This is a genomic window from Haloterrigena salifodinae (assembly GCF_003977755.1).
GTDB classification, from domain to species: Archaea; Halobacteriota; Halobacteria; order Halobacteriales; family Natrialbaceae; genus Haloterrigena; species Haloterrigena salifodinae.
Genome location: NZ_RQWN01000003.1, coordinates 54,071 through 109,675, shown reverse-complemented (window position 1 = coordinate 109,675; position 55,605 = coordinate 54,071). Strand labels below are relative to the sequence as shown.

The window sequence follows — 55,605 nt, the reverse complement described above, 5'->3', positions numbered from 1 at the left end:
ACCGTTGACGGCGCTGTTCGTCGGGGCCGTTATCGCCCTCCTCGGGCTGAATCTGCTCTACGAGTCCGCGCAGGGCATCCTCTACGGCGTCGAGGTCGAGTTCAGCCCGCTCCTGCTCGGGGCGCTCGCGTTCTCGATCATCGATATGTACCTCGTCTACCGCTACACGACGGTGATCAACGAGGCGCTGAACTCGACCGCGCTCAAGGCCCTGGCGGTCGACTGCCTCAACGACATCTACACCTCCTTCGCCGCCGTCGTGGGCGTCGTCGGCGTCCTGCTGGGCCAGCCGCTGCTCGATCCGATCGCCGGCGGCTTCGTCAGCCTGCTGGTCGTCTATCAGGGCGTCGAGATCGGCCGCGAGAACGTCGACTACCTCATCGGCGCCGCGGCGAGCCCCGAGAAACGGACGGAAATCGTCGAGACCCTCCGCAGCCACCCCGACGTTCAGGGCGTCCACGATCTGACCGTCTTCTACGATGGCACCGTCCTCGAGGTCGAAGTCCACGTCGAGGTCGACGGTAACATGCCCTTCCGGAAGGCCCACGACGTTGAGTCGGATCTGGTCGACCGAGTGCGTGACCTCGAGGACGTCGGGGACGCCCACGTCCACCTCGACCCGTCGGGGATCGGCGAGTGGAAGGAGCGACTCGACGAGCGGTGATCGGCGACGATATTTCAGGACCGTCCCGCGGCGGAGTCGATCGCGCCCGGTCGATCCCGTCTCGTTCGTTCGGTTTCGTCTCGGTCGGTTCCTGATCGGCGGAGATCGTCTCCGTCGTCGACTCCCGTTCTCGGCTCCCGCCGGCGACGAAAGCCGTTTCGGCGACGATCCGGGGGCTCAGCGGTTCGCCCGTCGCCGGCCCGCGATAGCGTCACGGTAAAGACGCTCCCATCGGGTCCGGTCTCCGCGAGATCGACGCGCCCGCCGTACCGCGTCGCCAGAATCCGGACGAGGTACAGCCCCAGCCCGTGGTTGTCGGTCCGTCGGTCGAACAGCGTCTCTCGGACGGGCGTCGGAATGCCGGGCCCGTCGTCCGCGATCCGGACGGTAACGGTTTCGTCCGTCGTCACGACCGTCACCTCGACGCGAGGCGACTCGCTGTCGTTGTGTTCGACGGCGTTCTCGAGGAGGTTCGCGAAGATCCACCCGACCCCCTCGTTCCCCTCGACGCGCACGCCGTCCGGAATCGACGCCTCGACCTCGACGTCGTCGAACCGCCGCTCTACGTCCGCTATCTCGTCGGACAGGACGCCGTCGAGCGCGACGACGGCGCGGCCCGCCGACGGCTGCGTCGCGTTCAACATCGCGCGGATGTCGTCGATCACGTCGGTCAATTTCTCGCTTTCGCGGTCGATCGTCTCGAGCGACTTTCGCGTCGAGTCGTCGGCCTCCTCGAGGAGCAACGTCGCGTGGCCGCCGATGATCTGGGTGCTGTTCAACACCTCGTGGCGCAGGAGGTCGCTGAGATACGTGAGCAGTTCGCGGTCCTCCTCGAGTTGTTCGGCGCGGGCGACCGCTGCCGTCGCCTCGACCTCCCGCTGGATCGCTCGCGCTTCGACGTAGCCGACGAGAAAGCCGGCCCCGCCCCCCGAATTCAGCGAGAACTGCGCCCAGGCGAGGTTACCGGCAAGGCCGTTCCAGGGGAACAACGCCATGACGAAGCCGTTGACCGCCAGAAAGACGATCGCGCCACCGAAAGACCACCGAACGACTCGTCCGTACCGGTCGCGGCTGATACCGCTCCGGGCGAGTTGGAACCCGGCCCAGACGAGCGCGAGCGCGGGGAGGAAAACGGTGGCGAACCCGACGACGACGGCCGTCGGGGACAGAAGCGAACGGAACCAGAGGCACCACGCGACGAAACTGCCGGCGGACAGGAGCCCGAGCCCGCTGACCGCCCGGGGAAGCACCCGTGCCGACCCCTCCACCCGTCGGCGCCTCGCCGCGCCGCTCATGTTCCCCCCTCCGACGAACCACCTGCGGACCGTAACGGCATCTGCGATAGCCAACGCAGGCCGGTGTAAAGTCTGTAACGACTTTGATTAGTCTGGCCGAACCACTGACCGGCGTCTCGCGGCGACGATGACCCTCAGCTACCGTACGCGACCGATCGGCGTCGGTCGCGGGCCGGGGACAGCCTTTATCTCCGGCGCTGACGGGATACCAGTATGGCCACGGAGATCGGTGCGGTACGCGAGGTGACGGCTGGCGACTGTACGGACTGTTACTACATCGACACGGGAATGTACGATACCCCGGAGTACGGCGCCGTCTACATCGTCGACGACGACCGGCCCGCCGTCGTCGAGACCGGGCTCGGAACCAACCACGAGCTGATCCTCGAAGCCCTCGCGGAGCTCGGCATCGACCGCGAGGAGCTCGCGGCCGTCGCGGTCACGCACATCCACCTTGACCACGCCGGCGGCGCGGGCTACCTCGCCGAGGCGTGTCCGAACGCGGACGTCTACGTTCCGTCGCCGGGCGCGGGGCTGCTCGTCGATCCGACGCGGCTAGTCGAGGGGACGAAAGCCGCCGTCGGCGACCAGTGGGAGTTCTACGTCGAACCGAAGCCGATCGACGAGGACCGAATCGTCGAGGTCGAGGACGGCGACGTCGTCGACCTCGGGACCCACGAACTGCGGGTCCACGAGGCGCCGGGCCACGCCTTCCACCAGGTCGTCTTCGAGGACCCCGCGAACGACGCCGTCTTCACAGGCGACGCCGCGGGTATCTGGGTTCCCGAGACCGAGGAGATTCGGGAGACCTCGCCGCCGTCGGACTTCCACCTGGAGCAGTGTCTCGAGGACGTCGAGACCCTGAAATCGATCGACCCAGACGTCCTCCTCTACACGCACTTCGGCCCCCGAGCGGTCGGCGACGACGCCGCGGACGCACTCGAGACGTACGCGACCGTCCTCGAGGAGTGGGTCGCGACCGTTGCGGCGAAGCGCGCGGAACTCGAGGACGACGCGGCCGTGATCGACTACTTCGCCGACTCCGAAGAGATGGCCGACGTCTGGGGGGAGCGCAAGGCCGGCGCCGAGGCCGCGATGAACGCGCGCGGCGTCCTCGGCTACCTCGACGAGCGCGACTGAGCAGACTCGCGTCCATCGACGATCGAGGAGCGACCAACCCGTCGCGAGTTTTCGTCGTGGGCGATCGATCGGCCCGTACAGCCGCTCTCGACGCGATTCGGGAACCGAACTGCGCTGCGGGGTACCTGACCGCAGTTTTAGCACGTTTTATCGCTCGGGAGGTACTGTCACGCGTATATGGACTGGCGGGACGCGGAACGAGAGTACGAGGACGAGACGATCCGGGAGACGACGCTCGGACGGATGTTCGAACGCTCGGCCGAGCGAAACGCGAACCGGCCGGCCCAGCGGTACAAGGGCGGCGTCTACGATCGATCGCTGACCGACTCGGTGATCCGGCCTGCAACTCCCGGCGAGTTCCGTCCGCTCTCCTACGCGGAGATGCGCGATATCGTGCGCACGCTCTCGGCGGGCTTTCACGACCTCGGTATTGACGCCGGCGACCGCGTGGGCCTGTTCTCGAACACCCGGATGGAGTGGGCGCAGTGTGACTTCGCCCTCCTCAGCGCGGGCGCCGCCGTCACGACCGTCTACACGAACTCCTCGCCGAAACAGGTCGAGTACCTGCTCGGCGACCCCGACGCCGACGCCGTCGTCGTCGAGAACGAAGCGCTCCTCGAGCGGGTCCTCGAAGTCGAGGACGAACTCGAGATCGAGTTCGTCGTCTCGATCGACGAGATCGACGGCTACGACGACCGCGACGACATCTACACCCTAGACGAGGTCTACGACCGCGGCGCGGAGACGTTCGACCTCGAGGCCTACGAGGAGCGCCTCGACGCGGTCGAACTGGACGATCTGGCGAGCCTGATCTACACCAGCGGGACGACCGGCCAGCCGAAGGGCGTCCGGCTCACCCACTGGAACTTCCGGTCGAACGTCAACGCGATCCGCAAGCGGTTCGCCCGAAGGCCGGACCGGGACGACGTGCCGACGTTAGACGAGGAGTCGCTGGCGATGTCGTACCTGCCGCTGGCCCACGTCTTCGAGCGGACGGCGGGTCACTTTGTGCTGTTCGCCAGCGGCTCCTGTATCGCCTACGCTGAGAACCCGGACACGCTCCAGGAGGACTTCAGTATCGTCGGGCCGACGACGGCCACGAGCGTCCCCCGCGTCTACGAGAAGATCTACGACGGCATCCGCGAGCAGGCCAGCGAGTCCGGCGCGAAACAGACGATCTTCGAGTGGGCGACAGACGTCGGCGTCGCGTACCAGCAGGCCGACTCGCCCGGGCCGCTCCTCCGGGCCAAGCAAGCCATCGCCGACAAACTCGTCTTCTCGACGGTTCGCGAGGCGCTGGGCGGGAACATCGATCTGCTGATCAGCGGCGGCGGCAGCCTCTCGCCGGAGCTCTGTCGGCTCTATCACGCCATGGGACTGCCCATCTTCGAGGGGTACGGGCTGACCGAGACCTCGCCGGTCGTCGCAACGAACCCGCCAGACGCCGCGAAGATCGGCACCATCGGACCGGCGGTGTCTAACGTCGACCTACGGATCGACGAAACCGTCGCCGATCAGGAAGCGTTCGACGACGATCCCGGCGAGGTCGGCGAACTCCTCGTCGCGGGGCCGAGCGTCACCGAGGGCTACTGGAACAAGCCCGGCGCGACCCAGGGCGCGTTCACGGAAGGCGACGACGGCACCCGGTGGTTCCGCACCGGTGACATCGTCCACCGCCGGCCCGACGGCTACCTCGAGTTTCGGGACCGGCTCAAGCAGATCATCGTCCTCTCGACGGGGAAGAACGTCGCGCCCGGGCCGATCGAGGACGCCTTCGCGGCCAGCGAGGTCGTCGAGCAGGCGATGGTCGTCGGCGACGGCGAGAAGTTCATCGGCGCGCTGCTGGTCCCCAACACGACCCATATTCACGAGTGGGCCGACAAGGAGGGGATCGACCTGCCCGACGACCTCGAGGCGATGTGCGACGACGAGCGCGTCCGCGAGCACATTCAAAAGGAGGTCGACCGCGTCAACCAGCAGTTCGAGAAACACGAGACGATCAAGCGGTTCGAACTCGTCCCACAGGAGTTCACCGAGGAGAACGAGATGCTGACCCCGACGATGAAGAAAAAGCGCCGGGTCATCCTCGACTGGTTCGAGGATCGCGTCGAGCGGATCTACGCCGAGAGCTGACCGCTATCGGACAGGCGCGGTTCGAATTGCTTCGTGATGTCGTAGCACAGATCCCCGGGTATCGAGACGATTCTCATAGGAGTTAACAGGCTGGACTGATTCTGTCGATACGAATGGTCGTGATCGCAGCATCGTCGTGTCGACCGTCCGCAGATTACCAGTTTCGACTATGACGGCCGCAGGAGCCAGCGGCGATCTACTCGTACTGGTCGCCGCAATCGTTGGCCTCGGCGTTTTCTCACAGCTCCTTTCGGCACGGTTTCAGGTTCCGAGCATCATCTTCCTGCTCACGGCGGGTGTCCTTCTGGGGCCGGAGGGAATCGGGAAGTGGCTCCCGATAGCCGTGGAGACGATCGTCGGCCCCGATGACGTCCCGCAGGGGATCGCAACGATGGAACCGTTTGTCACTCAAGACACGTTCGGTCCCGCACTCTCCACGATCGTTGGTCTCTCGGTCGCGATAATCGTCTTCGAGGGCGCGTTCCACCTCAAGATTGACAAGATCAGGGAAGCGCCGTCGGCCGTCCTACGGCTGACAACGATCGGAGCAGCGATCGCACTACTGGGAACTGCCACTTCGGTTCGGTTCTTCCTCGGTGCAAACTGGGATCTCGCACTCTTGATCGGCGCACTCCTCGTCGCAACGGGACCGACGGTCATCACGCCGATTCTGAAGGTCGTCCCCGTCCGCGACCGAGTCGAAGCCGCTCTCGAGACGGAGGGTATTGTCAACGACGTGACGGCGGCGATTCTCGCGATCGTGCTGTTCGAGGCAATGGTCGTCAAAGAGGAGTCACCGAATTATCTCCAGCTGTTCGCCGAACGGCTCGGGACGGGTCTGCTCGTCGGTCTCATAGTCGCCGCGATTATTTGGGCGGTGATCCAGTACGTCGACATCTCGCCCGACGACGCACCGCGGAACGCGCGGTTGATCACCCTGGCGGGAGCGATCATCGCCTTCGGCGTAGCCGATTCTATCTTCCACGAGGCGGGCGTTGCGGCCGTCGCGACAGCCGGACTGATCCTCGGGAACGCTAACCTCCCCTACGAGAAGGAGATCGAGGCGTTCAAGGGCGATATTACCCTGCTCGTTCTCTCGTTCGTCTTCATTACGCTCGCAGCGCTGCTCAACTTCGACCAACTGTTCGCACTCGGCCTCGGCGGCGTGGCCGTCGTCGCGGTCGTGATGTTCATCTTGCGGCCGCTACTCGTCTTTCTCTCGACTCGGGGCGACCGGTTCACGTTTCAGGAGACGCTGTTCATGAGCTTCGTCGGCCCGCGTGGAATCATCCCGGCGTCGGTCGCGACCCTGTTCGCGATCCGACTGCAGAACGAGGGAAGTCAGGCCAGTGCAGACCTGCTTGTCGGGACCGTTTTTCTCGTCATCTTCGTGACGGTCGTCCTCGAGGGAGGGTTCGCTAGACAGATCGCGGAAAAACTGGACGTGATACCAATGCGTGTACTCATCGTCGGCGGCGGCCGCGTCGGTCGCTCGCTGGCAGAACGACTGGAAGCGCGCGGCGAAAACGTAGTCATCATCGAGGACAACCAGACAGTCCTCAAGCAGCTCCGCAATGACGGGTTTACCGCGCGTGAGGGCGACGGAACCAACATTGACGTGTTACGCGAGGCTGGCGCGGAGAACGCCAAGACCATCGTTGCAGCGACTGGCGACGACGACGCGAACCTCCTCGTGGCCCAACTCGCGAAGTCGAGTTTCGACGTACAGAAGGTAATCGTCCGGGCGAACGAGCCCTCGAACGCGCCGGCGTTCGAGGATCTCGGCGTCGAGACCATCTCGGCGGCCGAGTCGACCGCGTGGGCGATTGACAACCAGATCGAACGGCCGGCACTCTCGAACTGGATGTCCGAACTCGGCCGGTCCGGCGACGTGCAGGAAATCGAGGTGACTCACGATGATCTGGTGGGCAAGCGGATCGCCGACATCGGCGGCGAGTTACCGAATGGCGTCCTCATCGCGCTGGTGAGCCGGAACGGGACCGACGAGGTGCCGACGCCCGACGTCGAACTTCAGAAGGGCGATCACATTACGCTCATCGGTCGGAGCGAGGGGGTTCGCGAGGCGATCGAACAGTGTGGAACGCCCGTGTAGGCCACCGGATGGACACTGATCCGTATCGTAGTCACAGCACGACCGTGACCACGCCAAAGAGTATCAACACGCCGGTGATGTCGCAGACGTTCGTAACCACGGGGATCGTCGTGTCGTCGGGGTCGTAGCCGAGTCGATAGGACAGGTAAACCGAGACCGTACTGACGAGGACGACCCAGATCGCCAGCAGCATCCCGCTGACGATCGTGATCACCAACAGCGTCCCCAGCCCGAGGCTCCCGCCGAGCACTCGTCCGATCCCCCACGCGGCGAACCCCAGTAGGACGAAGACGGTCGCCGCCAGTCCGATTATCGCCCCGACGTTGGCGCGGATGTCGGGGTTAGTCGGCGAGAACGCGAGCGTCCCGAGGTGGAGCTGGGTCGACAGTCGGGCACACATGATCGATCCCAGGTTGCCCGCCGTGCCGATCATCACCGGCACGAGAACGAGCAACGACGGGTACGACAGTAACTGCTCCTCGAACGACTCGAGGACGGTCCCCGAGACCATCTGCAGGATCGACAGCGCGAGCAATAGCGGAACGAGCGTCGAGACGATTCCGCTGACGGTCCACTCGTGAGGAAGGTTCTCCTGCGGGAGTTCCTCCGTCGGCTCGTCGCCGCCGGCGCTCACAACACCACCCCCGCGACCCAGATGCCGATCAGCAGGAAGGCGACGCCGAAGACGTCGCCGACGGTCGTCACGACCGGGCCGATGACGTTGTCCGGATCGAGACCGCGGCGGTACCCCTTGAAGATCACCGTCAGCAACACCCCCAGCATCGCGAACGCGGAGAGCAGGGCGGCGACGATCAAGACGATGAGCAACTCGAGGAGGTGCGCCTCCCGACCCAGCACGAGCGACACGCCCCAGCTCAGCACCGCGATGAACACGGAGACGATCATCCCGTTGCAAAAGGAGGCGACGATGGCGTTTCGCAGGCGATCGTTCCACTCGAAGTGGGGATCGATCAGCCCCTGATGGAGACCGCTCGAAAGGCGCGCGCCCAGCGAGCCGTAGACGCCGCCCCGCGTCGCGAGGAAGGCCGGCAGCAACAGCAGGATTCCGGGGACGCTCTCGATCCCCTCGCGCATGGTCTCGGTGCCCAGCAGCGTCCCGGAGAACAGTCCCGCGACGAGGCTGACGAGGATGACCGGTAGCGCCTGCCTATAGACGTCGATGGCCGAGTCCTGGCCCAGCATCTGTCTGAAGGTCTGTGGCCGCTGCATTAAGCGTTGGTCTCTCCGACGGTCACGCCTTGTTCCATTCGTGGGTTGCCATCGGATCGCGAACGACTCGAGAGACAGAGCGGTGCCGCGTCAGTGAGTGGTGACGAACCAGTTCCACTCGTCACGTCGCTCGCCAGCGCGCTATAGCAGTCGTCGATACTCTGGTTTCGGTATTCAGAACAACGGCTGAAGTTGGACCGATCGATTCAGTACCATCTGCGTCTTGACCACCAATCGTTCTCTCAGCTAATTTTGATATTCATAAGAATGCGTAGAACGGAGCTAGAAGCTACGTTTCGATTCGGAACCGCACCTCGATCTCGTCTGGCCCTGTGATCGCGATGCCCTTCTCTGTCTCAGTTGCCGGATACTGACCGTCTGCAATTCGGGCCTGGATTGCGTCGAGGGCCTCTGTGTCGGGAAGAAGTACTTCGAATCAGGAGAACCCGCTGCCGCCGACTGGTCTGGACCGACGATTCCACGTGTTCGCACCGATGTGATGGTGGTAGCCCCCAGCAGACACGAATACTGCGCCTGGCTCGTCCACTTGTACCTCGAACCCGACGGTGTCCACGTAGAACTCACGGAACGCCTCCAGCGAGGACACCTCGAGGTGAACGTGCCCAATGTCCGTTCCGGCAGGGAATCCTGAGTCACCAGCGGCAGCACCTTCCACCGCTTCAAGATCGAGGGGATACGTTCCCATACGAACGTTCCCGTCACCGCTGCGAGGCCAGTCCTCACGAGGACGATCTCGGTAGATCTCGATGCCGTTGTCCTCCGGGTCAGTCAGGTACAGCGCCTCGCTGACACCGTGGTCGGACGCGCCGCCGAGCTGCCAGTGCTCCCGAATGCGAGCTAACGCGTCACCCAGCGCCTCACGCGAGGGGACCCGAAACGCGTTGTGAAAGAGCCCAGCACCTGACCTGTGTCGTTGGTGTCCATCTCCCTCCCCTCCAAGATGAGGAGAGAGGTGTCCTCGACGACGAGACGTACCTGCCGGACGACGAGCCGGAACTGCTGCGACCAGACTAAGGGGAATGGCTGTCGGTTAGTCGACGGTAATACGATTTCATTATTCAAATCGGGTTCCGAAACTGAATCGGTCGGTTCGGGAAGTACAGCCGCGTACGAACCAGCGCAATTCCTCTCGGAGAGGCCGGGAAACCCGTCCGAGAGTGCGTCAATCAAAGGAATACGGATCAACAGATCTCTGACTCTCGAATGGGCCCCGGATACGTCTCTTGGAGACGTACGTATACCCCCGAAATAGTTGAGTAGGTGTGTATTTATCTGATATCGTCTGGCTAGCCATACCAAATACGCTGATTGTCGACGCGATGCCGTAGTGCGATACGAGAACCACTATAGGGAACTGTACGTTGGACACAGAAACGATTCCTCGATATTTAGCGATGTCTCGAGGGGTATTGATCCGGGAGCGTCCCACACTATGACCAACGACAATTCAAATCGCTTTGACCTCGGTCGGCGACCCGTTCTTAGTGGACTCGCCGGTGTACTGGCGACGGGAGCTGTCGGAACCGCAGCGGCGTCCGGAGACGACCATCACGCTGGAGCCGACGATACGACACAGGACGAGCCAGCAGACCAACCACCCGAAGCAGTCCCCGACGAATTCGAGAACGACATCGAGATCCTCAACTACGCTCTCACCCTTGAGTACTTGGAAGCGGTGTTCTACACCCGCGGTCTCCGTAATATCGACGAATCGGCCCTCGAACAACAGTTCGAGGGAAGGGGTCCGATTCAGGATCAAGTCGTCAATCGACTCCGCGTCGTTCGAGACCACGAGATAACGCACGCGGAAGTCCTCGGCCAGACCGTGGAGTCGTTGGGTGGCGAACCGGCCCAGAGTCCGGAATTCGACTTCGGGACGGCCGTTCAGGACCCGGCAGAGTTCATCGCTACCGCTGCCATGCTCGAGGACATCGGCGTCTCGGCGTACGCCGGTGCTGCGCCGTACATCGATACGTTCGAACTCGTTCCGCCGGCGCTCAGCATCCACAGCGTCGAAGCCAGACACGCCTCGTTCCTCCGGGAGCTCAACGGTGAGATCGGATTCCCCGAGGCGTTCGACGATCCGCGCTCTCGCTCGGAGGTCTTGGAGCTGGCAAGCGGTTTTATCGTCGAATAGGACACGAACCGTTACCGTTGACGACCGTAGCAATTCTTTGTCGGTTCGAAACTGCTCGTTCTCTCAGCCGTGCCGATCACTACTGCTAGCTCCGCCGGAACGGCTGTGAGCGGGCTGAGAACGATCTCGCATTCACTCCGACTCGCCGGGAAGGATGTCGCCCGCGAGCCGCCCAGCGCCATCGCGGTGAAGACGACCGACACCTGACAGAGATTAACCCAGGGCTCGTCCCACGCAATTCGCCCCCAGAGCGTCATCAGGACGGCCGCGGTCGCGAAGGCGATTCCACACACCCAGACGGGGCGGCGCGGAATCACGCCGAAGTACGGGTTGTGGATCTGGATCTCTCGGAAGTCGGCGACGTAGAGGATGCCGACGACCAACGCGACCGCTAGTGCCATGTTCACGGCGAAAAGCGGCGGGTGCGCAGCGAGGAACCGGCCAATCTCGAAGACGCCGTCCTCGACGAGCATCGGCATACCGACGACGACGCTGCCGACGAACGCCTCGGCCTTGTCCTTGCGGGTGAACCGCGTGATCACCCTGCCGACCATCGCGTTGTTCGAGAGTCGGTGGACGAGCCGTCGCGTCCGACGCACTTCCGTCCGCTCGTCGGCCGTGTCGACCGTCTCCTCTAACGCCTCGAGTTGCTCGTACAGATCGTCCAACGTCGGGTCGTCCGACTGACCCTCCGATGCAGACATACGCGGTCTCTCACGTTACCGGTGCTAAAGTACGTCGGACGCGTCCTTTCGGCACCGTCCCTCGAGAGGGAACGGCGGGAACGGCACGCGTCCCGGGTACCACGACTGCTCGAGGCCGCTCGGCCCGGGATCGGCCAGCCGTCGCGTATCGGTTTCTGTCCCCGATATATTCATTATCTATGTACGGCTGTAACAGGAACCGATACCATTTTGCACCCGCGGAATGTAATACCACTCATATGAAACACGTCCAGGGACCGCTGTGCACGATCGACGTCGGGGAGCGGACGATGCAGACCGAGGAGATCGACGACCTCCTCGAGTCGTTCTTGGGCGGCCGCGCACTCGGGACGAAACTCGCACACGATCGAATCCCGTTCGACGTCGACCCACTTGGGGCCGACAACCGTGTGTTCTTCGCGACGGGCCCGATGCAGCATTCGACCATGAGCTTCACCGGCCGGATGTCGGCGACGAGCGTCTCGCCGCTGACCGACGGGTTGCTCTCCTCGAACGCCGGCGGCTTCCTCTCGCGGAACTTCACCGGAACGGGCTACAGCGCCGTCGAGGTTACTGGCGCGAGCGACGACCTCGTCATCGTCCACGTCACCGACGAGGGCGTGGAGTTCGAGGACGTTCCCGACCTCGAGCAGGCGACGGTACCCGAGACCTGCGAGCACATCGAGGCCGAACACGACCTCGAGTCCGAGCACACGGTCGTCGTCGGTCCCGCGGGCGAGAACGAGGTCCGTTTCGCCTCGATGATGACTTCGGAGGAGCGCGCCTTCGGCCGCGGCGGACTGGGCGCCGTCCTCGGCGCGAAAAACATCAAGGCGATCACCTTCGACGGCGACTCGACTAACGAGGTCGAGATTCCGGCCGTCCAGATGGAGATCCACGGCGAGGCCGCCCAAGCCGACCACCCGATGAAGGAATCGGGGACGACCTCCGTCACAGAGTACGCTAACATGGTCGAGGCGCTGCCCAGCTACTACTTCTCGGAGCTCTCCTTCGAGGGGATCGACGGCGTCAACGGCGACCGCGTCGCCGAGAAGAAGTACAAGAAGGGAACCTGTTCGGCCTGCGCGTTCGCCTGCAAGCTGCCGACTAGAGACGAGGAATCCGGCGTCGAAACCGAGGGCCCGGAGTTCGAGACCCTGATGGCGTTCGGCCCCAATTCGGGCGTCGACGACATCGTCGACGTGATGAAATCGAACCAGCTATGCGACGAACTCGGCCTCGACGCAATCTCGGCCGGCGACGCTGTTGCGGCCTACCTCGCGAGCGAGGACGAGTTCGGCAACGTCGATCTGATCCACGAACTCGTCGAGAAGATCGCCTACCGCGAGGGCGTCGGCGACCAGCTCGCGGAGGGGATCGACCGCTTCCACGAGGACCTCGGCGTCGAGAACTGGACCGTCAAGGGAATGGAGTTCCCCGCCCACGACGGCCGCACCCTGAACGGCCAGGGACTCTCCTTCGCCACCTCCAACCGCGGCGCCGACCACATGTACGCCGAGTTCTACCCCTACGAGTACCCGCTCGTCGACGCCGACGACGCCTTCGACAAGTCGGGTCTGGAGGGCAAGCCGCCGGCGATCGTCGAACACGAGAACATCAACGCCATCAAGGACAGCGCCGTCGTCTGTAAGTTCTCGCGGGACTTCATTACCGAGGAGCGCTTCGAGATCCTCTTGGACGCCGACTACGAGGACCTGCTGGCACTCGGCGGCACCGTCGTCTCCCTCGAGCGCCACTTCAACAATCAGCGCGGCTTCGACCGGAGCGACGATACCCTCCCCTACGAGATTCCGGACTTCGAGCAGGGACTCGAGGAGTACTACGACGAACGCGGCTGGGAGGACGATGGGACGGTCCCCGCCGACCGTTTCGAGGGTGCCGACTTCGATGCGGCGCCGGCCGACGACTGAGGGACTAGCGGGCTCCGCAACGGCGACTATTACGATTCGTCGTTTTCTGTTCGAAGTCGCGGTACTGTTTTGCGACCGCGTTGCTGTCAGCGACTGCGTCTTCGCCTCGAACTCGATCGCTCGAGCAAGTGCAGTCTCACGACGCAAAACAGCGCAGCGGGAGGTGGATCCCACGGACACGAACAGAGAGTGGCAATCGAGGGTCTCCGCGGGACAGTCGTTCCTTCGCCCACGACGGAATGACTGTTCGTCTGATCAGTCCCACTATTTTAACTGCTCGAGTGCGGTGACCCGCTACCGGCCGTCGCGCGGACCGTCGCCCCCTTGCTCCGCGCGGTCTCGAGGCGGGTCCTCGCCGGCCGTCTCGTCCCAGTTGTCCTCGTCGACCGATAGTCGGTCGTCGCCGCGCGAGGGCAGCGGTGCGTCGTCGGCCCGCGAGGGGTGGATGTTGAAGTTGTTTCCGCGGTAGGGGTCGTCATCCGGTTCGTAAGAGAGTTCGCTGCGCTCGAAGAGATAGATGAAGAAGCCGAAGAGCGGGATGCAGAACGTGATGGCCGCCCACTTTTTCGGCGGCTCGAGGCCGACCCGTCCCGCGTCGTAGTAGGCCACCGCCGTGAGCCCGAGGTGCCAGGCGAGGGGGATCCCCACGATGATTGCCAGTAAGGGCGCGCTCATACGTGTCTCGTCGTTCTCGAACTATCTAAATACCCGGTCGTACGGCGGGTTCGAGTCGGTTGTCTTCGGTACTCGATGATTCGTCGATGACGGTCTCGAGCGTTGTGAAGCCGTCAAAGCCGGTTTCTCTGCCACCGTGGCAACGGGGATCGCCACGCCCTCCCCAGCCGATTCGTTCGCTCACGTTGGTCGCTCACTCATCCCTCGCACGCAGTCGCCGGCGCGCCTTCGCAGTGCTCAGGCGCACCGTCAGCGCTCGCCACGGCACCAGATTGCTCTCGCTACTCGTCGATTGATCCGTTCGCAAAGAATTGCAGAATCTGAATTTACCGATTCGACTGACAGCGAACGCCTTAGTTGACGTCGAACTCGATCGCCGCACCCTGCCCGAAGCCGACACAGAGCGTCGCCAGCCCGAGACCGCCGCCGCGCTTCTGGAGTTCGTTGATCAGCGTGACCGGCAGGCGCGCACCCGAGGCCCCCAGCGGGTGGCCGAGCGCGATGGCGCCGCCGTTGACGTTAAAGATCTCGGGATCGATGCCGAGTTCGTCGCGGGAGTACAGCGACTGGCTGGCGAAGGCCTCGTTGAGCTCCACGAGGTCGTACTCGTCGATGTCGCGGCCGTTGCGCTCGAGCAGGCCCTTCGTCGCCGGGACCGGACCGATCCCCATGACGGTCGGGTCGACGCCGGCGACGTTGTTCCGGCCGACCTCGGCCAGGATCTCGAGGTCGTGCTCCTCGGCGAAGGCCTCGCTGGTGATCAGCAGCGCGGAGGCGCCGTCGGAGATCTGGGAGGCGTTGCCGGGCGTGACGGTGCCGTCGTCCTTGAAGACGGTCGGCAGTTCGGCGAGTTTCTCGGTCGTCGTGCCGGGGCGAATGCCCTCGTCCTCGCTGACGGTGCCGTCCTCGGTCTCGATCGGGACGATCTCGTCGTCGAAGCGGCCCGACTCGGTCGCTTCGGCGGCGTTTTGCTGGCTGCGGGCGGCGTACTCGTCCTGTTCCTCCCGGGAGATGCCGTACTCCTCGGCGACCTTCTCGGCGGTCATCCCCATCTGGAGGTCGCCGAGATCGTACAGTTCGGCGAGTTTGGGGTGGATGTGTTCGAAGCCGCCGCCCATCGGGACGCGGCTCATGCTCTCGACGCCGCCGGCGATGATGGCGTCGCGGTTGCCGGCCGCGATGGCGTCGGAGGCGGAGATGACTGACTGCATTGAGGAGGCACACCAGCGATTGATCGTCGTCGCCGGCACGTTCTCCCCGAGTTCCGACAGCAGGGCGATGACGCGGGCGAGGTTGTTGTCCTGCTCGCTGCGCTGCTGTGCACAGCCCCACATCAGATCGTCGACCTCGTCGCCAGAGAGTCCGGTCTCGGCCAGAATCTCGTCGATCAGCGGCACCGAGAGGTCCTCGCTGCGGACGTCCGCGAACACGCCGTCCTCTTTCCCCTGTGGGGTCCGTACTGCCTCGACCACGACTGGCGTCTGTGACATATACTACCGAACGTCCCTGACAGACTTAAATCCGGTCGAACTCCCGTACACGTTCGAACCGTTTACGCGCCGCTCGAGGCTCATATCCCGGTTTCCACCGAAACAGTCGTGAGCCGATCGGTCTCGATTCGCGTTTCGTCGGGGCGCCGCCGAACTGACTCTCACGTCCGCGCGAGTCGACGGGAGTCAGTGCGGCCGGACCGCGATCGTCCGCCGACGCGAGGGTCCCCTTCCGAACGCTTATCTCGGGTTACTGGTAATACGCGGCCATGGACGAGGACGGACTGGACGCCTCCCGGTTCGCGACCGACGACGAATCGCCCTCCCGAGCGGACGCCGATCCCGACGCGAGCGCCGACGCAGACGGCGACAGCCCGATGCCGAACGTTCCGGATCCCGACCCCGAGGAGAATGATGTGCCGGAGGACGTACAGAAGTACGCCCGCTTTACGAAGATGGACGGCGCGCAGTACGACCGTGTCAACGAGTTCCTCCGAGACCGTACCTACGTCACCGCCCGCGAGTGGGCCATCGCCCGGCTCTGTTCCGACTTCCGGACCGAGACCGGCGTCGAGATGACGAAGATCGGCGAGAACCTTCCCGAACTGGTCCCCTTCATGACCGACACCTATACCCCGCAGGCGGTCAACCAAGCCCGGGCCTCCTTCGAGGAGAAGGTTCGCAAGGCGGGGGCGACCTTCCTCTACGGCGCGATGTGCGACTTCTTCACCGCAGAGGAACTCGACGACGTCATGTACGAGTCGACCGAGGTCGCCAAGTTCCTGCTGGAGGTCGAAGGCGTCGACCTCTCCGTCGAGGAGGAACTCGAGGCCGAGGAGCGCATCTCGAGCGTGATGCGCGAGGTGCGCGAGGCGAGCGAGGAGTTGCGAGAGCGAGAGGACGAGGAGTGACCCCGCCGTTCACGCACCGCCTTCCGCAGTAACGGACCGCCTGTTCGCTGTTATTCGCAAGCAAACGACTTATTCACACCAGTAGGACGTGGTTCTCGTGACGTGTCTCAACGACCACAACACCCGAAATTCGACTCGTTTCCGGACCGAGCGTCGGTCAGATTCCGACTCGTATCGCGCCATAGCGCCCGAGGGTACTCGTTGACTGATCGATCGCGAGTATCCTCACTACGACGACAGTTCTTCGTACGCCAATTGTTAGTATTACTATATGACGTCCACCTTATTCTGGGTAGAGTACCTGATACAATTAGACACTACGCTACAACACCAAATCGGATGGCTACAAATACTACTGATGCAGCGAACCGAGGAGAAGACGACGACGGAGACGGAGCGGCCGAGAAGTCGACGGGCGCCAGCGTGACCAGACGTCGGACGCTCCAGATGGGCGGGCTCGTCGGCGCGGGCAGCCTACTCGGTGTCGCTGGGCTCGGAACCGATACGGCAACGGCGGATTGCAGCCACCCGGACAGCATCGTTCACCTCGATTACGATGACTACGATAGCTGGGACGACGTCTACCGGATGTCGAACGGTGATCCCGACAATCTCACGCTCGTCTCGAGCCCGACGGCGTCCGGGGAGAGCGCCCTGCAGTTGCGCATTCGAGAAGACGCTCACTGGGGCCTGAGCACGCACTACGACTTCGACGACGGACTGTTCGAACTCAACGGACGCGTCAACTTCGCCCTGAACAGCAACTGGGCGATGTCCGGGCGCGACGCGCCGACGAACTGTCGCCTCTGGAACTGCGCGATCGCGAAGGGCGAAGGCAGCGCCGGCGGCGGTCGGCCCGACGGCACCAACGGCTGGAGCAATCGCATGTACGTGTCCACCAAAGACACCAATCCGGAAGGACCGTTCCACCTCCTCTCGAATACCTACCACATGGGCGACGGTGACGAGGGTATCGGTGACCACGATTATCTCGTCGACGGCGAGGAATACGCGCTCGGGTCGCCGGAAATCGAACCCGGCGTGTGGTACGAATTTGAGTACTACGTGCGCGTGAACACGATTACCAACGGCAAGGCGAACCACGACGGGGTCGTTCGCTACTGGCTCGACGACGACCTCGTTTTCGAGCGCAAGGACATTCCCTTCACGGAGGACCTCGACGACAACATCATCGACACGACCGGCCCCGTCGGGCACTACGGCGGACGGTACACCGCTCCGAAAAACCTCTATGCCTACTACGACGACCACTCGATGGCGCTGAACGGCGAACTCGAGTTCGAGTACGGCGGGTGCTGAAACGGCGGCGAGGGTCCCGTCGGTCCTGACGACCGCGACGACTCCTCTACCAGTTTCGCACGTCGGCTTCCTCGAGAAACAGCGACGGGTCGTTGTGGGTGAAACTGACCCAGTTTGCGGGTTCGTCGTCGGTCGTCGCCCCGGCCGCTTCGGTCGGCGTCACGTGAACGAACACCTCTTCCGACGCGAGCGCCGTTTCGAACACCGATCGGGTCGCCTCGTCCTCGAGATCGTACCGCAACGGGACGAAAACGGCGGTTTCGGTATTCTCGTCGCGCTCGACGACGAGCGCGATCCGCCCCTCGTCGCCCGACTCGGGCGGGCGGTAGTAGACGTCGGCCGCGGTGACGGTCACGTCCCCCCCGTCGATCAGGGACTCGACGAGGTCGTACTCCTCGTCGGAGACGCCGACGTCGAAGCCGGTCCGTTCCTCGCAGTCGATCGGGGCGACGGCCTCGGGTTCCAACACGACGGCGTCCCAGCCGTTGTCCCGAAATTCCTCGGCGATGGCCGCCGCGTCCTCGAGGAGTTCCGTCCACCGCGAGGCGTCGTCGGTTGTCGTCATCGATCTCCCTCCGTCCGCGCTCGAGTCTCCATACTCGGGGCGGTGGACGGCGAGGGAAAAAACGTTGTCTCCTGGTCACTCGCTCGCCGCGACCGACTCGATCGCGACGGTCGCCGCGTCGCCGATCAGCGCGTCCTCGAGCGCCGCGCGGACGACGGCGGAGTCCGACGGGCCGCTCGCCGACGCGACGGTGCCGACCGTGTCGGGATCGAACGGGACCTCGAGCGCGCCGTAGACCGACTCGAGAATGGCCGCGAGCTGGTCTCGATTCGCGACGAGGACGATGCCGGCGACGACGGCAGCGTCCTGCCGGACGCGCTGGGCGATGCCGACGACCTTTCGCGGCTCGTCGTTCACACCAGGGAGCGACAGCGAGTGCGTTCCGGGACAGAAGGAGTCGTCGGGCTCGCCGCGAACGGGATCGAGACTGCCCTCGAGCGATCTGAGCGCGTCCTCAACGGCCGCCGTCGCGCGTTCGTACCGATCGTCGGTCCCGCACCGGAAGTCCGCGACCGGTTCCGCGCGGGCGAAGGCGAGCGCCGTCTCGCCGTCGTAGGCGACCGCCCGACCGCCGACGTCGCGCTCGACCGGCGGGAACTCGCGCGCTCGAGCCCGCTCGCAGGCGCAGTCGTACCCCTCGAGCCGCCGGTCCCGGCGGCCAAAGGCGACCTGTCGGTGGGGCGCCCAGACGCGCACCGCGGGCTCGCCGTCGGCGGCCAGCGAGAGGAGCCGTCGGCTGATCTCGCGGTCGGTCTCGATCGTCGCCGCGCGGCCGCGAAGCACTCGCATCGTGTGTCGCGTCGGGATTGGACCCGACGAACCTAAACGGTCTCGCCGCGCAGACCGAGTCGACACGTGATGGCTGTGACGCTCCCCGAGGAACTGCTGGTGCAGTACCAGCGCTTCTCGCTGTACAACTCGCCGTATCCCGCCCACGACGAGGGGTGTGCGATCGATCTCTACCCCGGAACGCTCCGCGACGGGCGGACGAGCGCCGCCCCGAGTCCGGTTTCGGGCGTCGTCCGCGAGACCCGCGCCGTCACTGCGCCGCCGAAGCCCTACGCGCCGGAGCACGATTACCTGATCCTGGTCGACTGCGACGGGCCGGGGAACCTCGAGGGACTGACCGCCCGGATCCTGCATGTCGAACCCGCCGTCGAAGCCGGCGACCGCGTCGAGCGCGGCGACTCGCTGGGCGAACTCGTCCGCGCGGGCTTTTTCGCGCCGTGGGTCGACAACCACCTCCACGTCGGCCTGCGCCGTCCTGACCAGAACCCCCACCGGGCGTCGGGGTCGCTCCCGCTCGCGCTCGGGATCGACCTCCATCCGCTCGAGTGGGACGGCACCGGAACCGTCGCGTCGACCGGCGAGACCTACGCCGTCCTCGACGCGCCGACGCATCCCGATCCGGGCGAGTCGTTCGTCGGCGTTCGGGCCGACAACGGGCGCGTGCTCGACGGCGGGCTGCCACACTACGACGGCGGCGGGCTACACTGGCGAGCGGGGGCGGGTTCCGAGACGTCCGGAGATGAGGAGCTCGAGGATGGGACGACTCCGGTCTGCCTGAACGGCGACCGCCTCGGCGTCGCCCGAGGACGGACGATCACCTGGGACGACGTGGTCGTCACGGTCAACGGCGAGCCGATCACCGGCCTCTCGCTGTTCTGCGCTCGAGACGCCGCCTTCGGGGCGAAGCTGATCTGTCCCGATCGGCCACTCGAGGTCGGCCAGCGGGTTCGGGTGCGGGTTCGCCCTTCGCTCGAGCGCTAGAGAGTGACGGGAGCGTCCTCGAATCGGTGCAGAATCGAGTAGTTGTGTTCTGACTGAGACGGAAGTTTGGAAGAACGCGCTGCTATCGTGGCAACACGGAATCGCCACACCCTCCCCAGCCGATTCGCTCGTTCGCTACGCTCACTCGCTCATCCACTGAAAGACGCGAAGCGTCTTCCAAGCCATTCGCTCACTCCGTTCGCGAAGACCTCGCACGGTTTTAGCGACCGTTCTCGCTGTCGCTCGACCGGTCTCCAGCGCGCGCCGCCGCACGAGGGTTCGCCAGTCAGCGGTGGAACATCGGTCGGCCTCTCTAGTCACCCTGCAGCTGTTCACCGTCGACGACGCGCCCGACGAACAGCGGCGTCTCGGTCGGCCGATCGCGGACGTAGAAGAGGAACGGGCGATCGACGGTCATCTCGACGCGGTCTGGTACGGCGGTGACCTCTACGGCGACGACCGTCGCGGCCGCCGCTTCGGTCCCCTCCTCGTCGACCTCGACGAAGCTCTGGTGGATGATGTCGTCGATGAACAGATCCGATTCGGCGTCCTCGACCATGCCGCTGAAGTCAGCGCTGCCGCCGTCGAAGGCCCGCTCCATCCCCAGTTCCCGCATGGTCTCGACGAGGCTGAACTTCGACTCGATACCGAACTTCGGGAGCGCGAGGTCGATCTCCGGCTGGGACGTCTCCTCGAGCATGATCGCCAGCTCGTCGACGCCGAACGACTCTTCGAAGGATTCGAACTCGCCCTCGGCGGGGAGGACGACGATCATGCTCGTGTCGCCGTTGGCGTAAGGGAGTTCCACGAGCTGGTGGCCGTCGATTTCGGCGTAGCGCAGTTCCTGCGACTGGTGCATCATCCCGACCTCGGTCTCGCTGCCGTCGAGGCCGGTGAACGTCGCCGGCTCCGTGTCGGCGGGATCGAAGTCGTGCTCCCAGGCGGCCAGGAAGTAGACGGCGTTCGTGAGGACGAGCCGGGTCGACTGATCGATCGACCCGGCCGGCAGCAGATCCTCGATCCGATCGTTCGTTCGCTCTTCGACCCAGGCGTTGATCTCCTCCCGGGCCGCCTCGGGACTCCCCGAGAAGTCGGCGAGATGGTCGCCGGCCTCGTAGTAGGCCTCGAGTAACGCGACGTACTCGTCGTCGAACGCGTAGCCTTCGTCGCGCCAGACGGCGTTGGCGCTCGAGAGCTGGAATCCGAGATCGTCGCCCTCGCTTCCGTCTCCCTCGCCGTCCTCATTCCGTTGCTCGAACTCGCCCTCGAGGGCGCCGAAGGCGGCGTGGAGCGCCTCGCCCTCGAGGTCGTAGCGCAGGGCGTCGGCCATCTCCGCGGCGGTCTCGCTGCGGGCTCCCGCGTAGGTCATCGCCAGCGCGACCGAGACGCTGTACGGCGAGAAAAACAGGTTCTCGTCGGGCGTCGCCTCGCGAAGCTGTGCGAGGACATCGAACGAGACGGCGACGTTCCCGCGGATCTGTTCGGCGATGCGGTCGGACTCGAGGTCGGGATCGGTGGTGAGATCCAGGCGGGGAAAGTCGGGGGCGTCGCGGTCCGCGAAGAGAGGGCCGGCCTCATCGCCGTTTTCGTCGCCGTTCGCGGGATTCTCCCTGTCGGCCGAATCGCCGAGACAGCCCGCGGCGCCGGCGAGGAGGGTGCCGGTCAGGGTCAGCACGCGTCGCCTGTCAGCGGTCATACTCGAGTAGCCGTTCGCCGGGGATAAACACCTTCGGTAGACTCAAAGACGTTTTTGAGCGTTTAGAGCGACCGTCACCGTCGCTCGCGATGGGCGTCTTTCGCCCGCTGATACGCGTCGTCTTCACGGACGCGCTCCCAGTACCGCTCGAAGACGAGCGCGGCGGCGCGTTTCTCGCGGTCGGCCCAGCGCTGTGGCTCGCGTTCGTCACCGTTACCGTCGTACTTCCGTCCACCCGGATACTTCGCGTAGCGCATCGCTCGCGTGTAACCCATCTGGAGGTACTTTCGGGCCATATCCATCCCCGGGAAGTCGTCGTTCTTGCGGTACCGTTCGTACTGCTCGTAAATCGACGGCGCGGACTCGCGGGCGGCATCCGCGTCCCGATACGACCACAGCGGGAGAAGTTCGCTCTTATACGGTTCGACCTTGAACACGCCTTGCTCGCCGCGACCGATCTCGTACTGCTCTGGCCGGTCACGGAAGTCGACGTCGTATTCGGGGCTCTCGTCGGTCACTTGTCTCACCGGCAGTTACGCTCGTTCTCGAGTAGCGACCTGCGCACCGTAGACGCCACGCTTGCGAGTCGAGTGAACTGTCGACAACGGGGACGGCGAGAAACACAGCGGTAAAGGCCGTCGGAGGGACAGGAGTGTACATGACCGACGACATGCGGACGGTGATGGAGCGGTTCGACGACCTCGAGGAGATGATCCAGTACTTCATCGACGAACACCAGGAGTTCCTCTCGTGGATCGGGACGCGCGTCGACGACGTCGGCGACGGGACGATGACGCTCTCGCTGCCCTACGACGAGAAACTGAGCAACACGCGGCCGGATACCGGACCGGACGAGCGAGCCGACATCCACGGCGGCATCGCCGCGACGCTGATCGACACGGCCGGAGGACTCGTGCTCCGAACGAAACTGGACGAGCCGTTCGGGGCCCGGATCGCGACGATCAACCTGAACGTCAACTACCTCCGGCCCGCGACGGGCGATCTGTCGGCGACGGCGGACGTGATCAGGGTCGGCGGCAGCGTCGGCGTCAGCGAAATCACCGTCGAGAGCACCGGCCCCGACGGCGAAACCAAAGAGGTCGCGACTGGACAGGGCGCGTTCCGCATCTTCCGACCGGAGCGGGAGTGAGGGGTGTCCGCGCCCGAAACGAGGTCTTCCGACCGAGCGAACCGGCCGACTCGCACTCGAGATCCGACCCGGGTTCGGCGTCGCGACGGGGCTCTCAAGCGGTCGAGACCATCCAGTACCGGACGCCGAGGTAGACCATGACGATCCCGAACGTCACCGCGAACAGTATCGCCCCGTCCATGGCCGCGTAAATCAGCGCGACCGCGTTCAGCAGGATCCCGAACACGTACATCGTTCGGAGCCGGCGGGCGTTCATGCGCCCTCACCCGCTCGCGTCGCGACCGGTCGCTCGAGTCGATCGGCCCGAGCGAGTCGAACATCACTCATACTACGCCGTTGGGACGGGACGTTGAAAACGCTCCCCTTCGACTCCCGCTTCGAGTCGGCGAGTTCCGTCAGACTTGCCGTCGAGGGTCCGGTCACGCGCTCGCGAACTCGAGGTCGTCCATCTCGCGGACCTCGCCGAACAGCCAGCCGGCGTGGTCGATGGCGTACTCCTTGTGTTCGTCCTCGATGGCGCCGATGCAGTCTTCGACCATGATCGGCCGGAAGTCCCGTACGCCGGCGCTGCCGGCGGTGTGGAGCACGCAGACGTTCGCGAGCGTGCCGCAGATGACGAGGTCGTCGATCCCGCGGGCGTTCAGCCAGCCCTCGAGTTCGGTGTTGTGGAAGGCGTCGTAGGTGTGTTTCTCGACGACGTGGTCTGCCTCCTCGACGGGCAGTTCGTCGACGATCTCGGCATCCCAGGAGCCCTCGAGGACGTGTTCGCCCCACTGGTCGAACTCGTCGTAGTAGTGGGCGTCCTCGAACTGCTCGGGCGGGTGGACGTCCCGCGTGAAGATCACCTGCGCGCCGACCTCCCGGCCCCGCTCGACGAGGTCGGCGATCGGCTCGATCACCGCCTCGCTGCCGGGCGCGTACAGCGAGCCGTCGGGGTGACAGAACCCGTTTTGCATGTCGACGACCACGACCGCCGTGCTGTCTGGCTCGAGGTGCATATGTAAACCTACGGATGCCTTCGTAAAAAGTTCGCGGCGGGGACGGCCTTCGAGTGCCGGAACCGTTCCGATCAGCGGGCTTTTTGCGCTCGCCGCCGTACGGCAAACCATCCGCTCGTAATGAGGACCCCTCCGACGCGAGTCGCCGCCGCACTGGTCGTGGTCGCGGCGCTCGCACTAGTCGCAGTCGCGGCCGGCGCCACCCCGCCGCTGTTCGCGAACGAGTCGCCCGACGGCGCCGACCGAGCCGACGATCCGACCACCGCGGGGACCGTCGGCTACGTCGAGGGCTACTGGTACGACGACGACCTCCCGGTCGACGAGCAGGACGACGCCGTCGTCGAGGACGACGAGCTCGAAGCGGTCGTCTACCGGTCGATGGCCCGCGTCGAGAAGATTCGCGGGCTGACCTTCGAGAACGACGTGCCGGTGGAGGAAATCTCCCGCGAGGAGTTCCAGTCCCGGGACAGCGCCTTCGTCGGCTCGAACGAGAGCCAGCAGCGCGCCCAAAACGTCACCTACGAGGCGCTGTTTATGGTCGACGCTGAGACCAACGCGACGACGGAACTCCAGTCGATCTACGGCGGTAGCGTCGAGGGCTACTACGAGCCCTCGACCGACCGCATCGTCATCGTCTCGAACACGCCCGACCGACTCGAGCTCGACGAGATCGTACTCGGCCACGAGCTGACCCACGCCCTCCAGGACCAGCAGTTCAACCTGTCGAACTACGAGAGCGCGACGATCGATCAGGAAGCGGCGGAGAACGGGCTCATCGAGGGCGACGCGATCAGCGTCGAGACCGAATACGAGCAGCGCTGTGGGACGGACTGGGAGTGTCTCCCCGACGACGACTCCGGCGGCGAAACCCCGAGTAACTGGGGGATCTACCTGTCGCTGTATCAACCCTACACCGACGGCCCGGCCTACGTCGACCACTTGCGCGAGTCCGGCGACGGCTGGTCGGCGGTCAACGATCGCTACGCCGATCCGCCGGCGAGTTCGTCGACGGTGATCCACCGCGAGGATCGCGACCCGGTCGACATCTCGGTCGCCGATCGCTCGAACGAGTCGTGGCAGCCCCTCGAGATCGGCGGCGAGGTCGCGAGAGAGACGGTCGGCGAGGGGACGATGGTCGCGATGTTCGCCGACGGCGCCTTCGAGCCGACTCGGTCGTCGGTGCTCTCCCGCGAGGCCATGCTCGGCGACGACCCGACGACGTTCGACTACAACCAGTCGTACACGGACGGCTGGGCCGGGGACGAACTGGTCGCCTACGACGGCGGGAACGCCAGCGAGGAAACCGGCTACGTCTGGGAGACCGAGTGGCGGTCAGCCGACGACGCCGCGGAGTTCGCCGGCGCCTACGTCGAACTGCTCGAGATCAACGGCGCCGACGCCGTCGAGGATCGGCGGAACACCTACGCGATCGACGACGAGGGCTACCCCGGCGCGTACTTCCTCGAGCGCGACGGCGAGACGGTGCGGATCGTCCACGCACCGTCCGTCGCCGCGCTCGACGGGCTCTCGGCAGGCTCCGCGCCGGCGGGCGAGGATACGATCGGGTCGACCGACGCCGACGGCTCCGGCGAGGCGGAAGACGGAGATGGGGAGGACGGCGGAAACGGAGAGGACGACGATTCGCTGCCCGGCTTCGCCGTCCCCGGAACGGGCACCGCCGTCGCGATCGCGCTGCTGGCGGCGCGAGCGCGGGCACGGCGGCTCGAAGCTGAGCGCGGCGGGTCGGATTCGTCGCCACGGTCGGCGCCGGTTACCGCTGCGTCCCCGCGTTCGACGCCGTCCGGACCCGACGCCGGACCCGAGGAACCCGACGGCGGCCGTTCCGACCGCGGTCGCGCCTGAACGACGAATCTTTGTCCCTGCCCTCGAAACCGGCCCTCGATGCAACGGAGCCGCCTCGCGGTGCTCGCGCTCGTCGGCCTGCTGCTCCTCTCGGGGTGTACGGTCCCCGGTTCGCCCGACAGGTTCGACACGAGCCGAGAGCTGGGGCACGTCGGCGGCTACGCCCACGACGACACCTTCGCGTTCGACGGCGAGGAGACGCTCACCGAGTCGCAACTCGAGGCCGTCAAGTACCGCTCGATGGCCCGGATCGAGGTCGTCCGCGGGCTGAAGTTCGAACGCGACGTGGACCTCGAGGTGATCTCGCGATCCGAGTACCGAGGCCAGCGGGGCGGGTCGGAGTCTGCGTCGGCGTTTACGAACGAACTGTGGCGCGGGGCGTTCGTCGTCGACGGCGAGACGGACGTCAACGAGGCGATGGACGACCTCTACGGCAGCAGCGTTCAGGGCTACTACGTGAACGGTCGGATCGTCATCATCGCCGCCGACGCCGACGAGATCCTCATCGACCGCGAGACGCTGGTCCACGAACTGGTCCACGCCCTCCAGGATCAGCGCTTCGGCCTCGAGCGCGACGGCGAGACGATCGACGAGCGGCGGGCCGAACTCGGCCTGATCGAGGGGGAGGCCAACTACGTGCCACACCGCTACGCCGAGCGCTGCGGCGACGAGTGGCAGTGTCTCCCCGTCACGCCGGCGGCTCCGGCCGAAGTGGAAGCCGATCGGCCGTTCAATGTCGGCCTCTTCCTCTCGATCTACGCGCCGTACGCGGAGGGGCCGTCGTTCGTCGAGTCCCTCTCCGAGCGTGGCGGCTGGGCCGCGGTCGACGACGCCCATGACGAGTATCCCGCCAGCACCAGCCAGGTGATCCACCCCGACCGCTATCCGGACGATCGGCCGGTCGACGTCGACGTCCCGGATCGCTCGAGCGACGAGTGGGAACCGATCACCGCCGGCGGCGAGGTTCGAACCGAGACGGTGGGCGAGGCGACCCTCTTCGGGACCCTGTGGGCCAACGGCGTCATCGAGCGCTCGATCACGGCGGGGGCGACCGAGCTCTCGCCGTACAACTACTCCCATCCCGCGACCGACGGCTGGGCTGGCGACACCTTCACCGCGTACCGCGACGCCGACGGGGAGCGGACCGGTCACGTCTGGCGCCTCGCCTGGGAGAGCCGGGCCGACGCCGACGAGTTCGCCGACGCGTACCGCACCCTCCTCGAGACCCGCGGCGCGGAGTCGGTCGACGCCGGGACGGATACGTACCGGATTCCCGACGGCGACGCCTTCGAGGGGGCGTACCGCGTGACTGTCGACGACGACGCCGTCACGATCGTCGGCGCGCCGACGGTCGACGACCTCGAGGGCGTCCATGCGCCGAGAGTGAACGCGTCGACTGGGTCGACCCTGTCGGACGTACCGACCGCGGCGACCGCACCAGCCGTGCCGAGCGAATCGATCGCAACGGCCGCGCCACCCGCACCGTTGCGTGCGGGAACCGCGACAGCACCGTCACCGTCACCGGCGCCGGCGGCGACGGCATCCGCAGACGAGTAGCTTTTTTACTTCCCTCGGGAACTCACCGATATGTCAAATCCGTTCGGTACCGTCCCAGCCGAGGCCGTTCTCGAGGGGCGCGCCACCGACGCCTACTTCGAGCGCACCCGCGCCACGCTCGAGCACGCGGGGAAGAACCCTCACGTCGTGGCCGAGGTGACCGCCGACCAGTTTCCCACCGGCTCCTTCGACGTCTTCACCGGCGTGGCAGACGTCGCCACGCTGTTCGAGGGTCGGAACGTCGACGTCGACGCCCTACCCGACGGCCAGCTGTTCGACGGCGGGCCCGTCCTGCGCATCGAGGGCCCCTACCTCGAGTTCGCCGAACTCGAGACCTCCCTCCTGGGATTCCTCTCGCAGCCGAGCGGCTTCGCGACGGCCGCCCTCGAGGCGCGGCTGGCGGCACCCGACTCGCTGGTGCTCTCCTTCGGCGCCCGCCACGTCCACCCGTCGATCACGTCGACGGTCGAACGCGCGGCCCTGCTCGCGGGGTTGGACGGCTTCTCCCACGTCGCCGCGGGCGATATCCTGGAGCGCGAACCGGGCGGGACGATGCCCCACGCGCTGATGTTCTGCTTCGGTGAGGGCAACCAGGACGAGGCCTGGACGGCCTTCGACGAGGCCGTCGGCGAGGACGTCCCGCGGATCGCGCTGGTCGACACCTTCTGGGACGAGAAGAGCGAGAGCCTGCTGGCCGCCGAGACGCTGGGCGAGGACCTGGACGGCGTTCGCATCGATACCACGAGCTCGCGACGGGGCGACTTCCGGCACATCATCCGCGAAGTTCGCTGGGAACTCGACGCGCGCGGCCGCGAGGACGTCGACATCTTCTGTAGCGGCGGGCTCACTCCCGAGACCATCCGCCCCCTCCGCGATGTCGCCGACGGCTTCGGCGTCGGTAGCCACATCACCGGCGCCGACTCGGTCGACTTCAGCCTCGACATCGTCGAGATCGAGGGCGAGCCGATCTCCAAGCGGGGCAAGCTCTCCGGCGTGAAGGAGGTCTACCGCACGCCCGACGGCGGCCACCACGTCGCGCTGGCCGACCGCGAGGGGCCCGACGAGGGCGACGCGCTGCTCGAGCCGCTCGTCCGAGACGGCGAAATCGTCCGCGAGTTCGACCTCGAGTCGGCCAGCGAACGGTGTCTGGCCGACGCCGACGCGGTCGGCTTCGACTCGAGCGAGTAGGGCCGGCGGTTACGCCGCCGCCTCCGTCGCCTCGAGGTCGGCGAGAATCTCGAGCCGGCGCTCGGTCGAGGGATGCGTCGCGAAGAGCAGCCGCTCGAGGCGGCCGCCGAGATCGCCGTTCGCTTTGGAACCGGCGGTTCCAGCCGCCGTCGCGTCGTCTCCCGGTCGATCCAGTGGGAGGATCGACAGCGACGAGATGCTCGAGGCCTCCCGGAGGTCTTCGGCGGGCGTCTCGGCGATCCCGTTCTCGAGGGTCCGTAACGCGCTGGCCAGCGCTGCCGGCGAACCGGTCGCCGTCGCGGCAGTCCGGTCCGCGGCCAGTTCCCGACCCCGCGAGAGGACGGCGACGGCTGGCGTCGCGAGCGCGAGCGTGACGACCGAGAGTCCGCCGAACAGGACCCAGAGGAGTCGCTGCGGCGCGGCCGCGATCCCCATGAGCGTGTAGCCGACGAACTTCCCGGGCGAGCGCCGCAGGAACGCGGTCGGCGATTCGGTTTCGTCGGGGCGGGCGAAGGCCAGTCGGGCTGCCTTCGATTTGAGCGCCCGCGAGAGGACGACGGGCGTCGCGGCGGCGGTCATCACCATCGCGTCGCGGTTCGCGACGTGGGCCAGTTCGTGGGCGACGACCGCCTCGAGTTCGTCGTCCTCGAGCGCGTCGATGGCCCCGCGCGAGAGGATGAGGTGGACGCGCTCGGGACGGAAGCCGACGACGAGCGCCTCGGGTGCCGACCGGTCGGAGACGGCGATCGTTGGCGCCGGAACGTCGAGTTGCGCCGCGGCTCTGGTCACGGCTCCGTCCAGTGCCGGGTACGCATCCAACGGGATGGGTCTCGCGTCGGCGTGGGCCGTGACGGTGCTGACCTGCCCGAGTTGGACGGCGACGAAGATCGCAAGCAGTCCGAGCGCGACCGCGCCTACGATGATCGACGGGAGCGCGAAAAGTGATACGATGGCTGCGACGATCCGCCAGATAACGGCGAGAAAGCCGAGCGTCAGGGCTGCAAGGACGAGCGTCGTCGCGATCATTCGGAGGCCGAGCGACAACCGGGGAGGGCCTTCACTCACTGTTTCTCGTTTCGAAATGAACACTGCTCGCATATAATGTTTTCAGATGTGAGTGTCATAACAAGCGACACGAGCACCCGATCGCAGCGAGTCGACGCTCGATCCCGCGACCGGTTGGAAACGATACGGGGAGGCGGACGGTCGATGCGCCTCCCGCGGAGGGCCGAAGCGACGCGACTGCGGGGGACCGATCCGCTCTCAGTTCAGGTCGGCGCCGTCGAATCGCCAGTAGCCGATCGCCAGCGGGACGACGATCCAGGCCAGCAGGATGACGGCGGCGAACCAGTCGCTTAGGTAGAACGGAAGGTCGCCGCTCACGCGGTTCGAGAGAAGGAGGGTATCCGGGTTCTCGAACGCCGCGTCCGGGATGTCTTCGACGATGTTCTCCATCCCGATGATCCCCCAGATGAACTGGTCGGCGAGTTCGCTCGAGACCTGCCGGTAGGCGTCGAGGGGGTTCAGCCGGAGCAGGAGGAAGTACCACTCGGGGGCCTCGAGCCCAGGCATGCTCCCCTCGAGGAGGTAGTGAACACCGGCGACGAGCGGATGCCAGATCAGGGAGAACACGACGTAGCTCCCTATCGCACCGCCCATCGCCTGCATCCGCGATGTGGACACCGCCGAGACGCCGACGGCGATGGCGGCAAACGCCAGTCCGAGCAGGATCGTCAGCGCCGAGTAGCCGAGGTAGGTCCCCAACGGGACGGAATCGAACATCGCTACCGCCATGCCGACGGTTAACGCGACCGTCAGGAGCGTCGCGACGAAGACGACGCCGAGCCGGCTGACGAACTTGCCGACGAAGACGTCCCACCGGCTGTGCGAGAGGCCAAACAGCACCCGCAGACTGCCCGACTGCCGCTCGCCGACGATCGCCATGTAGCCGACGATCAGCGAGACGATCGGGATGAACAATAGCCCGCCGATGTTGGTGACGGTGACGATCAACTGGGTCGGCTCAACCTCCGAGAGGTCCTGGGTCGACGCGCTGACCGCGACCAGCGCCATGAGGAAGAGGAAGACGCCCATCACCGCCCAGACCAGCCTGGAGCGGACGGCGTCCTCGAAGTCCTTGCGAGCGATCAGCGTCGAGCTCATCGACCCACCTCCGTTTCCGCGTCGGCGCGAGCACGATCCGGCCCGCTCGAATCGACGCGCGCGCCGCCGTCGGTTGCCCGGTGACGGGCCCGTCCCGATTCGTCGGACGACTCTCCCGCCCGGACCGAGTCCGCGTCGGTTCCGGTAAACGCGGTGAAGAGGTCCTCGAGCGTCGGCTCCTCGACGTCGAAGTCGACGACCGTCGCCCCGGAGTCGACGAGGCGATGAAGCGCCAGCGCCTTCGCTGCCGGATCGGCGTAGGTGACTCGGAGCCGTCCGTCCTGGCGGACCGTCACGTCGGTGACGCCGTCGATCTCGCCGAGGTCGACGACGGGCTCCTCCGCGACGTCGACGACGAGACTCGAACCGACGCCGGAGCGCTCGCGCAGGCCGGCGATGGTGTCGACGGTGACGAGGTCGCCGTCGTCTAAGATGCCGACCCGGTCGCAGACGGCCGACACCTGGCCGAGGATGTGACTCGAGAAGAAGACGGTTGTCCCGTCGGCGGCCTCCTCGCGGATGATCTCCTGGAACGTTCGGATGCCGTGGGGATCGAGGCCGCTCGAGGGTTCGTCCAGGATCAGCAGGTCGGGATCGCCGACCAGTGCCATCGCCATCGCCAGCCGCTGGGCCATCCCCTTCGAGTAGTCACCGACCGGGCGCTCGGCGTCCGCGCGGTCGAGGCCGACACGGTCGAGCAGCGCCTCGGGCGACTCGCTGCCGCCCTTGGACGCGAGGGCGAACTCGAGGTGGCGATACCCCGAGGAGCGTTCCCAGAGGTCGAACCCGTCGGGAAGGATGCCGACCCGATCGCGGACGGCGTCGGTTTCGTCCTGCGTATCGCGCCCGAGCACCGTCGCCGAGCCGTCGGTCGGTCGGATGAAATCGAGCAGGAGGTCGATCGTCGTCGTCTTGCCGGCGCCGTTGGGGCCGAGGAAGCCGAACACCTCGCCCTCGTCGACGGTCAACTCAAGCCCCTCGAGGGCCGCTTCGTCGCCGTAGCGCTTCGTCAGGTTCCTCGTCTCGATGGCCGCCATGGTTACCTCTCTACCTCCGGCCGCGCGGGGGCGAACGGACGACCGTCCGCGGACTCGGGACGCGTGCGCTCGGCGAGCGAGCGTTCGGGAGCGGTTCGAGACGTCGTCAGTACCGGACTGCCGGCCGTTCCGGTCGCGGCGCGGCCGGCACGGGAGTGCGGATCGCTCATTGCGTTTCGAGCGTCGACCGGATCGATCCTATAAGGCGGTTCACAGTTGTTGGCCCCTCAGCCGTGCCGAACGCTTATATAGGAAGAGCGGTCGGACCGCTTCAGCGGGCCAGTCCGTCCTGCAGGTCCTCGAGGGCCGCCCGGCTGGACGGGCCGAGCAGGACGCGGCTGAACTGGCCGACGAGCCAGGCGAAGCCGTTACAGATCGCCAGCGAGAGCAGCAACGCGACGAGGCCGACGGCCGAGACCGCGAGCGCTTCGGGGAGGGTCGTCACCTCCCACTCGGTGATCGTGACGGCGAACTCGGCCCCGACCAGGAGGTCGTGCCACGGCAGTTGCAGCGACGGCGTGAGCTGAACTGGATCACCGTTGGTGACGAAGCCGATGTGGACATTCGGATTCTGGTAGTACAGCGGCGTCAAGAAGAGCGTTAACGCGGTCGTGAACAGCATAACAAGCATAGAAAACGCCGCGGTTCCGATGGCGAACTTCGCGACGAGAAAGCCCATCGCCTTGTACGTCTCGCGACCCAGCAGGAGCGAGCGAAAGCCATCCGTCGCGTCCTCGTCGTCGAGGAACGGGTACTCTGGTGAGTCGATCTCGACCGAGAGCAGGTAGCGAGCGCTCGCGCGCTCGAAGGCCGCGAAGACGTGGCTGGCGAGGAACACTACCAGCAGGATCGGCGCGCCGACAAGGATGACCAACAGGCCGACGCCGAGGGAAACCCCCGTGACCAGGAAAATGAAGTAAAGGAGCCCGAGCGGGAACGCCAGCAGCAGATACAGCAGGTTCAGATAGGTCTGCGGACGAAATGGGCTCGTTATCGCCGTCCGTACCGCCCGCCGTGCGGTTCCGGGTGGGAAGTGACCGGATCGATGACTCACGTCTGATTCTCTTCGGCCGTCTAACATAAATCTTGGCGGGTGACGAGACGACGACGCGGGTGCGGCCGTCGGCGCACTCCGCCGCGCGTTCCGCAGGCGTCGCTCGCCCGCCTCGGGGGCCGCGCGAACCCGTTACGGATCCGAACGATTATCTCCCTGTCGAACGGGGTTCGAGACAGACGTGTCGTTTCGGCGACCGAAACTCCGCGGCGAGCCCGCGCTCGAGCCGGTCGGCCGTCGGTTTCTGTCGGTCGGAGCCGAGTCGCGGTCGCGACAGCCCGTTCGCGGGACGCGTGGGAGGGACCGCCGATGACGACCGGCGTCGATCCCGAGACCGAGGAGTTACTCGCCCTCCTCGAGGACGAGTACGCGCGGACGATCATCGTTGAAACGTACCGCGAGGCCCAGTCGGCCGACGCCCTGAGCGACGCCTGCGACGCCGATCCGTCGACCGTCTACCGGCGCATCGACCGCCTCCAGGAGCGGGGGCTCTTGCGGGACCAGCAACGGCTCGATCCGAACGGCCACCACTACAAGGTCTACGTCGCCAGCCTCGAGCACGTCGGGATCGACGTCACCGAGGACGGGTTCGACGTCGCGGTCGAGTACGCCGAGGAAGACGCCGCGGACACCTTCACGCGACTCTACGAGGAGTTTTCGGGATGATCGGGACCACAAGCGGGACGATCGGCGGGCTCGAGACGCTCCGCGGAGCGACCGCAGCCGTCGCGTTCAGCGGAGTCACACCAGGGAGGTCTTCGTCGCCGGTGAGCAATTCCCTCGTGCTCGAATCGTCGTCGACGCCGCATCCGGGACAGGTCTCGGTCGACAGCGTCGGCGGATCGACGCCCGTCGTGCTCGCCGCCATCGTCACCTTCCTTGTGGCGACCGTCCTCGCCGTGCTCGTCACCTATCGGTTCGTCGAGGGCTACCGCCGGACGAAGGCGCGGCCGATCCTGTGGCTCGCCGTCGGCATGTTCCTGCTCGCACCGGGGCCGATGTTCCTCCGCCTGTTCGCGGGCAACGTCGCGGCGATTCCGCTCTCGGTGCAGTTGTTGGTGACGACGCTGTCGGAACTGTGTGGCCTGCTCATCATCCTCTATGCCGTCTACACCACCTGACAATGGCACTCGACTCCATCACCGCGGTCGCGTCCGCCCTCACGGCAGTCGTCGGGCTGTTCGTCGCCCACCTCGCGTACCGCGGCTACCGGCGCAACGACAGTCGGACGATGCGAGCGCTCGCGTTCGGCATCGTCTGTATCGCCGTCGTTCCCTACGCGATCCTCTATCTCGTCGACCCGCTGCTCGGACTCACCGACGCGCAGAGCCTGCTCGCGATCACCCTCTCTCACACTGTCGGACTGGCCGCCATCTACCGAACGTTCGACCGCTAACCGGCCCCGCGCGACTCGCGGACGCTCCGGCGTCTCCACTCGAGTGCGCAATCCTCGAAAATCCGCGCGTCGATCGGCGACGCGTATCGCTTCCCCGTTTGCGTCCGACTCCCCTGTGATCGAGTCTACAGTTCCTCGACGCTTCCGTCGGCTTCTCGCTCGCGGAAGACCTGGCCTTCGAACAGCGTGACGACGACGTCGTCGTCCTGCCAGGCCGTCGGCGGCAGCCCCGCCTTTCGACAGGTCCGGTCGAGATACTCCCGGGCGCTCCAGTTGTTCTGGACCGGAACCGTCGGGTAGAGCCAGCCGCCCTTGCCGCTGCCGTCAATGGCGACGCCGTGGGTCCCCAGTTCGAGATCCGCCAGCGGATCGTCCGTCAGCACGACGTTCCTGACGGCACAAACCGAGACGGTGAGATTCGGCAGTTCGGAGGGGGTCACTTCGGAGCCACAGGAATCCTCGCTGGCGGCTTCGATCGCCGAATCGACGATCACGTGGCCGAGTTGTTCCCCGGACCGGTAGCCGCCGGCGCAGCCGCGCAGGCTCCCTCGGCCGCGCGTTGACTCGAGACGAACGAACGCGCCGGTTCGCTCGTAGAAGGCCTCGCGCATACTGCCCGGTTGTTCTCGTTGCCCGTGTTGTACGAAAGATTCGACGGCTTCACGCGCGAGTTCGACCGCGCGTGCACCGTCTTCGTAGGAGAGGTCGACGCCCTGTCGCTGGGACATACAGATGAACATGGGAATAGTCGTCCTAAAACGCTTCCATTCGTTACGGTGCGCTTTTTGTACGTCGACCGGGGAACTTATTCGGCCGACGGGCCTACCTCGAGTGGGAGAGAGAGCCCGGCCGCCGCGATGGCCCCGCCGGCAACGGCCCGGCCACATAACGTGATCCATCCCTTTGGGATACGTCACGCTCGCGAGGAAAGTCCCCCCACCTGTTCGGGCAGGTGACCGGACGCAAGTCCGGAGCGGGAGACCGCTGGCTCTGGAACAGAAACGACACGTCTCGGCCCGACCGATGATGCGCGCGAACCCAACCGAGAGGAAGGGGAGCTAACCCGCAGAGGACGTGCGGTCGATCGATCACGGTTCAAAACCGTGGGTCACGCCCGTCGTGACCGACCGCACAGAGACGGCCGAGGACCGATGGAACGGCGAACCCTCACCGGTGCAAGTCCGCGCCGTGGTAGCCCGAACGCCCCGCGATTTCCGCGGACGGCGTGGACGCTCAGCCGAATGCCGGATCGAACAGAAGGGGGCTTACTCCTCTCACCCGTTTTCGCACTCGAGTGGCGACGCGACACCAGCGCCGTTTTCGGTCACGTTCTGATGCGGCACGCACGTCGAGTAGCTCAATAGACCGGAGAACGAGCTTTCGAAGCAGGTTCGTAGAAAGAACGGAGTTTCGTCTTCGCACGGTTGCCGCTATCGGGTGCTGAAAATGCTCAGTCGACGAATCGGCGCCGAGTTCGTTCTTTTAACAGCGCTGCTTCTCGCCTCCGTTCTTCTTTTTCTTCTTCTTTCCGTTCTTGTCGTCGCCGGTGCCTTCGTTAGTCGCGCGCGCTTCGGTCAGTTGCACGTTCTCGTTCACCTGGTAGTTCAGCTGCTCCGCCACCGCGTCGCCACAGTCCCTGGCGAACGCGACCGCGCCGAACTGCTCGTTGACGTTCAGCTGCTCGACGAACTGTAACTGGTCGATGTCGACCTCGGCGACTTGCTGGGAACTCTCGCCGTTCCCGGTCTCGTAGGCGACCGCCCACGACTCGTCGCCGTTCTCGTCCGTCCCAGTCACCACCGAATTCGTGCTGCAGTGGGATTTGTCGACGTTCAGCGCCTCCGCCGACGCGACTTGCGCGTTGAAGTTCCCCTGGTAACTCTCCTGTCGGGCTGTCGCCTGACTGTCGTCGATCCCGACGGCGATGGCCGCGTTCTGCAGGTTGATGTTCTCCTGCCCGACGCTCTGTACCTGCGTGACGTCGGCCGACGCCGCCTGTGCGTTCGACTGCTCCGCTCCGGCTTTCGAGCGGGTCAGCTTCTCGTCCGAAACCGAGCCGACCATGTCGGCGCTGGCGGTGACTTCGTCGACGGATTTCGAATCGAAGTCGATCGCGGTGGCGTCGGCGACCTGTTCGTTCAGGTTACCCTGCGAACTCACCTGGAACGCCTCCGCGACGCTCCCGCTGCCGACGGCGATCGCGATGGCGACGCCCTGTTCGCTGACGTTCAGCTGCGAGACCGTCTGGGATTGCTCGACCGACGCGTCGGCCTCTTGACGGTCGCCGTCGCCGATGTTCGCCGCGACGGCGTCGGCGTGCTGGTAGTTCTCGTTCGTCTGCGAACTGCGCTGGTACGCCCGCGATCGGCTCCCGTTCGCTGCGAGCGCGACCGCGGTGTTCTGGCTGTTGTAGTTGTACTGGTCGACCTCCTGGCTCTGATCGATCGTCGCCTCGGCCGATTGCTCGCTCTGATAGGCGTCCTCGCCGACGACCAAGCCGGTGAACTCCCGACACTCGGTCTCCTCGGCAAAGATGACGTACGCCTGCCCGACGCCGGTGAACGTCCAGTCGGTCGTCTCCTCCTTGACGGCTACCGATTCGGCGCTCCCGGACTGGGTGTTGGTATTGTTCTGGTCGGCCTGCTGCGCCGCCGTCGCCTCGCCGCCGTCGATCGCGATGCTGACGGCGTTGCCCTGCTGGGAGACGTTGAGCTGGGAGACGTCCTGATACTGGATGACCTGCGCGGCCGAGTCCTGGGACTCCGCGGCGATCTCGTCCTTGTGCGCTTCGACCCATGAGTCGAGATCGGCTTCGGACGAGTCGGCTCCGAAGACCAGATACACGCTGTCGCCGTCGGCGTCGCGGGCGCCGTCCGCGTCCGCGTGTGAACGGCCGGTACCCGTTACGAGGGCGCCGGCACCGAGTCCGGTCGCTGCGATTCCTTTGAGGTAGCCTCTTCGCTTCAGTCCGTCCTGATTTCCGTGATTGTCAGCCATGACGCAATTGGGCAGATGATAATTTCGTATTCTGTTATTGACAGCCACACAGCAATAATTAACTCTCTACCATATCGTTGCAAAATTGAAACGATACCCCGTTCGCCGTTGTATACGCCTCTCCGGGCCGTTCGGGGACGCGGTTCGAGCAACGGACGATCGAACGCGGACGATCCTCGAGTCGGGTTCGCAGAATAGCGCCGCGGCCGCGCGAGTCGGACTCTTCGTAATCCAGGGAACGAATCTATTCGGCGTCTCCGCCCGATAGCGGAACACGTGATTTCATCCGGATCTCTTTCGAGCCGCCTTCTGTACGCAGTTGTACCGAACTGACTACTCGCGTCTCTCGTAGAAACAGCGGCTGTCGCATGGACGTCACTGGGACTCGAAGTCCTCGACCATCTGCGGCACGCAGCCGACCGCCGGCTTGATATACGCACAGTGGTCGCCGACGGTGTCGGTCACATCCACGTCGGTGTCGTTGTCCGGCGTCGTCCCGCTGTCGTCGTGATCCAGCCGCCGCTGCAGTCGGCACCGCCACAACCCAGTCCGCTCGAGAGCGACTGAATCTCGTAGCCGTAACAGACGCTGTCGTCGTTCTCGGAGTGATAGTTGAAGACCGCGTCGGCGCCGGTTTCGATACGGGAGGCGAATTCGCCGTCCGTACAGACCGAGTTGTCGTCGTCGGCCGCCCCGACCAGCGCAACGCTGTCGACGGTCGCGTCGTCGCCCAGTACCGACAGCGCCTCGAGACAGAGCCGGCCGCCCAGTGAGTGCCCGACCAGTCGAACCGTCGTCTCATCGAGGTCGATGCGGTCGGTCGCCAGCCACGATGCCAGGCGCCGCCCGGCCGTCTCGGTCGTCCCCTCGGCCTTCCAGTAGTTGAGGGTATCCGAAGCTCACGACGTGGCGACGACGCGGCCGTCGTATTCGGCCTCCTCGAACGCTTGCTCGAGGGTGTAGGCCTGATCGGTGCTGGTCTCGCGGCCGAGCCAGCCGTGGACGAAGACGACGACCGGGTCGTCCTCGAGGTCGTCGACGTTCGGCGCCGTCGGATTGCTGCTGGTGAGGTCGATCTCCGGATACTCCGCGGGGGCGTCCAGCCAGTCGTCGCAGCCGGTAAAGCCCGATGCCGAGGATGACCCCTCGATCGACGCGCCGACGAGTCCGGCACTGCCGATCGCCGTCGCGGCCGAATCCCCGTACCAGGCGTGCAGGTACACTCCGGTGTCCGAAGTGGTAGATCGGTACCGTCATCGCGGTCCGGCCGTACGAAAGAATCGAACCGGGACGGTCGTCGGGGTCAATGCGGCCGACTCACGGCGCCGGAGCGACGCTGATGATCCGAGAATCGGACTCGTTCTCGCACCTGACCCGGACCGGGAACACGTCCCTCGTCTGAACCGGGTAGGTCCTGTAGCCGAGCGTCACAGTGGTGCTCTGGTTCGACGCGAGGGACACGTACCGACTATCGACTTGATCCGGATCGTTACCGACGATCAGCCGTGCGTTCCCGCGCAGTCGCGCGGATCCGTGATTCGTGATCCGTGCCGTGAGGCGGAACCACTCGCCTCCTCGAAGCGGTTCGTTCGTGTTGATGATCCGTACCGACGGGTACCTGTGTCGACCCGCCGCGGTCGACGCGCCACCGAGGCCGGTGAGCGCCGCTCCGAGGGCGCCCGCGCCTTTCAGGAGTTTTCTTCGGTCCATACCCAGTGCGATGTTTGTTATCATTCACCATAGACTCATTCTGCGTCGGTTCGACGGGCCCTGAACTATTTCACCCGTTGAACGGCGGTCGCAGCCGCGATGTTCGAGCCGAGTCGACCGTGCCGGCGGATCCGGTCCCTCGTCCGTCGTCACCGGTCGGACCGTCCGGCGTTCGAACTGCTCGGTTCCGTGACCGATGCGAGACGCGGTAGGGTGTCCGATTTCGTACCACTCACGCCTCGTTTCGCGGTTACAACGGTGGAACGGTCTTCGTTCTAATCAGTTTTCGCGAGAACCAGACACCTAGATTCAATCGGTCGCGAGTGGGACGAGCGAGGGATGAACAGCACACACGGGGAGACGGACGCCGAACCCGTCGACGTCGTGAACTTCCTGACTCAGTCGCCGATTCGGGTCGCTATCCTGCAGCGACTCCGCGAGACCGACCGCCTGACCAAGGCCGAACTGCGCGAGGAGGCCGACGCCTCGCGGGTAACAGTCCAGCGGAACCTCAACGCGCTCGAGGAGCGGGAACTGATCCGCTGTCGCGTTCGCGAGTACGAGATCCGACCGTTGGGGGAAGTCGTGGCCGAGGAACTCGAGTCGACGACCGAGACGATGGCGTTCGTCGAGCGCATCCGCCCGTTCTGTCGGTGGTTTCCCGACGACGAACTCGAGTTCGACGTGTGCGCGCTTGCCGACGCGACGGTCGTCGTCTCGGACTCGACAGACCCGTACGCGCCCGTCAACCGCCACATCGAGGCGATGGAGCGCGCCGACCGATTTCGGTGTCTGCTCCCGGCGATCGGATTGCCGGCGCTGACGGTCGCCCGCGAGCGCGTCGTCGAGCACGACCAGTCCCAGGAGGTCGTCCACAGTGCGACCCTCGAGTCGACGCTGCGGTCCGAACCCGAGTACCGGGAGCTGGTCGCTGAGATTCGGGCCCACGAGGCGTGTACGATGCGCGTGGCGGACCGCAAACTCACCTACTATCTCGGCCTCTTCGATGATGTTGTCCAGATCGGCGTCGAGGACGATGACGGGATCCCCCGCGCGCTAGTCGAGACCGACGCGTCCGAAATCAGAGCGTGGGCAGAGGAAACGTACGAGTGCCACCTCGAGCAATCAGAGCCGCTCTCGCTGTGAGTCTTCGGCGATTCGTCTCGAATTTATACCCCAATCTGTGCGCATTTAGAAAAGCGTCCTGACGAACATTTAAACACGCTGAGGCTCCCGGATCGCTCACTGCGTTCGCTCTCGGACTGCGACTCGTCTACTCAAATCTCCGGATACGAGTTTCGCCCGACACTAAACTGCGAGCGACGCGTGGCGCGTTAGCGCCACGAAAAGCGAACGGCGAAGCCGTGAGCAGCGAGCGGCTGGTGTCGGCAGAAACGGCCTGACGGAGTCTCATGCGAGTGTAACGAGCGTGAGACACGTCAGGACCGAACGACGTAGCGAGTGCTGAACAACGTGAAGCACTCGTAAGGAGTGAGCGTCCTGACGGAGATTTGAACTCCGGTCCCTGGCTCCGCAAGCCAAGAGGATAGTCCACTACCCTATCAGGACTCATCTCTACGTAACCGGGTTACCATTAAAGCACTTTCGAAAGCGACCGGCTCCCGCACGACAATTTCACGCACGACCTGCTTGTAAACGGACGTCTCTCGAGATCGGACAACGATAGCCCAGCGTCCCGTTGTCCACGCTGACGTTTATATCCGATCGCGCGTCCAACGGGAGCTATGACCTGCCGCTCGAATGTCGTCGACACACGGTCCGAGGCCGCCGTGTCGGACCGACCGAAATCGCTCGATCGAATCGGTAGCACCGCTGTACTCGTCGGCTGTCGACCCGCGCCGGGACGCCGAATGAACAACGCTTATGCGCGGCCTACCCATGCACGAACATAGAATGAGCGACATCGAGGGCGTGTACGAAGACCTCGAGGCCGACGTTTCTCTCGAGGAGTTTCGCGAGGCCGTCGAGGCGAAAGTCGAGCAGATGGGCGGACTCGCGGACGAGGAGACGGCGGCGATGCTCGTCGCTCACGAGATCGGCGAGAGCGAGGTCGGCGGCATCGCCGACATCGAACCCGGCATGGAGGAGGCGAAGTTCGTCGCCAAAGTGCTCTCGATCGGTGACGTGCGGACGTTCGAACGCGACGGCGAGGACGAGGACGGCCGCGTCGTCAACGTCGAGGTCGCCGACGAGACCGGCTCCGTTCGGGCCGCCTTCTGGGACGAGCACGCCGAGGCCGCCACCGAGGAACTCGAGGAGGGCCAGGTATTGCGAATCAAGGGGCGTCCCAAGGAGGGCTTTTCCGGCGTCGAGGTCAGCGTCGACGACGTCGAACCGGATCCGGACACGGAGATCGACGTCCAAGTTTCGGACACTCACACCGTCGAGGCGCTCTCGCTCGGCCTCTCGAACGTCAACCTCGTCGGGCTGGTCTTAGACACCGACAGCGTCCGAACCTTCGACCGCGACGACGGCTCCGAAGGGAAGGTATCGAACCTCGTCCTCGGCGACGAGACCGGCCGCATCCGCGTCACGCTGTGGGACGAGCAGGCCGACCTCGCCACCGAGTTCGACCCCGGCGAGACCGTCGAGGTGATCGACGGCTACGTCAAGGAACGCGACGGCAACCTCGAACTCCACGTCGGCAACCGCGGCGCCGTCGAGGAAGTCGACGAGGAGGTCGAGTACGTCCCCGAGAGCACGCCGATCGAGGACCTCGAGATCGAGCAGACGGTCGACATCGCGGGCGTCGTCCGCTCCGCGGACCCGAAGCGGACCTTCGACCGCGACGACGGCTCCGAGGGACAGGTTCGAAACATTCGCGTTCAGGACGCGACCGGCGACATCCGCGTCGCGCTGTGGGGCGACAAGGCCGATATCGACGTCGGACCCGGCGACGAGGTCGCCCTCGGCGACGTCGAGATTCAGGACGGCTGGCAGGACGACCTCGAGGCCTCCGCGGGCTGGCAGTCGACGATCACGGTCCTCGAGTCCGACTCCGGCAACGCCGGCGGCGAGAGCGCCGCGGACGACCCGAGTAACGAGAACGCCGGCCTCTCGGCGTTCGCCGGCGACGACGGACCGAGCGAGGCGGACTCCGGGGGAAGCCCCGCCTCGAGCGACGAGTCCGACGATGCCGGCGGCGCCGATGCCGGCGTCGAAGCGGACGAGCCGACCGACGGCGAGGAACTCGAGTTCACCGGCGTCGTCGTGCAGGCTGGCGACCCGGTCGTTCTGGACGACGGCGAGTCGACGATGAGCGTCGCGACCGACGCCGACGTCGGCCTCGGCGAGGAGGTGACCGCCCGCGGGATCGTCCGGGACGGTCGCCTCGAGGCAAACGACGTGTTCTGACGCCGCGAGCAACCTCATCGGACGTCTAGGAAAAGCGTTAAGGGACTTTGCTCCGCCTAGCATGGTATGAACGTCGAACTCCCGTTCGCCCCGGTGGACACGATCATCCGGCGGAACGCGGGCGATCTTCGGGTGAGTGCCGACGCGTCGAAGGAACTCGCAACGCGGATTCAAGAACATGGGAGCGAGCTCGCGATCGACGCCGCCGAGCAAGCGACCCGCGACGGGCGCAAGACGCTGATGGCCCAGGATTTCGGCGTCGAGCAGGTCGTCGACAAGGACGACCTCGAGCTTCCGGTCGCGCCCGTCGACCGCATCGCCAGACTCGAAATCGACGACCGATATCGCGTTTCGATGGACGCCCGGGTGGCGCTGGCCGACATTCTCGAGGACTACGCGGACAACGTCGCTCGGGCGGCCGCGATCCTCGCGCACCACGCCGACCGCCGGACGATCACCAACGACGACATCGAGACGTACTTCTCGCTGTTCGAGTGAGATGCAGTTTGGTTACAGCGAGACTTGTCTCGCACACGATCCCGGTTCGCGCCACCCAGAGTCGCCGGACCGGCTCCGCGCGATACGGGAGCGACTGAAGAAGAAACACGGCGTCGAGTACGTCGAGGCGGACCCCTGCGATCTCGACCGGCTGGCAGCCGTCCACGAGCGGGAGTACCTCGAGTCCGTCCGGGAGTTCTGCGCCGACGGGGGTGGCAACTGGGACCCCGACACGAGCGCGGTCGAGGAGACCTGGGACGCGGTCTGCCAGAGCGCCGGGCTCGCCTGCTGGGCCGTCGAGGCCGCCCTCGAGGGGGCGACCGGTCGTCGGACGCCGTTCTCGATCGGCCGGCCGCCGGGCCACCACGCCGTCTACGACGACGCCATGGGGTTTTGCTTCGTCAACAACGTCGCGGTCGCCGCCCAGCACGCCCTCGATTCCGAGGAGCACGACGTCGATCGGGTCGCGATCGTCGACTGGGACGTCCACCACGGCAACGGGACCCAGGACATCTTCTACGACCGCGACGACGTCTTCTTCGTCTCGCTCCACGAACAGGGACTCTATCCGGGCACCGGTGCCGTCGACGAGACCGGCGAGGGAGCGGGCGAGGGAACCACGATGAATATTCCGATGCCGGCCGGCACCGACGACCGCGAGTATCTCGCGGCGGTCGAGGGGCCGATCGGCCACGCGCTGACCGACTACGATCCCGACCTGCTCCTGATCAGCGCCGGCTTCGACGCCCACCGTCACGATCCGATCTCGCGCATTCGGCTCTCGACGGAGGCCTACGCCCTGATGACCGACCGATTCCGGACGCTGGCCGACGAGACCGACGCCGCCTTCGCGTTCATCCTCGAGGGCGGCTACGGACTGGACGTCCTCGCGGACAGCGTCGCCATCGTCCACGAGACCTTCGACGGCCGCGAGCCGATCGAACCCGACTCGGAGTTCGGGGAGCAGGCCGAGTCCGCCCTCGAAGAGGTTCTCGAGGAGCACGAACTGGATATCGACCTCGGGGACTGAGTTCCGGTTCCTCGTTCGAAAAGACGCACCCGCTTTTCTCGCGGCCGCGATTCAGGGTCAGGGTCGCGGCTCGAAGTACCGCGCCAGCTCTCGGCCGAACGCCTCGCACAGCGCTGCGATCTCGTCGCCGACCAGCACCTCGTACTCATCCTCGAGGGCCGTCTCGACGTGGGCGCCGAGCCCGACGTCAAAGAGTCGATCGCTCTCGAGGAATCCGCGAGCCGTGGTGAACTCGCGGGGGCGTTCGGTGACGTACCGGTCGCCGTCGATGAAGGGGCCGTAGGCGTCGGGATCGTCGGCGTAGGCCTCGTAGAACCCGTCGGCGTGACTCCGGACGTGGATCGGCGGCCCGTCGTGGCGCTCGACGGCGGGCCGGTCCGCGACCGCGAGTTCGGCGAGGATCACCGCGGCGTCGTCGGCGAACGTCGTTGCCCGGAAGATGTCGAAGCCGCGGTCGTCGAGGCCGGTCGTGATCCCCTCGAGCGATTTTCGAAGCTGCGGATAGAGTTGATCCTCGACGAGGTCGGGCGCCTGGAATCGGACCGCGACGGGTGTGGTGCCCCGCCGCTCGAGGTGCGCGCGCAGCGCCGTCTCGTCGAGCGAACCGGGGTCGTCGGACTCGAACACCCCGGTACGGGGATCCTCGAGAAACCTGCGAGCGTAATGCTGGAGGCGAGCAACGTTCTCGGCGGCACAGACGGCGGCGACGTTGCGTTCGGGATCGGTAGGGTCGATGACGACCAGCGGATCGTCGAACGTTTCTTGGCCGTGGTCTTCGGGATCGAGTTCGACCGGCGGCTGCCACTCGGCCGCGGCCTCGAGCAGGCCGCGAAACCCGCCGTACTCGACGACGAGGAGTTCGGTGAGATAGCCGCTAAAGCCCCGTGTGCGGAGGTCGCTTCCGTAGGCGCCGATCCCCTTGAGGAACTGCTTGGCGAGCCGGACGTCGGCGGTCAGTTCGTCGTCGAGTCGCGCCTGTAAGTAGCTGGTGTGGAAGGGCGTTCTGTCGACGGCCGATCGAATTTCCGTCGCCGACTCGAGACGGAAACAGGGGACGACGTCGACGTCGAACCCCTCGACGGTCCCCTTGACGTAGGGGTGTTCGGCGTACTCCTCGTGGCCCTCGGGGAGCGTTTCGTGGCCGACCTCGAGGCCGTAGCGCTCTAAGGTCTCGCGGTCGAGTTCCGGCGGGAAGCGCACGAAGATGTCGATGTCCCGATCGCCGCTGATCCAGGTGTTTCTGGCAGTAGAGCCGACCTGCATCACGTCGGCGTCGGGACAGCGCTCGGTCGCGGCGGTCTCGGCGCGCTCGATGAGTCGGTCGGCGATCGTCCGGAGGCGGTCGCGCTCCTCGGTGTCGGGTTCGATTCGCTCGCGAACCGCGGCGACGACCGTCTCGAGGTCGTCGCGCTCCCCGTCGGTACGCGAGCCGTGCTCGTCGAACGTCCCGCTGGTCCCGTGCTCGTCGCTCTCGGCGTCCTCCTCGCTCATCGGGTGGGGCTACTCGAGCGGTGCGTGAAAGGGTGTCGAACCGCCGGAAGCGAAAACGAAAGCCCTATCAAATACACCCGGCTATCAGAAGATGGGCCGAAGTAGCTCAGATGGTAGAGCACCTCGCTGTTAACGAGGTTGTCCCAGGTTCGAGTCCTGGCTTCGGCGCTCGTAAATTTCGTCGGAATTCTCGTGTAGACCGGAACGAGTAGTGTTCCGAGCGTGCTGTTTTTCGAACATTACTCTCGAGGAGTGATTGCTCCGAGCGAACTCGATGAGAAAAACAGCGAGATGGGCCAGACTCGAACACGCGAGTCGCAGGCCCGGGAGCGAACGCAGTGAGCGACCTGGAACGTCTCGCACCTGTTCGAGTCCTGGCTTCGGCGCTCGTAAATTTCGTCGGAATTCTCGTGTAGACCGGAACGAGTAGCGTTCCGTGCGTGCTGTTTTTCGAACATTACTCTCGAGGAGCGATAGCACTGCACGACTCCGAGTTTCGTAAGCGCGACCGCGCCGGATTCGAATGCACAGCTCGCAATTTCGTCTCCGCGGCCTGTTGTTTATATCCGATCGAGCGGCCAGACCGTCCGTGTCGGACCGAACCACGCGTTACGAGAACCTCGAGCAGCCACAGAAGCGCGGTCGCGCGACCGAAGCGATCATCCGGGCAGCGTTCGCGGTGCGCGATATTCTCGTCCTCGTCCCGACCGCAGACGAGCCGTACGACCTCGTCGTCGAGGTCGGCGGGCAGTTCCACCGTATTCAGTGCAAGACGGCCTATCGAAAGAGCGAGGGGACGGTCGCGTTCGGAACGGTCGCCACGCGGCGTGGCAACGACTACAGCCGCGAGGCCTACCGCGGACGCGCGGAGTACTTCGCGGTCTACGATCCGATCACCGACTCCCGGTATCTGGTTCCGGTTTCGGACGCAACGGACGGGAAGATGGAGATTCGATTCCGCGAGCCGAAGAGCGGGCGGCGCGCCGGAATCAACTGGGCGGAGGACTACCTGCTCGAGGAGCGACTCGCCGACCTCCGGCGGCCCCGATAACGATAGCGGTCAGTCTCAGCCGTCCCGGAGCTGGCCGATCGAATTCAGTGGAGCCAGCGAGTAGTCGACGCGATCGACGGCCTCGATCGCGCGGAGGGTGCCGACGAACGCCGACAGCGTCTCGAGGTCGCCCTCGAGGACGAACAGGTCGACGCAGTATCCGGGTTCCGACCGCGATTCCGAGTCGCGGCTCGTGTCGCACGACGGACAGCCACAGCCATCACCGACGTGGCCGTGGTCGTTCGAAGCGACGACGTCGTCGTACTCGTGGCGCAGTTCGGTCACGCGGCATTCGACGCGCTGACTGCCGAACTCGTAGAAGACGCTGACGACGCCAGCGAGGGGTCGGCCCTCGAGGCGGTCGTCCTCGAACTCCCCGAGTAGCGTCCGCGCGCTCTCGCGGACGACCTCGCTGCGGCCTGTGTAGTCGTGATCGGCGGCGTGGGCGTCGAGTCGGTCGATCAAATCTGCAGGCATCGAGACGCTGACGATGGGCATTTCCGATATGAAAATCGAATAGAAGAATAATAATATTTGTTATGATCTTCGCACCAGTTGCGTAATAGCTAATGTTATTAACCCGACAGACCATATTCGCAATCGACTCATGACTGACCGCATTCCCGTGACCGTCCTGAGCGGCCCACTCGGCGCCGGTAAGACGACCGTTCTCAACCACGTGCTGACCGCCGACCACGACTTCGAGGCGGCCGTCGTCGTCAACGACATGGGCGACGTCAACGTCGACGCCGAACACGTCGCCCGACAGACCGACCTGGGCGGCGACGAGGAGATCGTCGAACTCTCGAACGGCTGTATCTGCTGTCGGCTGCGCGGAGACATGCTCGAGGAAGTGGGTCGACTGGCCGACCGCCTCGAGTTCGACTACCTCCTGGTCGAATCCTCGGGAATCTCAGAGCCGATCCCGGTCGCCCAGACGTTCGCGATGGGGTTCGAGGACGCCGACTTCGATCCGACCGACACCTACGAACTGGATACGATGGTCACCGTCGTCGACGCCTACAGCATCTGGGAGTCGTTCGACACCGGCGGCGCACTCGCGGCGCAGCAACCTGCGGCCGACGCCGGCCGCGTGCCCGAAGCGGTTCTCCTCGAACAGATCGAGTTCTGCGACGTCCTCTTGCTGAACAAGTGCGACCTCGTCCCCGACGACGCGCTCACGGAAATCGAGGCCGTCCTCGAGCGCCTGCAGCCCCGAGCGGAGATCGTTCGGACCGAGTTTGGCGACGTCGATCCGGCCGACATCCTCGACACCGACCGGTTCGACTTCGAGCGCGCGCAGGCGTCGGCGGGCTGGAAGCGCGAGCTCCAGCACGAGCATGACCACCACGACCCGCAGGCGGAACACGGGGTCACGTCGTTCGCTTACAAGCGCGATCGGCCGTTTCACCCCGAACGCATCGCGGCGCTGCTCGCCAACCTGCCCGCGGAACTCGTCCGCGCGAAGGGCTTCTTCTGGAGCGCCGGCCGCGAGGACGTCGCGATGGGGGTCGACAAGGCCGGCACGTCGGTCCGGGCCGGTCCAACGGGACAGTGGTTGGCTTCCCTTCCCGAGGAAGAGCGCGAGCAGTTCTTCGCCGCGCGACCAGGTCTGAAAGACGACTGGGACGAAGAATGGGGCGACCGAGGGACGAGCCTCGTCTTCATCGGTCGCGACTTCGACGAGGAGACCCTGATCGAGCGTCTCGAGGACTGCCTGCTGACCGACGCCGAGATGGACGACGACTGGGATGCCTACCCCGATCCGTTCGGATCGGAAGACCGACGTGAACTCGCGCTCGTTGACGAGACATGAGCGTTCCCGTCACCGTCCTCTGTGGCGAACTCGGCGCCGGCAAGACGACCCTCCTGTCGGCCCTACTCGAGTCGACCGACCGTGAGATCGCCGTGCTGGTCAACGACGTCGGCAGTGTCAACGTCGACGCCGATCTCGTCGAAGCACGCACCGACTTGCGGACCGGCGAAGAGGTCGTCGCTCTCGAGAACGGCTGTATCTGCTGTAGCCTCGGCGGCGAACTCTCCCGATCGGTCATCCAACTGTGGAAGGAACACGACTTCGAGTACCTCGTCGTCGAGGCCTCCGGCGTCGGCGAACCGGAGCCGATCGCCCGGCAGTTCGTCCGCGGCCCCGCGGGCGGCCCCTACGACCTCGACGCGGTCGTCACCGTGGTCGACGCCCGGCGGTTCCACGATCGGTTCGCGGCCGCCGGCGCGGTCGACGGGGCGACCGACGACGCGGCCGTCGCGGGAGACGACCCGCCCGAGCGGCCCGAACGACAGGGTCCCGACGAGACCGGCAGCCGACCGCTCGGGGACCTGCTGCTCGAACAGGTCGAGTTCTGCGACCTGCTGGTCGTCAACAAGTGCGACCTCGTCTCGGACGTCGAACGCGAGCGCGTCATCGGAATCCTCGAGATGCTCCAGCCTCGCGCCGAGATCGTCACAACCGAATACGGATCGCTCGATCCCGACGCGCTGCTCGAGAGCGGGCGCTTCGACCTCGAGGCCGCGGCCGAGTCGGCGGGCTGGAAGCGAGCGATTGAGGCCGACGCAGACGTCGACGACCACAATCACGACCACGACCACGCACACCCGCCGGAACGCTACGGGATCGAGGTCGACACGTACCACCGGCGGCGGCCGTTCCACCCCGAACGCTTCGAGGCGCTGCTCGCCGACCTGCCCGCCGGTCTCGTCCGCGCGAAGGGACTGTGTTGGATCGCCGGCCGCGAACGGCAGGCGATCACGATGAGTTACGCCGGGACGGCGACGACCCTCGAGGTGACGGGCCGCTGGATCGCCAGCCTCTCCGAAGAGCGCCAGGATCAGTACCGAGAGGCCCAGGACGACCTCTCGTGGGACGAGGAGTGGGGCGACCGCGAGACGCGACTCGCCCTGATCGGCCGCGACCTCTCGATGGACGACCTGCAGGCCCGCCTCGACGACTGTCTGCTGACCAACGCCGAGATGGACGCCGACTGGTCGACGTTCGAGAACTCCGCGCCGACGGGGATGGGCGAGTCGGTGACGGTCTCGAGCGACGAGTAACGACCCCAACCGCGTCACACTCGAGGCAACATCCCGCGGCGAGCCGAGGGATTAACGCCCTCCGGCGTGGACGACAGCGTATGACAACCGATAGAGACGACCGTCGGAGCACGGACGACCACGGCCACGACGTCATCGATCCCCTCTACGTCGGCATCGTCACGGTCTCGAGTTCGCGCGCGCAGGCTGACGAGGCCGATCCCGACGACCCGGGCGGGGACACGATCCAGGAGTGCTTCGAGGACGCGGGTCACGAGGTTCAGGAGCGGCTGTTGGTCCGGGACGACTACTCCGCGATTCGAACCGCCGTCCGCGGACTGGTCGCCCGGCCGGATATCGACGTCGTGCTCACGACCGGCGGGACGGGCGTCACCGCCGACGACGTCTCGCCCGAGGCGACGGCCTCCCTGTTCGAACGCGATCTGCCCGGCTTCGGCGAACTGTTCCGGATGCTTTCGTGGGAGGAGGTCGGCACCCGCGCGATGGCCTCGCGCGCGAGAGCGGGAATCGCCGTCGACACGCCGGTGTTCTGTCTCCCCGGGAGCACGAGCGCCTGTGAGACCGCCTGCGAGGAATTGATCGTCCCCGAAGCGCCCCACCTCGCGGGCCTGGCGACGCGCCACCGAACCGGGACAAACGACCAGACGCTCGCGGATTACGGGGAGTGAGCGACCGGTCGGATTCCCTGAACCAATTCTTATTGGCGCCACGCGCGTAGCTTCGAGTGCTATGTGTCACCACTTCGAATCTGTCACCGAACTCGACGCAGAGGAGCGGGCGGACGTCCTCGAGTCCCACGACGAGGCGGAGCTGGAAGCGGAACTGAGCGACGAGGAACTCGAGGCGCTGACCGCGTAGGCGCCGGCCCGCTCGCGGGCGAAACGGACAGCAAGCGTTAATTACCACGCACGTTTTTGCTCGAGTGAAAGGGCCCTTAGCTCAGTCTGGTTAGAGCGCTCGGCTCATAACGCGACCCCACCAGTGTGAGGTCGTGTGGGATACCGAGTGGTCGATGGTTCGAATCCGTCAGGGCCCATGGAGCAAGGCGAGCAGACGCGAGCCTCGCGCAGTAGACCGCTGACGATTCGAACTAGACGACGGCGAACAACGCAAGCCGTCTGTGCAGTTGCGCAGCTCCGTCAGCGTTCTGCCCGTTTCAGACCGACGTTAGTGATCGTGTTCGTCATGACTCTCGGTCTCGTTCTGGTCACTCTCACTACGATCGTTGTCGAGTGCGCCCCTTATCGTGTCGTTCAACCCCGTAAGTTTTTCACGAACGGACTCGGCCTTCTCCGAAGGCGGTTCCTCTAGCGCAGGTTGGGTTTCTAGATCGGGCTGGCCGACGATGACGCTCCCGATCATCCCAGCTGTCTCGTGGGGGGTGCAGTAATAGTGATACACACCCTCCGTTTCGAACGTGTGGTCGAAGGTTGCTTCCTGCGCTGAAAGAACGCCGCTATCCCAGGCGGCTGCCTCGTCGGGGACGAGCTGTGGTTCCTCGTTGTCCGGGTGATAGGCGGTCGTCGAGTGACTGCCGCTCTCGTTGATCCAGGTAACCCTTCCTCCCGTCTCGATCCAGACGACGTGCGGTTCGAAGTGAGCCCCCGACTCGGTAGTTGCCATCGTTACCTCGGCTTCCGCCGACGGGCTGTCGAGTTCCCCACCGTGTCCGTGGCTGTGCGTCTCCTCGTCTTGAGACTCGTTGTGATCCCCCTCGTCACTGTGATTATCGGTGTGGTCGTGACCGGTTGTGTCGTCTTCCTGATTGTTTCCTGTCAAGCAACCGGCGATCCCAGACCCAATTGCACCGCTAGTGATACCGAGTATAGTTCGCCGAGATAGTCGGTCAGTCATCGGTGTACCACACTGGCGATACCACTCTCCCACTTTTCTTATCCGGTGTATAATGACGCGCTGTCAACCGATAGAGCCCGATAGAGACCGAACGTACAATCTCGATCGAGCGGCCCCATAGCCGGACGCTTCGTGCGATGACTGACTGCACCGACCATCGGCCCGAACTGAGCGGGGTCGTAGACACGATACCGGTTCACTCGAGGGCGGCAGTTGAATACGGATTCTGAGTGGCGGGTTATGTCACCGATTCGAGATCGTACCGATGCCCGTTTCCGCCGACCGTTCGAACTGTCGGCTCCAGCCCATATCACCAATCGCAATAGGGCAGGCAGGTGCCGTGGGCACGTTTACGTACGACGGGCGTTGCATCTTATCCATGTCTACCGACAATCAAACCTATCAGGGAAGTGGCGACACGATGTTCAGTCCGGACGAGGACCGGACGCTGAGCGAGGCCGTCCTGGGTGCGATCGAGGCCCATCAGGACATCGACCTCGTGGAGGCGGATTTCACGCTGTACGAGGTCATCAATCCGGACGCTCTCGAGCGACTGTTTCGGTTCAACCAGAACGCGGCGACGACGGTTTCGTTCGTGATCGACGGCACGCACGTCTCGCTTCACGACGTCGGCGACGAGATCGAGATACGGGTCACTGACGTGTGAGCGCGGCCGAAACGCCGAGCCCGAGCGGGCCGGGAGTGACCGGGACTCGAGGCTCGGCGGCCGTCCTGCGTGCCACGGCGCCGTGAGAGGACCGACAAGCGGCGCTCGTCGAGCCCCCGCGGCGCGCGTGCGGTTCAGAACTGGGAGTTAGGAGACGGTCAGTCGATGTACTGCCGTTCCCACTCGCGGCGCTGTTCGATCGCCGACCGCCCTTCGTCGCTGATGGCGTAGTAGTTCGTTCGCCGATCGAGCTGCCCTTTCTCGACGAGCTCTTTGTTGACGAGCGTGTCGAGATTGGGATACAGCCGGCCGTGATTGATTTCACTGTTGTAATACTTCTCGACTTCGTCTTTGACTTCTTGGCCAGACGGCTGGTCGGCCCCGGCGATCACGTACAGAAGATCGCGTTGAAATCCGGTCAGATCGTCCATTTTGCAACCACACCGACACACGGACTGTTCGACTATTTGTTATCGTTCGCGTATCAACTGTTTCTCGGTCGTTTCGGGGGACTAACTCAGATAAGCGGACGAATTGGATCGGTCGCTGGCAGTAAGGGGTGGCTACAAATGACACACCTGAAACCCGCCGCCCGCTCTCGAATCGAGCCGACCGGCCAATTAGGGCTCCGAATATGACCGATAGTGAACTACCAGTTAGCGAAACTCTATTTAGATCCAGACACGAGCGCTAACTCCGGTCGACGAACGACCGTCGCTACCGCTATCCGATGAAGCCTGCCGAAGAATGTATAGTCGAATGTGAAACCCGTTACCGAACGCAAGAAGCCGTATTACAGGCGGGTGACGTTGGTGGCGCGGGGGCCCTTGGGGGCCTGTTCGATGTCGAATTCGATCTCTGTGCCTTCCTCGAGGTCCGGGCCGCCAACGTCTTCCATGTGGAAGAAAACGTCCTCGTCCGCGTCCTCAGTATCGATGAAACCGTAGCCGCCTGTGTCGTTGAAGAAATCAACGTTTCCTTTCGCCATTGCAACCAAAGAGAGTAGAGCGACACGTATAACAGTTGTGTTATACTCGTCCTCTCGAAAACAGGACAATCAGAGAATTGAATCGGCCGAAAACGGCAACCTCAGCCATTATTCTGGCGTTTAAAATAACTCCGCAATCTGACCACTATCCGCTTATCGCCCCGGGAAGGAGGATACCGGGACGCTACCGGCAGATCATGATATCATCCGCCTAATGAGAGTGTCTCGAGCGCGTCCATCGATATTGCTGCAGCGCCGATCAGCCGTCTCAACGGTCGCTCCGAGGCGGTCTCGAATCGTTTAGGTGGATTCGCTGGATACGCGCAGTGCATGTCTCACTCTCAATCGCAATCTCGAGGGCCGTCGGGTCCGACAGTCGCGCAGGTGACGCTGATCGGCCTGTTCGTGACGGCACTGGTGACGGCACAGCTGACGGCGTCGAAGGTGCTCGCGTTCTCGCTGCCGGTGTCGCTGCCGATCGCCGGCGCCGAACTCGCCTTACCCGGGGCGGCCGTCGCCTACGCGCTGACATTCTTGGCGAGCGATTGTTATGCCGAACTGTACGGTCGCCGGGCGACGCAGGTGGTCGTCAACGTCGGCTTCGCGATGAACTTCGTCGTCCTCGCGCTCGTCTGGTCAACGATCGCGGCCCCCGCGGCCGGCTCGAGTATCGATCCCGGGACGTTCGCGGACGTGCTGGGCGCTTCGACGAACATCGTCCTCGGGAGCCTGCTGGCGTACGTCGTTAGCCAGAACTGGGACGTGATTGTCTTCCACCGAATTCGGGACTACACCGGCCGGGAGAAGCTCTGGCTGCGAAACATCGCTTCGACGGCGAGCAGCCAGGCCATCGACACCGTCATCTTTGTCACCGTCGCTTCGCGGTCGCGCCCGCTGTGCTCGGCGTCGGCGCCGTCTTGCCGGTCGAGGCGCTGCTCGCGCTGATGGTCGGGCAGTACCTGCTGAAACTCGCCATCGCCGTCCTCGACACGCCGATCGTCTACGCGGTCGTCTCCTTTGTGCGCTCCCGAGAGGAGGACGCGGCCGACGAGACAACCGTCGCGTAGTCGCACTGCGAACGAGGAGCGTTTAGTGGGCCGCTCTCGAGTGATCGATATGGACGAACGCGTACGCGAACACGCCGACGTACTGGTCGACTGGAGCGCCCGCGTCGAGGCCGGCGACGACGTCGTGCTCTCGGTCGGTCCCGACGCCCACGAGCTCGCGGTCGCGGTCGCCGAGAAACTGGGCGAGCGAGGCGCGAACCTGCTTTCGACCTACAGCTCCGGCGAGATCACTCGCGCGTACCTCCGCGCCCACGAGGGCGAGTTCGACGAGAACCCCGCCCACGAACTCGCGCTCGTCGAACATGCCGACGTCTACCTCTCGCTCGGCGGCGGCCGGAACACGAGCGCGACCGCCGACGTGCCGGGCGAGCGCCGCCGGGCGTACAACAACGCCAGAACCGACATTCGGGAGACGCGACTCGGAACCCGCTGGGTGTCGACGGTGCATCCGACGCGGTCGCTGGCCCAGCAGGCCAACATGGCCTACGAGGAGTACCAGGAGTTCGCCTACGACGCGATCCTCCGGGACTGGGAATCGCTGGCCGAGGAGATGGCCCGGATGAAGGACCTGCTCGACGCGGGTGACGAGGTTCGACTCGTCTCGAGTGGAACCGATCTCACCATGCAAATCGACGACCGAACGGCGGTCAACAGCGCCGCCTCGGTCGCATATGATTCGCATAACCTTCCTAGCGGCGAGGTGTTCACCGCACCCTACGCCACCGAGGGCGAGGTGACTTTCGACGTCCCGATGACGCTGCGCGGCGAGTCGGTTCGGGGCGTCCGCCTCGCGTTCGAGGACGGCGCGGTCGTCGACTACGACGCCGAACAGGGCGCGAACGTGATCGGCGAGATCCTTGAGACCGACGACAGCGCGCGCCGACTGGGCGAACTCGGAATCGGGATGAACCGCGGTATCGACCGCTACACGGACAACATCCTCCTCGACGAGAAGATGGGCGATACGATCCACCTCGCGCTCGGTCGGGCCTACGACGCGAACCTCCCCGAGGGCGAGTCGGGCAACGACTCCGCGGTCCACGTCGATCTGATCACCGATATGAGCGAGGACTCGCGCCTCGAGATCGACGGCGAGGTCGTCCAGCGGAACGGGCGGTTTCAGTGGGAGTAGCGAGGAATCGGATATTCCTCGAACGAACGGATGCGTAGCGAGGGTTTCGAGATCCCGAAACGGGGCCGTAGAAGTCAGTTAACGGTCCCTTATGGTCGTTGTATCACGACAACGGACGGTGAAGCCGCTCCATAATAATGTACCGCTGCGGTCTCGTTGCAAGTACCGCCATGACCGGTGGCGGCACATAATCGGTCGGGGACTCACTGCTCGTCCCGTCACCTGATCACCGTACCGAGTCGATCAGTGTCCCCTGTTCACAGTTGTCTGCCCGCCCTGCCGGAGGCGGTCGTATCCGGCACCCACCGCGGTCGGGTTTTTGCCGGCGACAGTATCTCGGGTCTCGAGTTCCTACGACGGGTATGCGCGACCAGCTCCGGGCGGGTGCCGCGATCTACAACGCGGGGTACTACCACGCCGCCCACGACGCCTGGGAGGACCACTGGCTGGATCTCGAGGCCGGCACTAACGACGA

Annotated in this window: 54 protein-coding genes, 3 tRNA genes, 1 other RNA gene and 3 pseudogenes (2 of these 61 only partly in view); 33 read left to right on the top strand and 28 right to left on the bottom strand. The window is 65.2% G+C overall.

Annotated features, from left to right (window positions below; translation table 11 throughout):
• Nucleotides 1–664, top strand: the 3' portion of a protein-coding gene (locus EH209_RS15115) for a cation diffusion facilitator family transporter (RefSeq protein ID WP_126663716.1). It extends 248 nt beyond the left edge of the window; 664 of the gene's 912 nt are visible here — the last part of the coding sequence; the start codon falls outside the window, past its left edge; the stop codon is at nt 662–664.
• Between the two features lie 14 nt (nt 665–678).
• On the opposite strand, the gene EH209_RS15110 is transcribed toward EH209_RS15115, so the two are convergent.
• The gene (locus EH209_RS15110; RefSeq protein ID WP_249038812.1) at nt 679–1,959 is read right to left on the bottom strand and encodes a sensor histidine kinase; all 1,281 of its coding nucleotides are present in this window, start codon (nt 1,957–1,959) and stop codon (nt 679–681) included.
• A gap of 213 nt (nt 1,960–2,172) precedes the next feature.
• Between EH209_RS15110 and EH209_RS15105 the strand changes: the two genes are divergently transcribed.
• The 3 genes from EH209_RS15105 (at nt 2,173) to EH209_RS15095 (ending at nt 7,345) form a co-directional block, all read left to right on the top strand.
• Entirely contained in the window at nt 2,173–3,099 is a 927-nt protein-coding gene (locus tag EH209_RS15105; protein ID WP_126663715.1) for an MBL fold metallo-hydrolase, read from the top strand.
• Nucleotides 3,100–3,276: 177 nt separating this feature from the next.
• The gene (locus EH209_RS15100; protein ID WP_126663714.1) at nt 3,277–5,232 is read left to right on the top strand and encodes an AMP-dependent synthetase/ligase; all 1,956 of its coding nucleotides are present in this window, start codon (nt 3,277–3,279) and stop codon (nt 5,230–5,232) included.
• Nucleotides 5,233–5,401: 169 nt separating this feature from the next.
• Nucleotides 5,402–7,345 (top strand): cation:proton antiporter domain-containing protein, encoded by a 1,944-nt coding sequence (locus EH209_RS15095; RefSeq protein WP_126663713.1) that lies wholly within the window; start codon nt 5,402–5,404, stop codon nt 7,343–7,345.
• 31 nt (nt 7,346–7,376) lie between these two features.
• Here the strand turns inward: EH209_RS15095 and EH209_RS15090 are convergent, their stop codons facing one another.
• The 3 genes and pseudogenes from EH209_RS15090 to EH209_RS25120 all read right to left on the bottom strand — a co-directional run.
• Nucleotides 7,377–7,979 (bottom strand): magnesium transporter, encoded by a 603-nt coding sequence (locus EH209_RS15090; RefSeq protein WP_126663712.1) that lies wholly within the window; start codon nt 7,977–7,979, stop codon nt 7,377–7,379.
• A complete protein-coding gene (locus tag EH209_RS15085) occupies nt 7,976–8,548 on the bottom strand; it encodes a magnesium transporter (protein ID WP_126663711.1) in 573 nt (190 codons plus the stop codon). The genes EH209_RS15090 and EH209_RS15085 overlap by 4 nt, the downstream gene beginning before the upstream one ends.
• A gap of 316 nt (nt 8,549–8,864) precedes the next feature.
• Nucleotides 8,865–9,565, bottom strand: a pseudogene (locus EH209_RS25120) (VOC family protein); the annotation flags it as partial.
• A 463-nt stretch (nt 9,566–10,028) separates the two neighbouring features.
• Between EH209_RS25120 and EH209_RS15075 the strand changes: the two are divergent.
• Complete coding sequence (locus tag EH209_RS15075) at nt 10,029–10,733, top strand: ferritin-like domain-containing protein (protein ID WP_126663710.1); 705 nt, start codon at nt 10,029–10,031, stop codon at nt 10,731–10,733.
• Nucleotides 10,734–10,865: 132 nt separating this feature from the next.
• On the opposite strand, the pseudogene EH209_RS15070 reads toward EH209_RS15075, so the two are convergent.
• Nucleotides 10,866–11,437 (bottom strand): annotated as a pseudogene (locus tag EH209_RS15070) (DUF2391 domain-containing protein).
• 239 nt (nt 11,438–11,676) lie between these two features.
• Here EH209_RS15070 and EH209_RS15065 point away from each other — a divergent pair.
• Nucleotides 11,677–13,368, top strand: coding sequence for an aldehyde ferredoxin oxidoreductase family protein (locus EH209_RS15065; protein WP_126663709.1), 1,692 nt, complete (start codon nt 11,677–11,679; stop codon nt 13,366–13,368).
• Nucleotides 13,369–13,662: 294 nt separating this feature from the next.
• Here EH209_RS15065 and EH209_RS15060 read toward each other — a convergent pair whose 3' ends face one another.
• Together EH209_RS15060 and EH209_RS15055 are read right to left on the bottom strand one after the other, a co-directional pair.
• The gene (locus EH209_RS15060; RefSeq protein ID WP_126663708.1) at nt 13,663–14,043 is read right to left on the bottom strand and encodes a hypothetical protein; all 381 of its coding nucleotides are present in this window, start codon (nt 14,041–14,043) and stop codon (nt 13,663–13,665) included.
• Between the two features lie 353 nt (nt 14,044–14,396).
• The gene (locus EH209_RS15055) at nt 14,397–15,533 is read right to left on the bottom strand and encodes a thiolase family protein (RefSeq protein ID WP_126663707.1); all 1,137 of its coding nucleotides are present in this window, start codon (nt 15,531–15,533) and stop codon (nt 14,397–14,399) included.
• 269 nt (nt 15,534–15,802) lie between these two features.
• Between EH209_RS15055 and EH209_RS15050 the strand changes: the two genes are divergently transcribed.
• Together EH209_RS15050 and EH209_RS15045 are read left to right on the top strand one after the other, a co-directional pair.
• On the top strand, nt 15,803–16,444 hold the full coding sequence (locus EH209_RS15050; RefSeq protein WP_126663706.1) for a DUF5806 family protein: 642 nt from the start codon (nt 15,803–15,805) through the stop codon (nt 16,442–16,444).
• Nucleotides 16,445–16,783: 339 nt separating this feature from the next.
• Nucleotides 16,784–17,764: a hypothetical protein gene (locus EH209_RS15045; protein ID WP_126663705.1), complete on the top strand. Its 981-nt coding sequence runs from the start codon at nt 16,784–16,786 to the stop codon at nt 17,762–17,764.
• 46 nt (nt 17,765–17,810) lie between these two features.
• Here the strand turns inward: EH209_RS15045 and EH209_RS15040 are convergent, their stop codons facing one another.
• Complete coding sequence (locus EH209_RS15040) at nt 17,811–18,329, bottom strand: DUF7529 family protein (protein WP_126663704.1); 519 nt, start codon at nt 18,327–18,329, stop codon at nt 17,811–17,813.
• A 75-nt stretch (nt 18,330–18,404) separates the two neighbouring features.
• Nucleotides 18,405–19,118 carry a lipoyl protein ligase domain-containing protein gene (locus EH209_RS15035; RefSeq protein ID WP_126663703.1) on the bottom strand — a complete coding sequence of 238 codons (714 nt, stop codon included), beginning with the start codon at nt 19,116–19,118 and terminating at the stop codon, nt 18,405–18,407.
• A 69-nt stretch (nt 19,119–19,187) separates the two neighbouring features.
• On the opposite strand from EH209_RS15035, the gene EH209_RS15030 reads away from it, so the two are divergent.
• Nucleotides 19,188–20,099, top strand: coding sequence for a hypothetical protein (locus tag EH209_RS15030; protein ID WP_126663702.1), 912 nt, complete (start codon nt 19,188–19,190; stop codon nt 20,097–20,099).
• Between the two features lie 313 nt (nt 20,100–20,412).
• On the opposite strand, the gene EH209_RS15025 is transcribed toward EH209_RS15030, so the two are convergent.
• Nucleotides 20,413–21,795, bottom strand: a complete 1,383-nt coding sequence (locus tag EH209_RS15025) for a serpin family protein (RefSeq protein ID WP_126663701.1) — start codon at nt 21,793–21,795, stop codon at nt 20,413–20,415.
• A gap of 74 nt (nt 21,796–21,869) precedes the next feature.
• Nucleotides 21,870–22,313 (bottom strand): DUF4385 domain-containing protein, encoded by a 444-nt coding sequence (locus EH209_RS15020; RefSeq protein WP_126663700.1) that lies wholly within the window; start codon nt 22,311–22,313, stop codon nt 21,870–21,872.
• A 140-nt stretch (nt 22,314–22,453) separates the two neighbouring features.
• Between EH209_RS15020 and EH209_RS15015 the strand changes: the two genes are divergently transcribed.
• A complete protein-coding gene (locus tag EH209_RS15015) occupies nt 22,454–22,945 on the top strand; it encodes a PaaI family thioesterase (protein WP_126663699.1) in 492 nt (163 codons plus the stop codon).
• Between the two features lie 94 nt (nt 22,946–23,039).
• Here the strand turns inward: EH209_RS15015 and EH209_RS24125 are convergent, their stop codons facing one another.
• Together EH209_RS24125 and EH209_RS15010 are read right to left on the bottom strand one after the other, a co-directional pair.
• Nucleotides 23,040–23,201, bottom strand: coding sequence for a hypothetical protein (locus EH209_RS24125; RefSeq protein WP_164722058.1), 162 nt, complete (start codon nt 23,199–23,201; stop codon nt 23,040–23,042).
• A gap of 163 nt (nt 23,202–23,364) precedes the next feature.
• Nucleotides 23,365–23,943: a cysteine hydrolase family protein gene (locus tag EH209_RS15010; protein WP_126663698.1), complete on the bottom strand. Its 579-nt coding sequence runs from the start codon at nt 23,941–23,943 to the stop codon at nt 23,365–23,367.
• 120 nt (nt 23,944–24,063) lie between these two features.
• Between EH209_RS15010 and EH209_RS15005 the strand changes: the two genes are divergently transcribed.
• Genes EH209_RS15005 through EH209_RS14995 form a run of 3 tightly spaced genes read left to right on the top strand, consistent with a single transcriptional unit; the run spans nt 24,064 to nt 28,551 of the window.
• On the top strand, nt 24,064–25,806 hold the full coding sequence (locus EH209_RS15005) for an Hvo_1808 family surface protein (protein WP_126663697.1): 1,743 nt from the start codon (nt 24,064–24,066) through the stop codon (nt 25,804–25,806).
• Nucleotides 25,807–25,845: 39 nt separating this feature from the next.
• Nucleotides 25,846–27,363 carry an Hvo_1808 family surface protein gene (locus EH209_RS15000; protein ID WP_126663696.1) on the top strand — a complete coding sequence of 506 codons (1,518 nt, stop codon included), beginning with the start codon at nt 25,846–25,848 and terminating at the stop codon, nt 27,361–27,363.
• A gap of 30 nt (nt 27,364–27,393) precedes the next feature.
• Nucleotides 27,394–28,551 (top strand): nicotinate phosphoribosyltransferase, encoded by a 1,158-nt coding sequence (locus EH209_RS14995; protein ID WP_126663695.1) that lies wholly within the window; start codon nt 27,394–27,396, stop codon nt 28,549–28,551.
• A 9-nt stretch (nt 28,552–28,560) separates the two neighbouring features.
• Here the strand turns inward: EH209_RS14995 and EH209_RS14990 are convergent, their stop codons facing one another.
• From EH209_RS14990 to EH209_RS14975, 4 genes are all read right to left on the bottom strand, one after another.
• The gene (locus tag EH209_RS14990; RefSeq protein WP_343132690.1) at nt 28,561–29,616 is read right to left on the bottom strand and encodes a M48 family metalloprotease; all 1,056 of its coding nucleotides are present in this window, start codon (nt 29,614–29,616) and stop codon (nt 28,561–28,563) included.
• Between the two features lie 198 nt (nt 29,617–29,814).
• On the bottom strand, nt 29,815–30,714 hold the full coding sequence (locus tag EH209_RS14985; RefSeq protein ID WP_126663694.1) for an ABC transporter permease: 900 nt from the start codon (nt 30,712–30,714) through the stop codon (nt 29,815–29,817).
• The gene (locus tag EH209_RS14980; protein ID WP_126663693.1) at nt 30,711–31,751 is read right to left on the bottom strand and encodes an ABC transporter ATP-binding protein; all 1,041 of its coding nucleotides are present in this window, start codon (nt 31,749–31,751) and stop codon (nt 30,711–30,713) included. Before EH209_RS14980 ends, EH209_RS14985 begins: the two co-directional genes overlap by 4 nt.
• A gap of 271 nt (nt 31,752–32,022) precedes the next feature.
• Nucleotides 32,023–32,805: a sensor domain-containing protein gene (locus tag EH209_RS14975; RefSeq protein WP_249038810.1), complete on the bottom strand. Its 783-nt coding sequence runs from the start codon at nt 32,803–32,805 to the stop codon at nt 32,023–32,025.
• A gap of 309 nt (nt 32,806–33,114) precedes the next feature.
• Here EH209_RS14975 and EH209_RS14970 point away from each other — a divergent pair, with 309 nt between their 5' ends.
• From EH209_RS14970 to EH209_RS14960, 3 genes are read left to right on the top strand one after another with little or no spacing between them, the layout of a single operon-like run.
• Nucleotides 33,115–33,471: a helix-turn-helix domain-containing protein gene (locus tag EH209_RS14970; RefSeq protein ID WP_126663691.1), complete on the top strand. Its 357-nt coding sequence runs from the start codon at nt 33,115–33,117 to the stop codon at nt 33,469–33,471.
• The gene (locus EH209_RS14965) at nt 33,468–33,926 is read left to right on the top strand and encodes a DUF7521 family protein (protein ID WP_126663690.1); all 459 of its coding nucleotides are present in this window, start codon (nt 33,468–33,470) and stop codon (nt 33,924–33,926) included. Before EH209_RS14970 ends, EH209_RS14965 begins: the two co-directional genes overlap by 4 nt.
• Before the next feature lie 2 nt (nt 33,927–33,928).
• Nucleotides 33,929–34,201 (top strand): DUF7521 family protein, encoded by a 273-nt coding sequence (locus EH209_RS14960; RefSeq protein WP_126663689.1) that lies wholly within the window; start codon nt 33,929–33,931, stop codon nt 34,199–34,201.
• Between the two features lie 125 nt (nt 34,202–34,326).
• Here the strand turns inward: EH209_RS14960 and EH209_RS14955 are convergent, their stop codons facing one another.
• A complete protein-coding gene (locus tag EH209_RS14955) occupies nt 34,327–34,929 on the bottom strand; it encodes a TIGR00296 family protein (protein WP_126663688.1) in 603 nt (200 codons plus the stop codon).
• Nucleotides 34,930–35,034: 105 nt separating this feature from the next.
• Here EH209_RS14955 and rnpB point away from each other — a divergent pair.
• Nucleotides 35,035–35,481, top strand: an RNA gene (gene rnpB, locus EH209_RS14950) — RNase P RNA component.
• A gap of 202 nt (nt 35,482–35,683) precedes the next feature.
• Here rnpB and EH209_RS14945 read toward each other — a convergent pair.
• Together EH209_RS14945 and EH209_RS24660 are read right to left on the bottom strand one after the other, a co-directional pair.
• Nucleotides 35,684–37,198: a hypothetical protein gene (locus EH209_RS14945; protein WP_126663687.1), complete on the bottom strand. Its 1,515-nt coding sequence runs from the start codon at nt 37,196–37,198 to the stop codon at nt 35,684–35,686.
• Between the two features lie 375 nt (nt 37,199–37,573).
• On the bottom strand, nt 37,574–37,741 hold the full coding sequence (locus tag EH209_RS24660) for a hypothetical protein (protein ID WP_249038809.1): 168 nt from the start codon (nt 37,739–37,741) through the stop codon (nt 37,574–37,576).
• A 62-nt stretch (nt 37,742–37,803) separates the two neighbouring features.
• On the opposite strand from EH209_RS24660, the gene EH209_RS24655 reads away from it, so the two are divergent.
• Nucleotides 37,804–37,971 carry a hypothetical protein gene (locus EH209_RS24655; protein WP_249038808.1) on the top strand — a complete coding sequence of 56 codons (168 nt, stop codon included), beginning with the start codon at nt 37,804–37,806 and terminating at the stop codon, nt 37,969–37,971.
• Nucleotides 37,972–38,097: 126 nt separating this feature from the next.
• Here EH209_RS24655 and EH209_RS24650 read toward each other — a convergent pair whose 3' ends face one another.
• Together EH209_RS24650 and EH209_RS14935 are read right to left on the bottom strand one after the other, a co-directional pair.
• Nucleotides 38,098–38,421: a hypothetical protein gene (locus EH209_RS24650; protein WP_249038807.1), complete on the bottom strand. Its 324-nt coding sequence runs from the start codon at nt 38,419–38,421 to the stop codon at nt 38,098–38,100.
• A gap of 94 nt (nt 38,422–38,515) precedes the next feature.
• Complete coding sequence (locus EH209_RS14935) at nt 38,516–38,908, bottom strand: hypothetical protein (RefSeq protein ID WP_126663686.1); 393 nt, start codon at nt 38,906–38,908, stop codon at nt 38,516–38,518.
• 339 nt (nt 38,909–39,247) lie between these two features.
• Here EH209_RS14935 and EH209_RS14930 point away from each other — a divergent pair, with 339 nt between their 5' ends.
• Nucleotides 39,248–40,054 carry a helix-turn-helix transcriptional regulator gene (locus EH209_RS14930; protein WP_126663685.1) on the top strand — a complete coding sequence of 269 codons (807 nt, stop codon included), beginning with the start codon at nt 39,248–39,250 and terminating at the stop codon, nt 40,052–40,054.
• Between the two features lie 350 nt (nt 40,055–40,404).
• Here the strand turns inward: EH209_RS14930 and EH209_RS14925 are convergent.
• A tRNA-Arg gene (locus tag EH209_RS14925) sits at nt 40,405–40,477 on the bottom strand.
• A gap of 345 nt (nt 40,478–40,822) precedes the next feature.
• Here EH209_RS14925 and EH209_RS14920 point away from each other — a divergent pair.
• The 3 genes from EH209_RS14920 (at nt 40,823) to EH209_RS14910 (ending at nt 43,811) form a co-directional block, all read left to right on the top strand.
• Complete coding sequence (locus EH209_RS14920) at nt 40,823–42,283, top strand: single-stranded DNA binding protein (RefSeq protein ID WP_126663684.1); 1,461 nt, start codon at nt 40,823–40,825, stop codon at nt 42,281–42,283.
• A gap of 66 nt (nt 42,284–42,349) precedes the next feature.
• Nucleotides 42,350–42,781, top strand: coding sequence for a histone family protein (locus EH209_RS14915; RefSeq protein WP_126663683.1), 432 nt, complete (start codon nt 42,350–42,352; stop codon nt 42,779–42,781).
• Nucleotide 42,782: 1 nt separating this feature from the next.
• Nucleotides 42,783–43,811: a histone deacetylase family protein gene (locus EH209_RS14910; RefSeq protein ID WP_126663682.1), complete on the top strand. Its 1,029-nt coding sequence runs from the start codon at nt 42,783–42,785 to the stop codon at nt 43,809–43,811.
• A 57-nt stretch (nt 43,812–43,868) separates the two neighbouring features.
• On the opposite strand, the gene cca is transcribed toward EH209_RS14910, so the two are convergent.
• Nucleotides 43,869–45,302 (bottom strand): CCA tRNA nucleotidyltransferase, encoded by a 1,434-nt coding sequence (cca, locus tag EH209_RS14905; RefSeq protein ID WP_126663681.1) that lies wholly within the window; start codon nt 45,300–45,302, stop codon nt 43,869–43,871.
• Nucleotides 45,303–45,397: 95 nt separating this feature from the next.
• Here cca and EH209_RS14900 point away from each other — a divergent pair.
• Nucleotides 45,398–45,470 (top strand) — tRNA-Asn (locus EH209_RS14900).
• Between the two features lie 421 nt (nt 45,471–45,891).
• Nucleotides 45,892–46,353 carry a group I intron-associated PD-(D/E)XK endonuclease gene (locus tag EH209_RS14895; protein ID WP_126663680.1) on the top strand — a complete coding sequence of 154 codons (462 nt, stop codon included), beginning with the start codon at nt 45,892–45,894 and terminating at the stop codon, nt 46,351–46,353.
• Nucleotides 46,354–46,368: 15 nt separating this feature from the next.
• Here the strand turns inward: EH209_RS14895 and EH209_RS14890 are convergent, their stop codons facing one another.
• The gene (locus EH209_RS14890) at nt 46,369–46,851 is read right to left on the bottom strand and encodes a CopG family ribbon-helix-helix protein (protein ID WP_126663679.1); all 483 of its coding nucleotides are present in this window, start codon (nt 46,849–46,851) and stop codon (nt 46,369–46,371) included.
• Nucleotides 46,852–46,960: 109 nt separating this feature from the next.
• On the opposite strand from EH209_RS14890, the gene EH209_RS14885 reads away from it, so the two are divergent.
• From EH209_RS14885 to EH209_RS14870, 5 genes are all read left to right on the top strand, one after another.
• Nucleotides 46,961–48,169: a GTP-binding protein gene (locus tag EH209_RS14885; RefSeq protein WP_126663678.1), complete on the top strand. Its 1,209-nt coding sequence runs from the start codon at nt 46,961–46,963 to the stop codon at nt 48,167–48,169.
• The gene (locus tag EH209_RS14880; protein WP_126663677.1) at nt 48,166–49,422 is read left to right on the top strand and encodes a CobW family GTP-binding protein; all 1,257 of its coding nucleotides are present in this window, start codon (nt 48,166–48,168) and stop codon (nt 49,420–49,422) included. The genes EH209_RS14885 and EH209_RS14880 overlap by 4 nt, the downstream gene beginning before the upstream one ends.
• Before the next feature lie 80 nt (nt 49,423–49,502).
• Complete coding sequence (locus EH209_RS14875) at nt 49,503–50,090, top strand: MogA/MoaB family molybdenum cofactor biosynthesis protein (RefSeq protein ID WP_126663676.1); 588 nt, start codon at nt 49,503–49,505, stop codon at nt 50,088–50,090.
• 61 nt (nt 50,091–50,151) lie between these two features.
• Nucleotides 50,152–50,280: a hypothetical protein gene (locus EH209_RS24975; RefSeq protein WP_008892792.1), complete on the top strand. Its 129-nt coding sequence runs from the start codon at nt 50,152–50,154 to the stop codon at nt 50,278–50,280.
• Between the two features lie 70 nt (nt 50,281–50,350).
• A tRNA-Ile gene (locus EH209_RS14870) sits at nt 50,351–50,458 on the top strand.
• Nucleotides 50,459–50,589: 131 nt separating this feature from the next.
• Here the strand turns inward: EH209_RS14870 and EH209_RS14865 are convergent.
• Nucleotides 50,590–51,276: a cupredoxin domain-containing protein gene (locus EH209_RS14865; protein ID WP_126663675.1), complete on the bottom strand. Its 687-nt coding sequence runs from the start codon at nt 51,274–51,276 to the stop codon at nt 50,590–50,592.
• Between the two features lie 379 nt (nt 51,277–51,655).
• On the opposite strand from EH209_RS14865, the gene EH209_RS14860 reads away from it, so the two are divergent.
• On the top strand, nt 51,656–51,943 hold the full coding sequence (locus EH209_RS14860) for a HalOD1 output domain-containing protein (RefSeq protein WP_126663674.1): 288 nt from the start codon (nt 51,656–51,658) through the stop codon (nt 51,941–51,943).
• Between the two features lie 158 nt (nt 51,944–52,101).
• On the opposite strand, the gene EH209_RS14855 is transcribed toward EH209_RS14860, so the two are convergent.
• Both EH209_RS14855 and EH209_RS14850 read right to left on the bottom strand, forming a co-directional pair.
• Nucleotides 52,102–52,374 carry a PadR family transcriptional regulator gene (locus tag EH209_RS14855; RefSeq protein WP_126663673.1) on the bottom strand — a complete coding sequence of 91 codons (273 nt, stop codon included), beginning with the start codon at nt 52,372–52,374 and terminating at the stop codon, nt 52,102–52,104.
• A 362-nt stretch (nt 52,375–52,736) separates the two neighbouring features.
• Nucleotides 52,737–52,931 (bottom strand): cold-shock protein, encoded by a 195-nt coding sequence (locus tag EH209_RS14850; RefSeq protein WP_008892789.1) that lies wholly within the window; start codon nt 52,929–52,931, stop codon nt 52,737–52,739.
• A 330-nt stretch (nt 52,932–53,261) separates the two neighbouring features.
• On the opposite strand from EH209_RS14850, the pseudogene EH209_RS14845 reads away from it, so the two are divergent.
• The 3 genes and pseudogenes from EH209_RS14845 to EH209_RS14835 all read left to right on the top strand — a co-directional run.
• Nucleotides 53,262–53,998: pseudogene (locus EH209_RS14845) on the top strand (queuosine precursor transporter).
• A gap of 49 nt (nt 53,999–54,047) precedes the next feature.
• A complete protein-coding gene (locus tag EH209_RS14840; RefSeq protein ID WP_126663672.1) occupies nt 54,048–55,130 on the top strand; it encodes an aminopeptidase in 1,083 nt (360 codons plus the stop codon).
• A 362-nt stretch (nt 55,131–55,492) separates the two neighbouring features.
• Nucleotides 55,493–55,605, top strand: partial view of a DUF309 domain-containing protein gene (locus EH209_RS14835; RefSeq protein ID WP_126663671.1) — the 5' end (the start) only. 502 nt of this gene lie beyond the right edge of the window; 113 of the gene's 615 nt are visible here — the first part of the coding sequence; its start codon is at nt 55,493–55,495; its stop codon lies beyond the right edge, outside the window.

Bases quoted from the DNA above. Each gene is read 5' to 3' on its own strand.
- EH209_RS15110 (WP_249038812.1), bottom strand. From the start codon at position 1,959: ATGAGCGGCGCGGCGAGGCGCCGACGGGTGGAGGGGTCGGCACGGGTG.
- EH209_RS15105 (WP_126663715.1), top strand. From the start codon at position 2,173: ATGGCCACGGAGATCGGTGCGGTACGCGAGGTGACGGCTGGCGACTGT.
- EH209_RS15100 (WP_126663714.1), top strand. From the start codon at position 3,277: ATGGACTGGCGGGACGCGGAACGAGAGTACGAGGACGAGACGATCCGG.
- EH209_RS15095 (WP_126663713.1), top strand. From the start codon at position 5,402: ATGACGGCCGCAGGAGCCAGCGGCGATCTACTCGTACTGGTCGCCGCA.
- EH209_RS15085 (WP_126663711.1), bottom strand. From the start codon at position 8,548: ATGCTGGGCCAGGACTCGGCCATCGACGTCTATAGGCAGGCGCTACCG.
- EH209_RS15075 (WP_126663710.1), top strand. From the start codon at position 10,029: ATGACCAACGACAATTCAAATCGCTTTGACCTCGGTCGGCGACCCGTT.
- EH209_RS15065 (WP_126663709.1), top strand. From the start codon at position 11,677: ATGAAACACGTCCAGGGACCGCTGTGCACGATCGACGTCGGGGAGCGG.
- EH209_RS15060 (WP_126663708.1), bottom strand. From the start codon at position 14,043: ATGAGCGCGCCCTTACTGGCAATCATCGTGGGGATCCCCCTCGCCTGG.
- EH209_RS15055 (WP_126663707.1), bottom strand. From the start codon at position 15,533: ATGTCACAGACGCCAGTCGTGGTCGAGGCAGTACGGACCCCACAGGGG.
- EH209_RS15050 (WP_126663706.1), top strand. From the start codon at position 15,803: ATGGACGAGGACGGACTGGACGCCTCCCGGTTCGCGACCGACGACGAA.
- EH209_RS15045 (WP_126663705.1), top strand. From the start codon at position 16,784: ATGGCTACAAATACTACTGATGCAGCGAACCGAGGAGAAGACGACGAC.
- EH209_RS15040 (WP_126663704.1), bottom strand. From the start codon at position 18,329: ATGACGACAACCGACGACGCCTCGCGGTGGACGGAACTCCTCGAGGAC.
- EH209_RS15035 (WP_126663703.1), bottom strand. From the start codon at position 19,118: ATGCGAGTGCTTCGCGGCCGCGCGGCGACGATCGAGACCGACCGCGAG.
- EH209_RS15030 (WP_126663702.1), top strand. From the start codon at position 19,188: ATGGCTGTGACGCTCCCCGAGGAACTGCTGGTGCAGTACCAGCGCTTC.
- EH209_RS15025 (WP_126663701.1), bottom strand. From the start codon at position 21,795: ATGACCGCTGACAGGCGACGCGTGCTGACCCTGACCGGCACCCTCCTC.
- EH209_RS15015 (WP_126663699.1), top strand. From the start codon at position 22,454: ATGACCGACGACATGCGGACGGTGATGGAGCGGTTCGACGACCTCGAG.
- EH209_RS24125 (WP_164722058.1), bottom strand. From the start codon at position 23,201: ATGAACGCCCGCCGGCTCCGAACGATGTACGTGTTCGGGATCCTGCTG.
- EH209_RS15010 (WP_126663698.1), bottom strand. From the start codon at position 23,943: ATGCACCTCGAGCCAGACAGCACGGCGGTCGTGGTCGTCGACATGCAA.
- EH209_RS15005 (WP_126663697.1), top strand. From the start codon at position 24,064: ATGAGGACCCCTCCGACGCGAGTCGCCGCCGCACTGGTCGTGGTCGCG.
- EH209_RS15000 (WP_126663696.1), top strand. From the start codon at position 25,846: ATGCAACGGAGCCGCCTCGCGGTGCTCGCGCTCGTCGGCCTGCTGCTC.
- EH209_RS14995 (WP_126663695.1), top strand. From the start codon at position 27,394: ATGTCAAATCCGTTCGGTACCGTCCCAGCCGAGGCCGTTCTCGAGGGG.
- EH209_RS14985 (WP_126663694.1), bottom strand. From the start codon at position 30,714: ATGAGCTCGACGCTGATCGCTCGCAAGGACTTCGAGGACGCCGTCCGC.
- EH209_RS14980 (WP_126663693.1), bottom strand. From the start codon at position 31,751: ATGGCGGCCATCGAGACGAGGAACCTGACGAAGCGCTACGGCGACGAA.
- EH209_RS14970 (WP_126663691.1), top strand. From the start codon at position 33,115: ATGACGACCGGCGTCGATCCCGAGACCGAGGAGTTACTCGCCCTCCTC.
- EH209_RS14965 (WP_126663690.1), top strand. From the start codon at position 33,468: ATGATCGGGACCACAAGCGGGACGATCGGCGGGCTCGAGACGCTCCGC.
- EH209_RS14960 (WP_126663689.1), top strand. From the start codon at position 33,929: ATGGCACTCGACTCCATCACCGCGGTCGCGTCCGCCCTCACGGCAGTC.
- EH209_RS14955 (WP_126663688.1), bottom strand. From the start codon at position 34,929: ATGTCCCAGCGACAGGGCGTCGACCTCTCCTACGAAGACGGTGCACGC.
- EH209_RS14945 (WP_126663687.1), bottom strand. From the start codon at position 37,198: ATGGCTGACAATCACGGAAATCAGGACGGACTGAAGCGAAGAGGCTAC.
- EH209_RS14935 (WP_126663686.1), bottom strand. From the start codon at position 38,908: ATGGACCGAAGAAAACTCCTGAAAGGCGCGGGCGCCCTCGGAGCGGCG.
- EH209_RS14930 (WP_126663685.1), top strand. From the start codon at position 39,248: ATGAACAGCACACACGGGGAGACGGACGCCGAACCCGTCGACGTCGTG.
- EH209_RS14920 (WP_126663684.1), top strand. From the start codon at position 40,823: ATGAGCGACATCGAGGGCGTGTACGAAGACCTCGAGGCCGACGTTTCT.
- EH209_RS14915 (WP_126663683.1), top strand. From the start codon at position 42,350: ATGAACGTCGAACTCCCGTTCGCCCCGGTGGACACGATCATCCGGCGG.
- EH209_RS14910 (WP_126663682.1), top strand. From the start codon at position 42,783: ATGCAGTTTGGTTACAGCGAGACTTGTCTCGCACACGATCCCGGTTCG.
- cca (WP_126663681.1), bottom strand. From the start codon at position 45,302: ATGAGCGAGGAGGACGCCGAGAGCGACGAGCACGGGACCAGCGGGACG.
- EH209_RS14890 (WP_126663679.1), bottom strand. From the start codon at position 46,851: ATGCCCATCGTCAGCGTCTCGATGCCTGCAGATTTGATCGACCGACTC.
- EH209_RS14885 (WP_126663678.1), top strand. From the start codon at position 46,961: ATGACTGACCGCATTCCCGTGACCGTCCTGAGCGGCCCACTCGGCGCC.
- EH209_RS14880 (WP_126663677.1), top strand. From the start codon at position 48,166: ATGAGCGTTCCCGTCACCGTCCTCTGTGGCGAACTCGGCGCCGGCAAG.
- EH209_RS14875 (WP_126663676.1), top strand. From the start codon at position 49,503: ATGACAACCGATAGAGACGACCGTCGGAGCACGGACGACCACGGCCAC.
- EH209_RS24975 (WP_008892792.1), top strand. From the start codon at position 50,152: ATGTGTCACCACTTCGAATCTGTCACCGAACTCGACGCAGAGGAGCGG.
- EH209_RS14865 (WP_126663675.1), bottom strand. From the start codon at position 51,276: ATGACTGACCGACTATCTCGGCGAACTATACTCGGTATCACTAGCGGT.
- EH209_RS14860 (WP_126663674.1), top strand. From the start codon at position 51,656: ATGTCTACCGACAATCAAACCTATCAGGGAAGTGGCGACACGATGTTC.
- EH209_RS14855 (WP_126663673.1), bottom strand. From the start codon at position 52,374: ATGGACGATCTGACCGGATTTCAACGCGATCTTCTGTACGTGATCGCC.
- EH209_RS14850 (WP_008892789.1), bottom strand. From the start codon at position 52,931: ATGGCGAAAGGAAACGTTGATTTCTTCAACGACACAGGCGGCTACGGT.
- EH209_RS14840 (WP_126663672.1), top strand. From the start codon at position 54,048: ATGGACGAACGCGTACGCGAACACGCCGACGTACTGGTCGACTGGAGC.